This window comes from Ruegeria sp. YTSA219, from assembly GCF_059609985.1.
In genome coordinates this window covers 448,091-497,439 of record NZ_JBXWMT010000002.1, presented here as the reverse complement: position 1 = coordinate 497,439, position 49,349 = coordinate 448,091, and the positions used below count along the sequence as shown (strand labels likewise).

The following is a 49,349-nucleotide window of genomic DNA, read 5'->3' as shown; positions in this document are numbered from 1 at the left end:
CGCTGACGGCCCAGCTCGGACGTGATCGAGCCGAACAGCTCTGGGTCGCGCGCTGAGAGAGACTGGGTGAAAAAACCGGTATCACGTAGATTGGCGTTCATGGGGGCTCCACAATGCTGGGATTTCTTGCGGATTTCCTATCGGAAACGGGGCATCGGCAAAAGGCTTAAAGCGACGATTTGGCCAACGGTGGCGTCAAGTCTGGTCTATAGGGGAAAGGTATGATTGTTTCGGAACCAAATGTGCAGCACTGGAAACCACAATAGATGATTCAAAGAATCGCTTTTCTTGCCAGCGACGCCAAGGTGGCTCAAACCGCACGCGACAAACTGGTCAGGCGCTATGGCAATGCGGCGCCGCGTGATGCAGGTGTAATTGTCGCGCTGGGTGGGGACGGCTTTATGCTGCACACTTTGCACAACATGCAGCACCTCGATACGCCCGTATATGGCATGAATCGTGGAACAATCGGGTTCCTGATGAACGAGTTCCACGAAGAAGATCTGATGGACCGTCTTTCCGCCGCTGAAGAAGAGGTCATCAACCCGCTGGCAATGCGCGCGATGGATCAGTCCGGCAAGATTCATGAGGCGCTAGCCATCAATGAGGTCTCTTTGCTAAGGGCAGGCCCTCAGGCGGCGCGGCTGAGGATCAGTGTGGACGGTCGCGTGCGCATGGATGAATTGGTTTGCGATGGTGCTTTGCTGTCAACGCCAGCAGGATCGACGGCTTATAACTATTCCGCGCATGGGCCAATCCTGCCGATTGGATCGGATGTTCTAGCCCTGACAGCGATTGCAGCCTTTCGTCCGCGACGCTGGCGGGGCGCGCTGCTGCCCAAAATCGCCCAGGTGCGGTTCGATGTGTTGGATGCGGACAAGCGGCCGGTCATGGCGGATGCGGATTCAAATTCATTTCCGGATATTGATTGGGTCGAAATTCGATCTGAACCGGCGATCCGGCACCGTATCCTGTTCGACCCAGGCCACGGCCTGGAAGAGCGTTTGATTTCGGAGCAGTTCACCTAAATGGAAGGTCAGGTATGAATTAATCGCGCTTGTGTGAACCAGTTCACACGAATCCGATTAACATTAAGGTACTGTGAACTTGCCTGGAGAACACGCCATGGTGGAAGTGAGTGGCCATCAACGGCGGTTTCGAAATGAACGTGCAGTTTATGTGCGGGCGAGGGTAGGTGGTGCTACGCTCGTTATCGGATTTCTAGGCATATTTTAGAAAGCGGACCCCGGGTACAAAACCCCGGGGTCAATTTATTGGACAACGTCTATTTAGAAGGACGTCCCCATTTTCTTCCACAATGGCAGGCACATTTGCCCCACCCGGTCTTCGATCGCCGCGGCGGCGTCTACGGCCATATCCTCGCGCCATCTGCGGGCTGCGATCTGGATGTTGATCGGCTGCGGCCCATGCGGCAGCTCGGCCAGCCGCGCCGGAACACATGCCGCGGGCAGGCCGATGAAGTTCATCGCATAGGAATAGACCGCACAGCCCAGAACTTCATGCACGCCCTCGGCGCCCTCGGTGTCTCGGTCCGGTTTGAAGAACGGCTGTGGCAGGAATGGTGACAGGACCAGAGGATAGTTTTGCATGAACAGAGACCACTCGCGCGCATAGTGGCTGCGTTTGGCCAGCATTTCGATAAGGTCTGTGCCAACTAGGGGTGGGAATTCCTGAAAGTAGACCTCGAATATGTCGCGGATTGTTTTTGATCCCGCAGCCTCGATATCGGCTTTCAACAAGGTCAAAACTTCGCCCATCAGGGCGCGGTACCCGCCACGACCAGCTTCAAAGATATCGGGTGGTGCGACCTCTTCCACTACATAGCCTGCTTCGATCAATGCATCGCGTGCCGTATCCAGAGCCTTGTCGACTTCGGGATGCAAATCGTATCCAAAGGTCTGCTTGGTGAAGGCGACCTTGATCGGGCCGGTTTGGTCCTCACCCCGCCACGGCATCGGCACGTGAAACGGATCGCGCGGATCGGGCGCGATCAAGCTGGGCATGGACAGGTGCAGGTCCGCTGCGGAGCGCGTGATCAGACCCTGCACCGACATCGATTGTGCCAATATGCCCCGTTCTGCCGATTGGCTGGGATTCCACGCCGGAACACGACCCAGACCCGGTTTGACGGTAACCGCCCCATTGGCGGCGGCAGGAAATCGCAGACTGCCCCCTATATCGTTGCCATGGGCCAGCGCACCGATCCCAGCCATCACAGCTGCGCCCGCGCCACCAGAAGATCCCCCGGGCGAGATATGACGTCCCCAGGGGTTATGCGTGCGGCCATGCAGTTCGTTGTCTGTGTCAGCACGGAATGAAAATTCGGGCGTGTTGGTGCGACCGATGACGATGGCGCCCGCCTTTTGCAGGTTGGAAACAACCGGCGCATCATCCGGGGCGATCACGTCTTTCAGGGCAACGACCCCATTCGAGGTCGCATGTCCTTTTTGATCGACGTTGATCTTGATGGTGACCGGCACACCATGCAGGGGGCCGGGCTGCTCTCCGTCACCGACCGCCTTGTCCAGATTTCGCGCACGGTCCAGCGCTTGTGAACTCAGATCTTCAACAACCGCATTCAGCGCAGGATTGACCTGTTGCATCCGGTCGATGGAGGCTTTGACGGCCTCTTCCGCGCTGATTTCCCTGTTGCGCGTCAACGCGGTCAGATCGGTGGCGTTCAGACGCCAGATGTCGGTTTCTGTCATGGGGCCTCACTGTCTTGGTCAGACAGTAGAGGCCCGGTGTCAGGTTGCAAGAGGCGGCAGGCGCGCCGATTTTCTACTGGGCGTAGCCGATGGATTTGAGGGCCTCGGTGATCTCGTCCAGAATCGCCGGATCGTCGATGGTGGCGGGCATCTTGTAGTCCTTGCCATCCGCAATCGAGACCATGGTTCCGCGCAATATCTTGCCCGACCGCGTCTTGGGCAGCCGGTCGACAACCACGGCCAGCTTGAAGGCAGCGACCGGTCCGATCTTTTCGCGAACCAACTTGACGACATCCTGAACGATGTCACCATGGTCGCGGTCACAGCCCGCATTCAGACACAGGAAACCAACCGGCATCTGGCCCTTCAGCTGGTCCGACACGCCGATCACGGCGCATTCGGCAACGTCAGGGTGTGCGGCCAGAACCTCTTCCATGCCGCCGGTGGACAGACGATGGCCGGCGACGTTGATCACGTCATCGGTGCGCGCCATGATATAAAGGTAGCCGTCCTTATCGACCATGCCCGCATCGCCGGTTTCATAGTATCCGGGGAAGTGGTTCAGGTACGAGCTTTTGAACCGGTCTTCGGCGTTCCACAGCGTCGGCAGGGTGCCCGGGGGCAGGGGTAGTTTCACCGCAATCGCACCCAGCTCTCCGGGTTTCATCGGGTGGCCGCCTTCGTCCAGAATCTGCACGTCGTAGCCGGGCATCGGCTTGGCAGGTGAGCCCAGCTTGGTTGGCAGCTCTTCAATCCCCAGCGGATTGCCCGCGATGGTCCAACCGGTTTCGGTTTGCCACCAATGGTCGATGACCGGAACGTTCAGCGCGTCTTTGGCCCATTCGATCGTGTCGGGATCCGCCCGCTCTCCGGCCAGAAACAGGGCTCGCAGGCAGGAGAGGTCGTATTCAGGGATCAATTCCCCCTTGGGATCTTCACGTTTGACCGCGCGGATTGCGGTGGGAGCAGTGAAGAAACTGCGAACATTATGCTCGGATATCACCCGCCAGAAGGTGCCCGCGTCTGGGGTTCCAACCGGCTTGCCCTCGAACACTATCGTGGTGTTGCCGTGGATCAGCGGCGCGTAGCAGATATATGAGTGGCCAACGACCCAGCCGACATCAGAAGCCGCCCAGAACACGTCGCCGGGATCCACGTTATAGATGTTCTTCATCGTCCAGTTCAGGGCGACCAGATGGCCGGCCGTCGGCCGTACGACCCCTTTGGGCGCTCCGGTCGTGCCCGATGTATACAGGATATAAGCTGGATCATTGCCATCGACAGGAACACATTCCGCAGGCTCAACACCGTACTGGAACCCGTGCCAGTTGAAATCACGCCCCTCGATCAAATGCGCAACCTCTTGTTCGCGCTGGAATATCACGCAGAAATCGGGCTTGTGGCTGGCAAGTTCGATGGCACCGTCAAGCAGCGGTTTATAATGCACCACACGGCCCGGCTCCATCCCGCAAGAAGCGGCGATGATTGCTTTTGGTTTGGCGTCATCAATACGGACCGCCAATTCGTTGCTTGCAAAGCCACCAAACACAACCGAGTGCACCGCACCCAGCCGGGCACAGGCCAACATCGCCTCAAGCGCTTCGGGGATCATCGGCATATAGATGATAACCCTGTCGCCCTTTTCGACACCTTTTGCCCGCAATGCCCCGGCCAAAGTAGCGACCCGATTGCGCAGTTCGACATATGAGATCTCGCGCTTGGTGTGGGTGATTGGGCTGTCATAGATGATGGCCGTCTGTTCACCGCGACCATTCTCGACATGGCGATCAACTGCATTCCAGCAGGTGTTGACCCTGGCATCACAGAACCATTCATAAAGAGGAGCATTGTCGTCAAACAAAGCCTTGCTGGGTGGCCGAACCCAATCAATTCCTTTTGCAGCTTCCATCCAGAATGCCTCTGGATCGGATTTCCAGCTCTGGTAAACGTCCTGATATGCCACTTTGGTCTCCTCCGAAAAATCCCTGCACCGTGTCTAGGGCGGGGTATAGGGGGCAGACAAGCGGTCGAAGTGACGGGGCGTCACTTTATCGCAAAATATTTGCAGATGTATAAGAATTTCCCTGCAAATTTTTGCAAACCTGTCGGCAATTTATGGATTTTGCGCGCCGAATTCACAGTTTTGCAAAACTGCAAATGTATTGGTGCAAATATGAAGGAATCAGTCCGGGCACCTGTTTCGGTGCCCGGAGGGGATCCGTGACCCTTTACCCGTAATGAGCGACAGGCGTTCCTGCGATCGCCGCCATGTTCAGTAACCCGCGTGCGGTGATCGAGGGGGTCACGATATGTGCCTTGTTGCCCATACCCATCAGGATCGGGCCAACTTCCAGCGCGTTGGCCTTCATCTTCAGGATGTTGCGCACACCGCTAGCGGCATCTGCGTGGGCAAATATCAGGACGTTGGCGACACCTTCTAGACGTGAATGCGGGAAGATGCGCGACCGCAGTTCAGGGTCAAGCGCTACGTCCAGATTCATCTCACCCTCATATGTGAAATCGCGCGGCTCCGAGTCCAGAATCTCCAAAGCGGCCCGCAGGCGCTTGCCCGAGCCTTCGGCCTGATTGCCGAATTGAGATTGCGAACAGAACGCGATTTTTGGCTCCAACCCGAAACGCCGGACATGACGGGCCGCGCCCAGGGTGGTTTCGGCAAGCTCTGCAGGCGTTGGTAATTGCCGCACATGTGTATCGGCAATGAACAAGGGGCCGTCCTCAAGAACCATCAGAGACAAAGCGCCATGTGCGCGCAGGTCGCCATTGGCCAACACCTGTTCGACATAGCTTAGGTGCCAGCGGTATTCGCCAAAGGTTCCGCAGATCAGGCTGTCGGCCTCGCCACGCTGAACCATGATCGCCCCAATGGCTGTGCTGTTGGTGCGCATGATGGCCTTGGCCAGATCAGGGGTGACACCGCGGCGCTGCATGATCTGGTGATATGAGGTCCAGTAATCATAGTAGCGATTGTCATGTTCCGGGTTCACGATCTGAAAATCCTCGCCGGGACGCACGGTCAGGCCCAGGCGCTCGCATCGCGCTTCGATGACTTCGGGACGTCCGATCAGGATCGGTGTTTCCGTGGTTTCTTCCAGAATGGCCTGAGCGGCGCGCAGCACACGTTCGTCCTCGCCCTCGGCAAATACTATTCGGCGCGACGCAGCTGCTGCGGCCTCGAAAACCGGGCGCATGATCAGGGCGGATTTGAAAACCGTCTGGTTCAGGCGCTCTTTATAGGCCTCCATATCTGGAATCGGACGCCTGGCAACGCCACTGTCCATAGCCGCCCGGGCCACTGACGAGGACACAACAGCGACGAGGCGCGGGTCAAAAGGTTTTGGGATCAAATAGTCAGGTCCGAATGTCAGTTGCTCGCCCTTATAGGCGGCGGCGGCTTCTGCACTGGTCGTTGCCCGGGCCATATCAGCGATTCCGTCTACGCAGGCGATCTGCATAGCGTCGTTAATTTCGGTCGCACCAACATCCAGGGCGCCCCGGAAGATGAAAGGAAAGCACAGAACGTTGTTCACCTGATTGGGAAAATCACTGCGACCGGTTGCGATGATCGCATCGGGGGCCACTTCGCGAGCTGCGTCCGGCAGAATCTCGGGCGTCGGGTTAGCCAGCGCGAAGATGATTGGTCTGTTGGCCATTTTCGCGACCATTTCGGGTTTCAGGACATTCGGTCCGCTAAGCCCCAGAAACAGATCGGCATCCCCGATCACGTCATCCAGCGTGCGCAGATCAGTCTTTTGCGCGAATTGGCTCTTGTGCGGGTTCATGTCCTCGGCTCGCCCTTCATAGACAAGCCCGTGAATGTCACACAGCCAGATGTTTTCACGTTTCACACCCAGCTTCACCAGCATGTTCAGGCAGGCGATCCCAGCCGCGCCTCCGCCGGTCGAGACGATTTTGATATCCTCGAACTTTTTCCCGGCAACGTACAGCGCGTTCTTGGCAGCGGCGCCCACGACGATTGCGGTGCCGTGCTGGTCATCGTGAAAAACGGGGATGTTCATCCGCTCGCGGCACAGTTTTTCGACAATAAAACAATCGGGTGCCTTGATGTCTTCAAGGTTGATTGCCCCGAACGTGGGTTCCAGCGCGCAAACGATATCGGCCAGCTTTTCGGGGTCGGATTCGTCAACCTCGATGTCGAAACAGTCGATCCCTGCGAATTTCTTGAACAGAACCGCTTTGCCTTCCATCACCGGCTTAGAAGCCAGAGCGCCTATATTGCCCAGGCCCAGCACTGCTGTTCCGTTCGAGACCACGCCAACAAGATTGCCCCGCGCGGTGTAAAGCTCGGCGTTGGATGGGTCGGCCTTGATTTCCAGGCTGGCCTCGGCGACGCCAGGCGAGTAGGCGCGCGCCAGATCCCGACCGTTGGCCATGGGTTTCGTAGCCCTGATTTCGAGCTTTCCAGGCTTTGGGTGAGCGTGATAATCAAGCGCGGCCTGTCGCAGGTTGGGAGTGTCAGACATAGGCAATTCATCTCCGTTCCGAATTTGGTTGAAGGGTTAAACTATTTCTGGCGCCTTGGCTACGTGACGTCACTTCATAAATGGATTTTTGCCAAACACGGCCGTAGGTTGAATTATGTTCTAATATGGTTACGGTCGCGCATCTTCATATTCGGCACCGCTTCCACAGGAGATCGAAGGCCCAAGATGACCCCGGAAAAACAATCTCAGTCGATACCCGTCACAACCGATACCAAGCGGTCCTTTGGGCTGGACCAGCCGCTGTTTCGTGCAGCGATTGGAGTTGCGTTGCTGATCTTGGTGGTCCTCTGTATCTGGCCGGTGCAGGCGATGTCCCTCAACCATGAGGGCGGCCCGTTCGAATCCATTTCGGCCGCGGCACTTGTTCTGGCCGGGGGCATTGCGCTTTTCCGGTATCGCGGGATTTCCCGTCTTTATATCGGTCTCGTCTGTTTGCTGCTGGCAGAGCGCGAACTTGCTGCGGATATCTATGCCGTAGATAGCTTGCCATATGGGATTCTGAATGGGCTGGACACGCTGCTTGATATGAACGCGGTTCGCGTCATCCTGGCTGTTTTGGTTCTGGGCGGCTTGCTCTGGCACGGGGTGCCAAACGGGTGGCGTGCGTTCAAGCATCGGGTCCCGTTTCTAATGGTGTTCTTTCTGGCCGGTATGTGTGCGGTGGTTGCACAGGGGTTGGAAGAAGTCAGTGGCGCACTGAAAGACGACCTGTCGGACCAGATGATCATGCGTTTGTTTGTGTTGGAAGAAACGCTTGAGATGTTCTTTTCGATTGGCATTTTGGCTTCTGTTCTGATCGGATGGCCCAAAGCCACGACCGAAGAGAACTTGAATGACCAGCAATCAGACCAAAGCTGAGATTCGTCTGCCGACGCAGGAATTACGTGACGACATCCCGTTTTTTACCAAGGTACTGGGGATGCGGATGGATATGATCTATCCGGCTGATGACCCTCGGGTCGCCGTGTTCTCGGGGCATGGATTGCGATTACGGATCGAACAGGATGCACCCGAGGCGCCCGGAATGTTGCGCATTCTGACCGAAAATCCGGATGAGTTTGCGGCTGGCCAGCGCAGTTTGGTCGCGCCGAACGGGACGCGTGTTGAAATTGATGAACTGAACCCGCCGATGGTGATGCCGGATACCGTGCATTCCTTTGTCGTGCGCAGACTCAAGGATCAGGCCCCGTGGGTCATCGGGCGCGCCGGAATGCATTATCGCGATCTGGTACCCGATCGCTTGGGCGGGTCGATCATTGCCAGCCATATCCGCATTCCTGATGGCGGTCCGGTTCCGGACATGGTGCATTTCCACAAGGTCGGGTTTCAGTTGATTTTCTGCATCCATGGCTGGGTCGATGTGGTTTACGAGGATCAGGGCGATAAGATGCGCCTGACCGCCGGCGATTGCTTTATCCAGCCGCCCGAAATCCGCCATCGTGTGTTGGAGGCATCGGACAATGTGCAGGTGATCGAAATTGGTGTTCCTGCCGAACATGTCACCGAAATCGACCACGAAATGCAGTTGCCGACCCCGCAATACCGCCCGGATCGCGAATGGCAGGGCCAGCGCTTTGTCTACAACCGGGCCGAGGGAGCAGAATGGGGGCCGTTCCGTTTGCCGGGCTATATCTGTCGCGACACCACGATTGCTCAGAACACGATGGGTGTCGCAGGCGTTCAGGTGGTGCGTCGGGGGCAGGGTGACACCGCCTGGGCTACACATGATATCGATATTCATTTCACCTTCGTTATGAACGGTGAGTTGACGCTCGAAGGCGAGGGGCGTGACCCCTATCGGCTGGAACAGGGCGATGCCTTTGTCATCCCGCCGGGTATGCGCACACGCCTGTCTGATCCGACCGATGATGTTGAACTGCTTGAGGTCACGCTGCCTGGCGTGTTCAATACGGTTCTGGATTAAGCATTTTGGCTCAGGAATTCTGCGCTCGGGGCTTCAATTCCCCGGGGGCTTTCATTTAGGGTATGACTTTCTGACCAGATGATCAAAAAATAGGGAATCGCCATGAGCTTGAAAGACGCAGCCTTGTCCGTGCGGGAAAACGCCTATGCGCCTTATTCCAATTTCAAGGTCGGCGCGGCGATCCGGTCCCTGTCGGGGCAGATCTACTCCGGTTGCAATGTGGAAAACGTGGCCTATCCAGAAGGCACTTGCGCCGAGGCCGGAGCCATTGCCGCCATGGTTGCTGCTGGCGAGCAGGAACTGACCGAGGTTTACGTGGTCGCGTCGTCTCCTCAGCCAGTACCGCCGTGCGGGGGGTGCCGCCAGAAACTGGCCGAGTTCGGCAAGCGTGACGTCAAGGTGGTATTGGCCAGCTTGGACGGGGCGGAGTTGAAAACCACTATCGGGGATCTGCTGCCAGGCGCATTTGACGCCTCGCATATGGAGGATGTCTGACCCCATGGACGCCCGCTCGATCATCGCAAAGTTGCGCCGCAAGGATATACCCTCCGCCGAGGAACTGCACTGGTTTGCCCAGGGGCTTGCCGATGGTGGGGTCAGTGACGCGCAGGCAGGGGCCTTTGCGATGGCGGTTTGCATGGGTGGGTTGGGTGCGCAGGGCCGTGCCGATCTGACCATTGCGATGCGCGACAGCGGCGATGTCCTGAACTGGGATGTGGAAGGACCGGTAATCGATAAACACTCGACCGGGGGTGTGGGCGACAGCGTCAGCCTGGTACTGGCCCCCGCACTGGCCGAGCTTGGAGCCTATGTGCCAATGATTTCTGGCCGGGGACTGGGACATACGGGCGGCACGTTGGACAAACTTGAATCCATCCCCGGTGTGACCACCCAGATCAGCCAGGACCGGCTGGTGCAGGTGCTGAACGAAACGGGGGCAGCCATTGTCGGCGCCACCGGGCAAATCGCGCCAGCGGACAAACGGCTTTACGCCATTCGGGATGTCACGGCGACAGTAGAAAGCCTCGACCTGATCACCGCGTCGATCCTGTCGAAAAAGCTTGCAGCCAGCCCGGATGCACTGGTGCTGGACGTTAAGGTTGGCAGTGGGGCCTTTATGAAAACCCTTGATGACGCGCGCAATCTGGCACAGGCGCTGACGGAAACCGCCAACGCTGCAGGGTGTCGGACCTCGGCAGTCATAACCGATATGAACCAGCCGCTTGCCTCTGCGCTGGGCAATGCACTTGAGGTGGATGAGGTCATGAAGGTATTGACCCAAGCGCCTGACGCGCCGTTGGCTGTGATCTCTGCCGAACTGGGTGGGGTTCTGTTGGCTGACGCCGGTATGTTTGCCACTTCGGAAGAAGGCCGGGACAAAATCGCCAAGGTCATCCGCGATGGCCGTGCCGCAGAACGGTTTGGCCGCATGATGGCCGCAGTTGGGGCACCCATTCACTTTGTCGACGATTGGTCGCGCTATTTGCCCGAAGCCAGCGTGATCCTGGAAGTGCCCGCTCCCGCTGCGGGCTATGTAACCACGATAGACGGAGAGGCGCTGGGCCTTGCGGTTGTCGAATTGGGTGGCGGACGTCAGGTTGAAAGCGATGTGATCGACCCTGCGGTCGGGCTGTCAGATCTGGTGCGACTGGGCGACCGGGTCGAAAAAGGCGTTCCATTGGCTGTCGTCCATGCCGCCCGCGAGGATGCCGCGCGACGTGCGGCTGATGCTGTTCAAAAGGCGATCACGCTTGGAACGGGTAAACCAGTGGTGCCATCCCTTGTCCACGAGAGGATCACGCCATGAGCCGCGCCTTCCTTGTGGTGATGGATTCTGTGGGTATCGGCGGCGCGCCCGATGCTGATCAGTTCTTTAATGGCGACATGCCGGATACTGGGGCAAACACTCTGGCCCATATCGCGCAGGCTTGTGCACAAGGTCAGGCGGAAGAGGGGCGATCCGGGCCTTTGCATCTACCGCATTTGGATGCGCTGGGGTTGGGTGCTGCGGCACGGCTGGCCTCGGGTGCGGAAACGCCGGGTTTGCTGGCCCAGCCGACAGGTCTGTGGGGCTGCGCCTGTGAGGATTCACCGGGCAAGGACACGCCATCGGGGCATTGGGAGCTAGCAGGGCTGCCTGTGCCGTGGGACTGGCATTACTTTCCAAATACAACACCATCATTTCCGGCTGATCTGAGCAAGGCCGCAGCCGAGGCCGCCGGAACCGAAGGGATTTTGGGGGATTGCCACGCCTCGGGCACCACGATCATCGCCGAATTGGGGGCCGAGCATATGCGAACCGGTTGGCCGATCTGCTATACCTCGGCCGACAGTGTCTTTCAGATCGCCGCGCATGAAGAAAGTTTCGGCCTAGACCGTCTGCTTGACCTCTGCCGCGCGCTGGCCCCACGTTTGCACCAGATGAAAGTGGGGCGTGTGATCGCACGGCCCTTTGTCGGCTCGCCCGAACAAGGGTTCACCCGCACGACCAACCGCAAGGATTTTGCCATCGTGCCGCCCGCTCCGGTGCTGACGAACTGGTGTCAGGATGCGGGCCGCCGTGTTCATGCAGTGGGCAAGATCGGCGATATCTTTTCCATGCAGGGAATCGACACACTGCGCAAAGGGTCGGATGCTGACTTGATGGGTCATCTGTCCGATTTGGTCGATGAGGCCGAAGAGGGCAGCCTGACCTTCGCCAATTTTGTCGAGTTCGACAGTCTCTATGGCCATCGGCGCGACATCAGCGGCTATGCCCGCGCGCTGGAATGGTTTGACCAAGAGATAGGTGCAATTCTGACCCGGTTGCGCCCCGATGACCTGATGTTGTTGACCGCTGATCACGGCAACGACCCAAGCTGGATCGGCACCGACCACACGCGTGAGCAAGTACCTGTCCTGATTGCAGGGCAGGGTGCGGGGCAGATCGGTCAGGTCAAATTCGCCGACATTGCCGCCAGTATCGCACATCACCTGAATATCCCGGCACAAGGGCCGGGGCGGAGCTTTCTATGACTGTCGCTGACCTACCCAAGATCGAACTGCACTTGCATCACGAAGGTGCCGCGCCGCCTGCCTTCATCCGTCAGCTGGCGCATGAAAAGCGCATCGACCTGAGCGGGATTTTCAAACCTGATGGGTCATATGATTTCCGGGATTTCGCCCATTTCCTCAGCGTATATGAGGCCGCCTGTGAAGTGCTGAAATCGCCCGAGGATTTCCGCCGTCTGACGTTGGCTATTCTTGAAGAAAGCGCGGCGAACGGGGTGGTGTATTCGGAAAGCTTTCTGAGCCCCGATTTCTGTGGCGGTGGCGATTTGGTGGCCTGGCGCGACTATCTAAGTGCCATTCAGGATGCCGCTGATGAAGCCGAGCGGAAGTACGATATCACTCTGCGCGGCGTGGTGACCTGTGTCCGGCATTTCGGACCCCAACAGGCCAAGCTCAGTGCATATTGTGCTGCTGAAACTGCGGGCGACTGGATTACCGGGTTCGGTATGGGGGGCAATGAATCCATGGGGGTTCAGGGCGACTATAAGTGGGCGTTTGACTGCGCGCGCGAGGCCGGACTATGCCTGACCACCCATGCCGGAGAGTTCGGTGGGCCGGATAGTGTCCGCGATGCGATCCGTGATCTGGGAGTTGAACGCATCGGCCATGGCGTGCGTGCGATCGAAGAACCCGACCTTGTGCATGAGATCGTTGATCGTGGTGTGACGCTCGAGGTTTGCCCAGGCTCGAACGTGGTTCTGGGCCTGTTTCCTGACTTTGCCAGCCACCCGATTTCCAAGTTGCGCGAGGCAGGTGTCAAGGTCACCGTGTCCACCGACGATCCGCCGTTTTTCCATACCACAATGCGGCGTGAATATGAGATGTTGGCCAAAGCTTTCGGTTGGGAGGCCGAGGATTTTGCCGCCCTGAATGAAACCGCCCTGAATGCGGCTTTTTGCGATGAAGCGACCCGTGCGCGGGTCAAGAAAAGACTGGAGATATCATGAGCGAACACCTGACCGTCGTCGACCACCCGTTGGTGCAGCACAAATTGACGCTCATGCGGGACAAGGGCACTTCGACCGCCGAATTCCGTCAGTTGCTGCGTGAGATCACCTTGCTTCTGGCCTATGAGATCACGCGCGAAATGCCATTGACCACCCGGCACATTGAAACCCCGATGGAAGAGATGGACGCCCCCATCCTGGCCGGTAAGAAACTGGCGTTGGTCTCTATCCTGCGCGCCGGTAACGGAATGCTGGACGGCGTTTTGGAACTGATCCCCTCGGCCCGTGTTGGCTTTGTTGGCCTGTACCGCGATGAAGAGACTTTGAAGCCCGTCCAATATTACTTCAAAGCGCCCGAGGGGCTGAAGGACCGTTTGGTCATTGCTGTCGACCCGATGCTGGCAACCGGCAACAGTTCGGCCGCCGCGATTGATTTGCTGAAAGAGGCTGGCGCGACGGATATCCGGTTCCTGTGCCTGCTGGCCGCTCCCGAAGGCGTTGCCCGCATGAAAGAGGCGCACCCGGATGTTCACATCGTCACCGCCGCACTGGACCGTGAGCTGAACTCAAAAGGCTATATCATGCCGGGTCTGGGCGATGCGGGTGACCGGATGTTCGGGACCAAATAAGCGGGCTTATCCGCCGCATATATTCTGCAGCCGGACCCATTCGCGATCTGGCAGAATCTGCTGCAGGGGCTGACCCGCCATCGGGTCAGCCTCGATCAGGCCCAGCACGGTTTCACCTGTGACGTCCGTCGCATAAGCAAAGGGGACTGAGGGCAAAGCTGCCTCGGCAAAAATTTCCAGCAGGTTCTCGTCTGGTACAGCCGGACGGGGTTCTGATAGAACTTCTTCGGTATAACTGTCGACAATCTGAGGTGTCAGCTCACCGGTTGTCAGCAGGCGGAACGCAGATCTGATGCCGGTCCGGTCCAGCAGATCATCCAGTGGGTCCTGTGCCTGCACACGTGCACGTTCCGCAAGGATGTACCCGGCCACGACCGAGGGGTCCTCGTGATCTTCGACCAGAGATCGGTTCAACAGGACAATTCCACCCGGCAGGGTCAGGCTGGTCTGTACTCCGGCTGGTAGGATAACGATTGAGCGCACGCCCGTTCTTGCCGCCAGATGATCCAGTGCTTCCTGAGTGCCCTCGGACACGCAGGCGCGGCCTGACACTCTTTCGATGCGCCTCAGGATTGTATCGCCGATGTCGATACGTTTGATATCGGGAACGACGGATACGACATGGTTTTGTAATGCTGACGGTAACCACAACAGCATGAGCGCGGCCACAGCAGCCACAACCCCGGCCACGCTGAACCACCGCAAACGCCCGGGGTGGGGGCGTGACCGGTCGATGGCACGCTGCAGACGGTCAATGGCTTCGATCATCGTGGTTTCGGATTGGGCCAGTTCCAACGTCTCTTGCGGGTCGCCATCCGGGTGGTAAATTGCAGGGAAAACACCGGGGTTCTGGCGCTCTAACGCGGCCAGCGACCAATGCGTCAGTGCCCGGTCGTTGAAATCCGATATCGTCAGCGTCGCTTCGCCAATCGACACAACAACCTCGCGCCGCTGAACATCGGGCGAGGGGCGCCACAGACCGGTGGCTTCGATCCGCTGGAACTGTTTCAGTGCCGTCATCGGGGTGATGTCTGCTCGTTCTTAATTGGAGCCAGCTTAACACGCTAAATTCAACCGGCGCAAACCTGTTGCGCGATGTTCAGGAAATGTGCTGGATACCTAGACGAGCGGAATATTCTGTTACCGCTCTCCATCATGCCGCGGGGAAAATGATGCAGGCGGACACCCAGACTTCACCGGTTTTGGCCTCGGTGCTGATGGTCAGTGCTATGGCAATCATCGGCGTGATTGATAATGTGGTCATCTTGGTGGCCGAAACGATCGGTCTGTGGCAGTTCCATTTCAGCCGGGCACTGCTCATGCTACCGCTGATAATGGGCCTGTCACTGCTTGGGCTGGGCCGCTTGCGCCCGATTAGGCTTGGCCCCGTGATCCTGCGTAGTGTTCTCATCACATTGGCCATGTTGTTCTATTTTGCCTCGCTTGCGCTGATGCCGATTGCGCAGGCGTTGGCGGGTTTGTTCACGTCGCCGATCTTTGTGCTGTTGATTACAACCGTCGCCATGAAGCAACGGATAGGCCCATGGCGTATTCTGGCCGTTGCAGTAGGGTTTGCCGGGATTTTGTGCGTGTTGCAGCCGAATCCCGGCGAGTTTGATGCAAAAACGCTGTTGCCGGTCGCCGGAGGGCTGTTCTACGCGTTCAGTTCAGTCATCACCCGAAGCCACTGCGCGCAGGAAAGCACGACGGCATTGCTGGCGGCTATGGTGACAACCTTGGGAGTGGCCGGAGCGGTAGGGCTGATCGTGTTATCCTTGTTTCCGGGGGTTCCGGTCGCTGGGCCGGAGGGCTTCGTCACCCGTGGCTGGGTCTGGCAAATGGGACCGGCAATTCCTTGGATTATAGTTCAGGCAATAGGGTCGACGATTGCGGTATTCATGCTGATCAAATCCTATCAGATCGGTGAGACCTCTTATGTGGCGGTGTTTGAATATTCGGTGATGATATTTGGACCCTTGTTCGCCTGGAGGGTCTTTGGGCAGAATATCGGTGTTCTGCAGATCCTCGGCATATGCCTGATCGCAACGGCCGGAGTTCTGCTGGCCTGGCGATCCACGCGTCCCGCCGCTACAGAGGCCGCATCGTGATCATTTCGCGCGGTCGCTCTTATATCTTCGTCCACATTCCCAAAACTGGAGGGACATCTTTGTCGCTGGCTTTGGAACAGCGCGCGATGAAGGATGATATTTTGCTGGGAGATACGCCCAAGGCAAAGAAACGCAATAGGCGGATCAAACAGCTATCGGCGCGTGGCCGCCTTTGGAAACATTCAACCCTCGCCGATATCGAAGGTGTTCTTTCACCGGATGAGTTGTCGGGGATGACAGTCTTTACCCTGGTCCGAAATCCCTGGGATCGGCTTGTCAGCTATTATCACTGGCTCAAGGTGCAAGGCTTTGATCACCCCGCAATCGCGCTGGCCCGCGCCCATTCGTTTGAAGGATTTGTCTGCCACCCTGCGACGCAACAATCGCTCCGTCAGCATCCGGCGCGGCACTACGTGACGCGAGCCGATGGTATCGAGCAGTGCCAGTATTTCATCAGACTCGAAGCGTTTGATCAGGACGCAGAGCCTCTGTTTGACCACCTGGGGTTCCGGATCACACTGCCGCATCTGAATCGATCAGAGCGGGCGAAAGATTACCGCAGCTATTATTCAGCCGCATCACAGGAGGCCATCGCCGAGGCTTGCGCTGAAGATATAGACAGATTCGGATACTCTTTTGATTAGATGACAGAAATATCGTTTCCCTGCGGGACTTAATACCGGGCGATTACAGATCGTTGTTCCGTTTTTAGCGTTATCCAACGGGGTTTGGGACCCAAATCAGGCTCAAATGTGTCAAAATTTGGACGCGTGATCGGTTTGGATGCTAATGAATATCTATTGTTTTTGGTGCCAGCAGGGGGGAGGCACGTGTTTGAAGTAGTGAGTGACATGGGTATTTCAGATGTTCCGGAAGGCCGGACACAATTCGAAACCAGAGTAGAACTGAACGCGCGCCGTGGCGGCTTGATCCACGGGACCAGGGTTGCAACTGTCGACGGCTGGACGCCGATTGAAGACATTCAGCCTGGTGATCTGATCCGGACAGTCGAGAACGGCTTTAAGGCAGTAAGGCGCATTTCTGTCGATACGATTTCGGTTCCTACTGAAGAAAGTCGGATCGAGTATTTGCCAGTCCGCGTACCCCCAAGTGCCGTCGACAGCCCAGGTACGATTTGGATCATGCCTGAACAGGGTATAGCATTGGAGCATGGCACCGCAGATCTGACTGTTGTGGCAGCACGAAAGTTGAGCGGTTTGTTCCGCATCAAGTCGGACGTCCCGGCATCATCATTCGATGTCAGCGCACTGTTCTTTGACGAGGATGAAGTGGTCTATATGGAAGGCGGCATGCGCGCCTTCTGCCCGTCAGGGCGTTTCGGCGGCCACAGCGGCACAAGTGCGGGCTATCAAATTGCCGAAAGCGAAACAGCGGCGGAATTGGTCGAAGATATACGAACTGAGGGCCGCGTGGCAGCCCTTGCCAACCCGTTGGGTGCGCTGCCTGCACCCATCTCACTGGAACAAGTTGTCCCTTTGAGACCCAGCAGGGGTGCGCGTCGCCCGGGTCGTCCGGGTCGGCCTCTCCCAGTGATCTGAACGGCAGGCCAACCAAACACGATAAGCAGGGTGCTGGCGTAAGGTATCTTACGCCAGCACCAACTGTTTAGGCAGCCTTGGCTTCGGGGTTGAAACGCCCGTAGAAGCTTTGGCCTTTATCTGCCATCTCACGCAGCAGCGGCGGGCAGGTAAACCGTTCCCCATATTGTGCGGTCAACTGATCGCAGCGCTCGGCCGCATAAGGGGTGCCGATGATGTCCAGCCAGCTCAGCGGGCCACCTGACCAAGGTGCAAAGCCCCAGCCCAAGATTGCGCCGACGTCACCCTCGCGGATGTCTTCCAGAACGCCTTCTTCCAATGCGCGGACGGCCTCCAGAACCTGAGCGAACATCAGGCGTTCCTGCACTTCGATCAGGTCGGGCTGATCCTCTGCCAGCGGATACTTGTCCTGCAGACCCTTCCAATATTCGACGCGCTTGCCTTTTTCGTCATAGTCGAAGAAGCCCGCGTTTGCCTTGCGGCCCAGACGGCCCTGTTCTTCCATCCAGAAGATCAGATCATCGGACGGGCTTTCAGGATATTCGTTGCCCATCGCGGCCTTGGTTGCACGTGCGATCTTGGCACCCAGATCAATCGAGGTCTCATCAGTCAGCTGGATCGGCCCGACAGGGAAGCCCAACTGGCGTGCCGCGTTGTCGATCAGAACCGGGCTGACGCCTTCGGTCACCATCCGGGCACCTTCATTGATGTAGGGAATGATGCAGCGGTTGGCGTAGAAGAAGCGGGCATCGTTGACCACGATCGGCGTCTTGCGGATCTGACGCACATAGTCCAGCGCCTTGGCCACTGCGCGATCACCGGTTTCCTTGCCTTTGATGATCTCGACCAAGAACATCTTCTCGACGGGCGAGAAGAAGTGGATGCCGATGAACTGATCCGCACGCACCGAAGCTTTGGCCAGGTCGCTGATCGGCAGGGTCGAGGTGTTCGAGGCAAAGATGCAGTCCTCGGGAATGATCGCCTCGACCTTTTTGGTCATCTCGGCCTTGACGCCCATGTCTTCGAAGACGGCTTCGATGATCAGGTCGCAGCCCTTCAGATGATCAAGGTCAGGGGTCGCGGTGATGCGGCCCAGCATGGCCTCTTTCTTTTCAGCCGTAACCTTGCCGCGCTTCATACCTTTGTCCAGGTACGTTTCGGTATAGGCTTTGCCTTTGTCTGCAGCTTCCTGATCGCGGTCGACCAGAACAACTTCCATACCGGCCTGCGCCGATACAAGTGCGATACCCGCACCCATCATGCCAGCGCCCAGAACACCGATCTTCTTGACTGACTGATCCGGTACGCCCGCAGGACGCACGGCGCCTTTTTCCAAGGCTTCCTTGTTCAGGAACAGTGATCGGATCATGGCACCCGAAGACGGGTTCATCAGAACGGAGGTGAACCAACGGGCTTCGATCTTCAGCGCGGTTTCGAAATCAACCAGCGCACCTTCGTAAACAGCGCTTAGCAACGCCTTGGCGGCAGGGAACGCACCCTGAGTTTTGCTATTCACCATTGCCGAGGCGCCGACGAAGTTCATGAAACCGGCAGGGTGGTAAGGCGCGCCACCGGGCATTTTGTAACCCTTGGCATCCCAAGGCTTCACAATGTCCGCATCTTTGGCGTTCAGCACCCAATCTTTTGCTGCGGCAACTGGATCCTCGGCGATCTCATCGATGTAGCCTGCACTTTTCGCCTTTTTGACGTCCAGCATCTTGCCTTCCAGCAACAGCGGAGCGGCTGCAATCGCACCGACCTTGCGGACCATACGGGTGGTGCCACCAGCGCCAGGGAAGATGCCAACCATGATTTCGGGCAGGCCGTATTTCGCCTTTGGGTTCTCGGCTGCAAAGATGCGGTGCGTCGACAGCGGTAGTTCCATGCCAATGCCTGCGGCTGTACCGGGCAGGGCGGTTGCAATCGGCTTGCCGCCTTTCTTGGTCTTGGGGTCCATGCCCGCCAGCTCGATCTTGCGCAGCACGCCGTGCATATTCATGGTGCCTTCGAACAGGCCCTTGGCGGGGTTGTCACCCGCCTGTTCTTTCATCACCGCAAGCAGGTTCAGGTCCATGCCACCGGCGAACGAACCTTCTTTCCCGCTGGTGATAACGATGCCTTTGATCTCGTCATCGGCAAGTGCCTGATCGATGCAATCGCTTAACTGTGCGAATCCGTCAAAAGACATCACGTTCATGGATTTTCCCAGGACGTCCCAGGTGATAATGGCGACGCCGTCCGCGCCTTTGCTCAGAGTGAAATCAGTCATTGTCATCTCCAATCTGGTCAGCCGTTAGCGGGCTGCCATCTTTCCGGGTGAAAGAGAATCCGTTCTCATCATCCTTCACCATCATGTCTAAGTCGCTGTAATAGCCGGTCTCGTTCGGGGTCCGTGTGCCCACCACCAGAAAGGTTGCAGGCGCATCGGTGTTGTTCACAAGGTGATGGCCGTTGGCTTCACCTGCGGGCCATGCGGCGCAATCGCCGGGCTGCATTTCATGCTCGCCATCGTCGTCGATCAGCGTACAGGTGCCGCTTAGCATGATTGCAAACTCGTCCTGCTCCATATGGTAATGGCGCAGCGAGGACATGCCCTGCGGTTCCAGCCGCACGATGTTCACACCGTACTGGGTTAGCCCGCCCGCATCACCGAGGCGCTGAACAAAACGGCCTGCGGTCGCCTCGGCCAGCTTGCCGGGATAGGCCGAGCCGCCCTGAAACGGAATCTGAGAGAGATCCAGCTTTGGCATCAGACGCGCTCGATGATCGTTGCTGCACCCATGCCGGATGCGATGCAAAGCGTGGCCAGCCCGGTTTCCTTGTCCTGACGTTCAAGCTCATCCAGCAGGGTGCCGATGATCATCGCGCCGGTCGCGCCCAGCGGGTGGCCCATTGCAATCGAGCCGCCATTGACGTTGACCAAAGCCGGATCGACATCGAATGCCTGCTGGAAGCGCAGAACAACCGAGGCAAAGGCTTCGTTCACTTCGAACAGGTCGAGATCGCTGATTTTCATGCCGTTGTCGGCGAGGATTTTCTCGGTCACCGGAACCGGACCGGTCAACATAATGGTGGGGTCGGTGCCGATCTTGGCCGTGGCCTTGATGCGTGCGCGCGGCTTCAGGCCGTATTTCTCGCCGAATTCCTTGTTGCCGATCAGAACTGCCGCCGCACCATCCACGATGCCCGAGCTGTTACCCGCGTGGTGGATATGATTGATCTTTTCCAGATGCGGGTATTTCAGCTTTGCGACGTTGTCGAAGCCGGGCATTTGCTCGCCCATCATCTGGAATGCGGGGTTCAAGCCACCCAGGCTTTGCATGTCCGTGCCGGGGCGCATGTATTCATCATGGTCCAGAATGGTCAGGCCGTTCTGATCCTTAACGGTGATGACCGATTTCGAGAACCGGTTGTCGTCCCACGCAGCTTTTGCACGGCGCTGCGATTCCATCGCCAGCGCATCAGCCTGATCGCGTGTGAACCCGTATTCGGTCGCAATGATATCAGCCGAGATACCCTGCGGAACGAAATAGGTGTTCATCGCCAGTGAAGGGTCAGCCGCAATCGCAGCGCCATCGCTGCCCATCGGAACACGGCCCATCATCTCGACCCCGCCTGCAATATAGGCGTCGCCTGCGCCGCCTTTGACCTGGTTGGCAGCCAGGTTCACAGCTTCCATGCCCGAGGCGCAGAACCGGTTGATCGCCAGCCCGGGGATCGATTCATCCAGATCAGAACCCAGCACTGCGGTTCGTGCCAGACAGCCGCCCTGTTCCATAACCTGGGTTACGTTGCCCCAGATGACGTCCTCTACGGCGTGGCCCTCTAGATTGTTCCGCTCTTTTACGGCGTTCAATGTCAGCGAGGACAGGCGCGCCGAAGTCAGCTCGTGCAGGCTACCATCCTTGCGGCCTTTGCCGCGCGGAGTACGCAGGGCGTCATAGATATATGCGTCGGTCATAGTTTTCTCCTTAAGCTCGATCCGGCACAGAGCCGGGCATCAGGTCGTAGGGGTGTTTCCAGCCAGGCTGCTGGGACAAGCGTGTCAGCCAGGCGTCGATATTTGGCCATTCGGTGCGGTCAAAGCCGAAGGGTTCAGGATAGTAGAGATAGCCACAGCAGCTGAGATCAGCATTGGTTACGCCGTCCCCAACGATCCAGTCGCGACCGTTCAGATGTGCATCCAGGACTTGATACGCAGCCTTCAGACGACCCTGGTTGAATGCGATCACATCTGGGTTGCGGTGTTCTTCCGGCAGAAAGTTGATCAAAAAACGGGTCAGGCCTGCCATCGAGCTGAGTTTGTGATTGTCCCACAGCACCCAGCGCAGTACCTCGTATTTCTCTTCCTGCGACTTTCCTCCGAACATACCTGTCTTTTCAGTTATATAAGTCTGAATGGCCCCGGACTGACTGGTGCGAAAGTCGCCATCAATCATGACGGGCGCTTCACCCATTTCGTTGACAGTGGCACGAAATTCGGGAGTGCGTGTCACTCCTTTGAAGAAGTCGACTTCGACGGCTTCCCATTCTAACCCTGATAACTCCAGAGCCAGCGCCGCCTTGTACGAGTTTCCGCTGACGCCGAAACAATGCAGTTTGATGGTCATCATTTGCCTCCCTTGGCACATGAGTCAGTGCGATGTGCTGTATCATGTAGCCCGCCCTTTTTTGGGCGGGTCTGTTTTCTTATCGTTTGCGTTCTTCAAGTTCGGAATTGAAGATACGCAAACGGTGCGTCAGGCTCTCTTCGTCGATGACACTGTTGAAGTTCTCGAACAGGAATGACAGTGCCTCACCTTCGTCCAGACCAGCCTCGCGCGCGAACCCTCTGAGTTTGCGATAGCCGTCTTCGGTCATGGCGACCGGGAAACGGCGTGTTAGGCGAAATCGTTTTGGCATATCGAGCCTTTCGAATGGCCGGCCCCAAGATGGTCTGGGGCCGGTCAGAGATCAGAAGCTTGCCGCGTCCAGGCCCATGACAGTATCCGCACCGCTCTGGATGCGTGTCAGATGAAGACCGGTGGCTGGCAAGCGACGCGCCATGTAGAACTGGCCGGTGGTAATCTTTGTCTCGTAGAACTCGGTGTCCGAAGTCCCGGCTTCAAGTGCGGCATAAGAAGCTTTTGCCATCTGTGCCCACATCAGGCCCAGGCAGACATGACCGAACATGTGCATGAAGTCATTCGACCCAGCCAGCGCATGGTTGGGGTTCTTGGTGCCGCTTTGCATAAAGTACATGGCAGCGGCCTGCAGATCCTTGGAGGCCGCTTTCAGCGGTTCGATAAACGCCGTATCATAGGCTTCGTTCTGACCTGCGTTTTCCTTGCAGAATTTTTTGACCACTTCGAAAAACGCCATGACGTGTTTGCCGCCATCCTGGGCAAGTTTACGGCCCACAAGGTCAAGCGCCTGAACGCCGTTTGCGCCTTCGTAGATCATCGCGATCCGGGCATCGCGGGTATATTGCGACATGCCCCATTCTTCGATGTAGCCGTGGCCACCATAGACTTGCTGGGCCTTGACCGTCATGTCATAGCCTTCGTCGGTCAGGAACCCTTTGAGGACCGGCGTCAGCAGTGAGATCAGGCCATCGGCGGCATCGTCACCAGAGCGGTGGGCCTTGTCGATCATGGTGGCTCCCCACAGAACAAAGGCACGGGCACCCTCGGTAAAGCTCTTCTGATCCATCAGGCTGCGGCGGATGTCGGGATGCACGATCAGCGGATCGGCTGGACCGTCCGGATTTTTCGCGCCGGTCACATCGCGGCCCTGCAGGCGGTCCTTGGCGTATTCCACCGCGTTCTGATAGGCCGCGTCGGCCTGGGACAGACCCTGCATGGCTACACCCATACGAGCTTCGTTCATCATGGTGAACATCGCGCGCATGCCTTTATGCTCTTCGCCCAAAAGATAGCCGGTTGCCTCGTCATAGTTCATGACGCAGGTCGAGTTGCCGTGGATGCCCATCTTTTCTTCGATGTTGCCGACCGATACGCCGTTGCGTTCACCCAGGCTGCCATCTTCGTTCACCATGAATTTAGGAACGATGAACAGGGATACACCCTTGATGCCTTCGGGGCCGCCCACGATCTTGGCCAGCACCAGGTGAATGATGTTGTCGGCCATGTCGTGTTCACCAGCCGAGATAAAGATCTTCTGACCGGAAATCTTGTAGGAGCCATCCGCCTGCGGTTCAGCCTTGGTGCGCATCAGACCCAGGTCGGTGCCGCAATGCGGTTCGGTCAGGTTCATGGTGCCGGTCCAATCGCAGCTAACCATGTTCGGCAGATAGGTTTCTTTCTGCTCTTGGGTGCCGTGCGCCAGAATGGCCGAGGCTGCGCCGTGGGTCAGACCTTGATACATGGTGAACGCCTGGTTCGAGGCGGAAAACATCTCGGCCACGGCAGAGCCAATGACATAAGGCATGTTCTGGCCGCCGAACTCTTCGGGCATGTCCAGGCCGGTCCAGCCGCCTTCCTTCATCTGAGCGAATGCGTCTTTAAAGCCAGTAGGGGTATATACCACACCGTTTTCCAGACGACATCCTTCGGTATCACCGATTGTATTCAGCGGGTGCAGAACATTTGTCGCCACCTTACCGGCTTCTTCTAGGACAGCGCCGGTAAAATCAGGTTCAAGCTCGCTATAACCCGGGATGTCCGATCCCGATACATTGAGCACTTCGTGCAATACGAACTGCATGTCTTTGGTTGGTGCATTGTATACGGGCATTGGGAACTTCCTTAGTTTCGCTTGTCCGGTGGGTGGGTGCCGCCGGGGTTATTCTGCGGCCTTTTTGTCGCTCTTGATCGAGGCGATCACTTTCTCGCCCCATCTCAACTGTTCTTTTAGATCGTCAATGGCCTGGGTCAGCTCTTCACGCCGGGATTCCATATCGGCAAGCCGCTCGCACGCGATCTCATAGGTGCGGGTCATCTGTGTAACCTGCTGATCACCTACGTGATACAAATCAAGAAGCTGGCGAATTTCTTCCAGGCTGAAGCCAAAGCGTTTGCCTCGCAGGATCAGCTTGAGACGCGCCCGGTCGCTTTTGGTGAACAGTCGTTTCTGCCCTTCGCGGATCGGAAACAAAAGTTCCTTTGCCTCGTAAAAACGTAATGTGCGCGGCGTGACATCATAGGTCTCGCACATTTCACGAATGGTCATCAGATCTTCGGTCATGGTTTCTGCACTCTTGTAACTGGCCTTCGTTAAGCTGATTTGCGCAGTCGATGCGCGTCTTACAGCACGTAGATGCCGTTCACGTAACGCGAACGCTGCGTCACAAATAAGTTGACGTAACTTCCGTTCGCGTCAAGGTTTCTACTGCAGGGAATTTCAGGACGTCACGTCAGATCACCTTCCAGATGCAATTTTCCAAACACGGAAAAGCATGCTGAAAGGGTAAAAGACCCAGGAAGGGTCTGTTTTTGGCTTTGGCAAATCCGATAGTAAACGCGGTCAGCCGGGCAGCAATGCCTAGTCTAACAATTTCGCGGTTTGGTCACGCATTTGTTCCAAGGCATCTATGGCTTCATCCAACTGTTTTTTCTGATTGTTCAGTTCGACAAGCTGATGTTCGGCCATTTCGATGAAGGCCTTCATCTGTGCCTGATTCCCCTGATCTTCGTAGATCAGCAGCCACTGGCGGATATCTTCCAGAGGAAATCCGTATTTCCGTCCCCGCATGATCAGCGTCATCCGAGCGCATTCCCTAGGCCCGTAAAAGCGAGTTCGGCCTTCGCGGTCAGGCTGCAGAAGTTCGATATATTCATAGTAGCGCAGGGTACGTGGAGTCACGTCAAACTCGGCGCACATCTCTTTGAATGACAAACGGTTGTCGGGCATTCCTGGTCTCCTTCGAAACAGCGTAGGACGTGGCGACTTCAAGCGCAACAGGCGGGCTTGCTCTTTTGCTAGCCTGACGCTCATAAAGGGAGAAACAGAGAGGACACAAGTAGATGGTCGACAAAGCTGCTATAGCACGACAGTTTATTGAGGCCATTCCGCATGCCAAAGCTTTGGGTTTGACACTCACCAAAATGGGTAATGGCGAGGCCGAGATTTCGATGCCCTACAAGGCCGAACTGATCGGTGATCCACGCACGGGTGTGATCCATGGCGGGGCGGTTTTTGCCCTGCTTGACACCTGCTGCGGTTCCGCGGTCATGTGCCATCCTTCTTCGCCCGGCGCCACAGCGACAATAGATCTGCGGATAGACTACATGCGCCCGGCGACGCCAGGACAGAGCATTACGACACATGCTGTCTGTTATCACATCACCAGAAACGTGGCCTTTGTCCGCGCAACTGCGATGGATGAGGACAAGGACCTGCCCGTGGCAACCGCCACCGGTTCATTCACAGTGGAGAGCCGATGATGTCACGACCTCGGCCCGAAGCCATGCAGCTCATCGAACAGCGTCGCGATGCAGCACTGAAGGCAATCGTGGATGGTGTTCCATATATTCAGTCTCTCGGAATCGAATTTGACCGGCGGGGAAATGAGTTGACCGGGGTACTGAACTTTGACCAAAAGCTGATCGGAAACCCGATGCTTCCGGCGCTTCATGGTGGTGTGACGGCTGCCTTTCTGGAAGTAACCGCGGTTATCACCCTGAGTTGGGAGTATTTCTTTCCCCGGATCGAAAACGGCGAATTGGATGCCAGCACGGTCTTTCAAGATGAAACCATCATGTTTCCAAAAACAGTAGATTTTACCGTTGATTACCTGCGATCGGGCTTGCCACGGGATGCCTATGCGCGTGCCTTTGTTCGCCGATTAGGGCGCCGGTATGCGTCGGTTCGTGTCGAAGCGTGGCAGGACAATCATCAGCGTCCTTTCGCACAGGCCAGCGGGCATTTTCTGATGCCACAGTCCAAATCGAAAGCTGAGTAGATTTCCATGCAAGACGCCTCGGCACCCATCACGCACAGGCGCGTGCTTAAAATTGCAGCGCCCATCGTGCTGTCGAATGCCACGGTTCCGATCCTTGGGGCCGTGGATACTGGCGTAGTCGGGCAGATGGGTCTGGCTGCGCCGATTGGGGCTGTTGGGATGGGGGCCGTGATTCTGGCCTCGATCTACTGGATATTCGGCTTTCTGAGGATGGGGACCACCGGCCTGGCGGCGCAGGCGCGCGGGGCAGGTGACACTGCAGAAACCGGTGCGCTGCTGATGCGGGGCATATTGCTGGGCAGTGCGGCAGGTATGGTTTTCATATTGGCCCAAGTCCTTTTGTTCAAAGGGGCTTTTGCCCTTTCCCCCGCCAGCCCCGAGGTTGAGGCGCTGACCCGCGACTATTTGCGGATACGCATCTGGGGTGCGCCGGCAACGATTGCGCTGTTCGCCATCACTGGCTGGTTGATTGCGATTGAACGTACGCGTGGGGTCTTTGTCCTGCAGGTCTGGATGAACGGGCTGAATATTCTCCTGGATCTGTGGTTTGTGCTTGGTCTGGGTTGGGGCGTCGAGGGGGTGGCCATCGCGACGCTCATCGCCGAGTGGAGCGGGCTGGCACTGGGTCTCTGGCTGTGCCGCAGTGCTTTTACCGGGAATCAATGGCGTGACTGGCCGCGAATTTTTGATCCCACGCGTCTGCGTCGGATGATGCAGGTGAATGGTGACATCATGGTCCGTTCGGTATTGCTGACCGGCGCCTTTACCACCTTCCTCTTCGTCGGATCGGATCTGGGGGATGTTAATCTGGCAGCCAATCAGGTCCTGCTGCAGTTTCTCGAAATTACCGCCTTTGCGCTGGATGGATTCGCCTTTTCCGCCGAGGCTCTGGTCGGCGGCGCCATCGGTGCGCGGGATCGGCATCAGGTGCGCCGAGCCGCGGCCATGGCTTCGCAATGGGGGGTAGGGGGTGCATTTGTACTCGGTGCGGTTTTCTATCTGGCCGGACCAGCGTTGATCGACCTGATGTCAACTGCACCTGAGGTGCGACTAGCCGCACGCGAGTATCTGGTCTGGGCGGCGCTGGCGCCGGTGATCGGTGTGGCAAGCTGGATGTTTGACGGCATCTACATAGGCGCGACCTGGACGCGCGCAATGCGCAATGCGATGATCCATTCGGTTGCGATTTATGTTTTGGCCCTGTTCATATTGGTGCCTGCGCTCGGCAATCACGGCCTTTGGGCCGCGCTGATGATCTTGAACATCGCGCGTGCCTGCACGCTGGGATGGCGATACCCCAAGCTTGAGGCTTTGGTCGCCTAAAGAAGGTCCAGAAGGGATTCCGTAGGGCGACCAATGGCTGCGTTGTCCCCTTTGATTGCAAGCGGACGCTCGATCAAAATCGGATGGGCCGCCATTGCTGTGATCAGGTCATCCTGAGCGGTATTCTTGGTTAGGCCCAGTTCCTTGAACAGCTTTTCGCTAGTCCGCATCAGGTCGATGGCGGGGATATCAAGGCGTGTAAGTACGGCCCGGATTTCGTCTGCCGAGGGCGTGTCCTCAAGGTATTTGCGAATTTCGACCTGCGCTCCGTTTTCCTCAAGCAAAGCGAGCCCTGCGCGAGACTTGGAGCATCTGGGATTGTGCCAGTATTCGATCATATCCAGTCCTGTCTTTTGCTTCCAACGGCCTGCGCAACTGTTTCAAACCCGTCGCGCGCCAGCAAGTCATCCAAACCTCGCGCGATTTCTGCCGCAAGTGAGATACCACCGAAAACCATCGCGGTGTAGAATTGCACGGCCGAAGCACCGGCGCATATCTTGGCATAGGCCTGTTCTGCTGTGCTGATGCCACCAACGCCGATCAACGGAATCTGACCGTCGGTCAAATGGCTAAACCGGGCAAGAACGCGGGTGGATTTTTCGAACAAAGGCGCGCCGGACAGGCCGCCTGCTTCGTCTCTGTGTGCGCTGCGCAACCCATCGCGCGACAAAGTGGTGTTCGAGGCGATGACCGCATCAACGCCCGATTCATGGGCCACTTCGGCGATATCCCGCAGCTCATCCTCGGTCAGATCGGGGGCGATCTTGAGGAATACTGGTAGAGGGCGCATTAGGGTGTTTCGGGTTTCGATCACGCCGCTCAACAGAGCGCTCAGCGCCGCTTTGCCTTGCAAATCCCGCAGCTTTTCAGTGTTCGGAGATGACACGTTGACCGTAGCGAAATCCAGATGCGCCCCACAATGGGCCAGTACCTTGGCAAAGTCGCCGGGGCGATCATCGCTGTCTTTGTTCGCACCAAGGTTCAGTCCGATCACCGCATCCCTGGGGCGCGCCGCCAGACGACGGGCCATGGCCTCCATCCCTTCGTTGTTAAAGCCAAAGCGGTTGATGGCAGCCTTGTCTTCGGTCAGGCGGAACAGGCGCGGCCTGGGATTGCCGGGCTGCGGGCGTGGGGTAACGGCACCGACTTCGATGAACCCAAACCCGGCGCTGGACAGGGGGCCAAGAACCTCTCCGTTCTTGTCGAACCCTGCGGCCAGACCAACCGGATTGGGCAGATTCAGCCCGGCGATTTTGGTCTGCAAACGCTGTGACGTGACCGGCCCTGGTGCAGGCGCAAGCCCTGCCTTCAGGGCTTTGATCGACAGGGCATGTGCAGTTTCTGGGTCCAAGCGGTGCAGGGCAGCCAGCCCCAGCTTTTCAGTCAGTTTCATCCAAACATTTCTCCGCCTTCGGTCGGCGCGCACCGGATAAGGCGAGAGGTCTTCACCGCAGCCTGACGATGCACGACCGCCTGTTTGTAGTCAGGGTCGGATATCATTTCCAGAAAGGCATGGGCCGATGGGTAACTCGCGATAAATACCGCGTCCCATGCCTCATCCTTCGGGCCAATCAACGTATTCTGAAACGTGCCGCGCCAAATGATCTTTGCCCCAAGGCGGGTAATGATCGGCGCGGTTTCGATCCCATAATTTCGATAGGCCTGAGCGCCCGACAGACCGTTTCTGGCCAGTTCGTGCCCCGATGGATATTCGGCCCGGTCGCGGAACCTCACCAGGTTCAGCATCTCAATAGGCTGGTCACGATCCAGTACCTTGAAGGCCTCAAACTGGGCGCGATCCGGGTCGATATACCCCGTCATTTCATGTCGTCCGGGAAGTGATGCGCCTTGCCGTCAAAGGGCAGGGGGCAAGACCAGATAATGTCGGTCATACGGATTTGACGGTAGAGATGCGGAAACAGAGCCTCCCCCCGCGAAACCTCCCACTTCAGGTCCTCGCCCATCGCGTCAGCATCGCAGGCCAACAGCGTCAAACCTTCGGCGCCGGCAAAATGCTTGGCAGCGGTTTCCGCAGCTTGTTCAGCTGTCGAAAAGTGGACAAAACCGTCCGAAACATCAATCGGAGCACCATCCGTGGCGCCATCGGTCTGCAGCGCCGTCCATTCGTTGGCGCGGAAAATCTTGTAAATCAGCATAGAACGGTCATGCCCCGCGCTGCGGCTAGATTCAAGCCGGATTTCCCCCTTTGACTCTTTGCTGAAGGCGGCGCAACATCTTGGCAATTAACAAAGGGAGTTAAAATATGTTCACCCGTTTCCTAGCCTCGGCTGCTGTGCTGGGTTTGACTGCAGGAATGGCCGCCGCCGAATATAAACTGACCATTCTGCACACCAACGACTTTCATTCGCGTATCGAGCCGATCAACAAATATGACAGTGGCTGTAGTTCAGATGACAACGCCGAAGGAAAGTGTTTTGGCGGATCTGCCCGTCTCGTAACAGCAGTGGAAGAAGCCCGCGGACGTGCCGAAAACTCGATCCTGGTAGATGGCGGCGATCAGTTTCAGGGCTCGTTGTTCTATACCTATTACAAGGGCAAGGTCGCGGCCGAGTTCATGAACAAACTGGGCTATAACGCTATGACCGTGGGCAACCACGAATTCGATGATGGCCCGGAAGTCCTGCGCGGGTTTATCGACACGGTTGATTTCCCGGTGCTAATGTCGAACGCGGATTTTTCCGGCGAAGAATTGCTGAACGGCAAGATCAAAAAGTCTACAGTGATTGAAGTCGGCGGAGAAAAAGTCGGCCTTGTTGGCCTGACGCCGGAAGACACGCATGAACTGGCCTCTCCTGGCCCGAACATCACATTCTCGGACCCGGTTCCCGCGGTTCAGGCCGAAGTGGACAAGCTAACCGCGGAAGGCGTGAACAAGATCATCGTTCTCAGCCATTCGGGATATGCTGTCGACCAGCGTGTTGCACAAGAAACGACCGGCGTTGACGTAATCGTAGGTGGGCATTCCAATACATATTTGTCCAACGTTTCTGACAAGGCTGTTGGCCCCTATCCGACAGTGGTCGATGGCGTGCAGATCATTCAGGCCTATGCCTATGGCAAATTCCTGGGCGAGCTGAATGTCACTTTTGATGACGACGGAAATGTTGTCGCGGCGGCTGGTGAGCCGCTGATCATGGACAACAACGTGGCCGAAGATCAGGCCTCGCTGGACCGTATCGCGGAACTGGCCGCTCCTTTGGACGAAATCCGCAATAAGGTCGTGGCCAGCACGTCTGAGGCGATTGAGGGTGACCGTTCGATCTGTCGTGTTCAGGAATGTCAGATGGGCAATTTGGTCGCTGATGCCATGCTTGCGCGGGTTGCTGATCAGGGCGTTCATATCGCGATTGCGAACTCTGGCGGCTTGCGTGCTTCGATTGACCCTGGCGACGTGACCATGGGTGAAGTTCTGACCGTGCTGCCGTTCCAGAATACGCTTTCAACCTTTGAGATCAGCGGACAAGGCATCGTTGACGCGCTTGAAAACGGCGTGAGCCAGGTAGAAGAGGTCAAGGGCCGCTTTCCGCAGGTTGCCGGTCTGACCTTTGTTTGGGACGCATCGGTGGCACCAAACGAAGGGCGCGTATCAGAGGTCATGGTATCCAACGGCGATGGGCTTACCCCGATTGATCCGGCGGCGACTTACCTTGTCGTTACCAATAACTACGTCAGAAATGGCGGTGACGGGTACAGTATGTTCGAAGGCGACGATAAAAATGCCTATGACTTCGGCCCGGATCTTGCAGATGTCACGGCGGAATACCTAGCCGAAAACGCGCCTTACCAGCCTTATCTGGACGGTCGCATCAAGCAAAAGTAAGGCGACCAGAGCGAAACGAAAAGGGCCGCACCTTGGGATGCGGCCCTATTTCATTCAGCTAACCTTCAGCCTTGATCAATGTCGTATTCCGGCCAAAGCCCTGTATCAAAACCCGCAAGCATGGGCTGGATATGTTCCGACACAGATCGCCATCCCCCAATGGATTTGGTTGAGATTTTGTTGCGAACCTGGTCGATACTGGCAGTCCGGACCTGTTTGGTATTTTCTTCCGGATGCATCATCGTCTCGGTCCATTCGAGGTCGCAGAAAGCGGCGACCTGCTTGCTATAGGTTTCGGGGTCCGCGACCAGCTTTTCATATGGAACGGTCAGGATCTTGTCGCCAAAAACAGCATCCCAATGCGCCATATAGCGACGATACAGGTTGGCAGAATGGGCAATGGTTTCAAGATTCGAGGCATAGTTCATGCCCCCCGCAGGGAACCGGCGGATCCATTTCGAAAGACCGACATCGCGCGGATCACGCAGCATGTTTATTATCTTGGCGTTTGGGAATGCTGACAACAGGAAGCCGACCCGCTGAAAATTGTGGGGCATCTTGTCAACAAAAGCGGTTGAGCCATCGGGGATCGGCGGCATCAACTCTCGGAACTCTTTGGCATATTTCGCTGCGGCAGTGGAATCGAAGGTCTTGCGATGTTGTGCGTAGTCGCGCGAAAGATCGGCCCCAACCGTCAGTTCGCCGCAGCCAGCAATGTCTGGCGCGGAGCTCAGCATCATTTCCATGAGCGTCGTGCCAGAGCGCGGCTGGCCCAGAACGAAGATCGGAACCGGCTGATCGGTTTGTTCGGACCAAGGAACTCTTCCTCCTACAGGGAACAGGCCAGTGATACGTTCGAACTTCTGTTCTTCCGCCTCTAAATCATAGGGTTTGACGTTGTGTTGGATGGCATTGGCACGTGCAAATTGCGGCAGTGCTGCGCCAAGGCTATCGGTTTTTTGGATCAGGTGGGCCTTGGCAAATTCCAGTTCCGACAGCTCGTGTACGCTTTCGGATATCGCTGCTTCAACCGCCTCCATCAGTTTCGGGGCGTCCTCTTTGCTGGACATTGTCGAAAGCTGAAGAAGGGTGGCAACATGGAAGGGTTCTTTGGCGTAGATGCCCTGCAGAATATTGGCGCATCCCTTTTTGTCGCCACTCTGGTGCAGATTTACGGCTTTTTGAAAGGCTATCTTTTCGTTGTCCGGTGCCAATTGATACGCCTTGGTTATATCGCGTGAGTTGTGCTCGATATAACCGATGCGGCCATAGGCGCGGGCACGAGTCGACAACAGGCTGACATTTTCAGGGTCGCTTTGAAGTTTTTTGGTCACGTGATCAATGATCAGGCGCCAATTCTGTCCTTTCAGCGTAATCTCATCAATGACCCGGTTCAGTTCCTTGCTGGCTGGGAATTTTTCGGCCTTGAGTTCGGCATATTCCAAGGCTTTGGCCATCTGGCCGGTTTGCATAAGAGCATTGGCGAGGTTTTCGACGAATTGCGGATCGTCAGGTTTCATCCGCGCGGCTTCGACAAAATGCGGGATCGACCTTTTATACTGTTTCATCTCGGTCAGAACAAAACCGGAAATGGCATGAAAATCCGAGTCGGTCGGAAACTTTTTTACGCCAAGTTGAGCCTTTTTCAGCGCAGCCTGGAATTTGCCTTCTTCCAGCGCTGCGACAGCTTTGACTTTTAAGGTTTTCGCCGTTTGATTTTGCATATGACCCCGTGAGAACCTGTGCCTGTAGAAAACGATTGTTGAAAGTTCATTACCTATGTGCGGACGGTTTGCAATAACCCTTCCAAATGATGCCATGGCCCAGTTGTTTTCTGCGCGCCCGGCCAATGCTCTGCCTGTTGTCCCGAATTTCAACGTTTGTCCGACATGTCAGGTGCATGTGGTCAGGGCAGGCGAAACCGGGCGTCAGTTGGATGCCTTGCGTTGGGGGTTTTTACCACACTGGTACAAGTCCAAAACCGCTGGGCCATTGTTGATCAATGCCCGCGCGGAAACGCTAGCTGAAAAACCGGCTTTCAGGGCGGCCTGCAGAGAACGCAGATGTCTGATCGTTGCCAGCGGGTTTTATGAATGGACCAAAACCGAGAGCGGAGACCGGCTGCCCTGGTATATTTTCAGAAAAAACGGGGCCCCGATTGCTTTTGGCGGGGTATGGCAAGATTGGGGCCCCGAGGGCGACCAGAAGGGAACATGCGCTATCGTTACGACACCAGCAAACCGCAATCTGGGCAGAATTCATCACCGCATGCCCCTGATTGTTGAACCCGAAAACTGGCCTTTATGGTTGGGTGAAGTGGGCAAAGGGGCTGCGCGGCTGCTGTCTCCGGGGCAGGAAGATATTCTTGGCTTTCATCGTGTCGATCCGAGCGTCAATTCCAATCGGGCCAGTGGACCGACGCTTGTCGATCCCATCGCAGGTTGACACCGTGCCTTTCCATCCGGTTCAACGCGGGTTAGATCGTTGACATGGTTCTGAAAATCACCAGCCTTCAGCAGTTATACGCGCATGAGTTCGACACAACCATAGACGTGCGCAGCCCGGCTGAATTTGCCGAGGATCATTTGCCCGGGTCTATCAACCTGCCAGTTCTGGATAACGACGAACGGGCGCGCGTCGGGACGATTTATGTCCAGGAAAGCCCGTTTCTGGCCCGCAAGCTGGGGGCGGCTCTGGTTTTCAGGAATGCGGCCAACCACATTGAACATAGCCTGTCCCATCACGAAGGGGGGTGGAAACCCCTTGTATACTGCTGGCGCGGTGGGCAGAGATCTGGTTCGTTTACCTGGATGCTACAACAGATTGGCTGGAGGGCCGAGGTTGTCGAGGGCGGCTATCGGGCTTATCGCCGCTTGGTGAGCCGGTATCTGTATGACGATCCGTTGCCGTTTCAATTCGTCCTTCTGGATGGGTATACGGGCACAGCAAAGACCGAGCTGCTTACACACCTTCAGGAACGTGGTGTCCAGGTTCTGGATCTCGAAGGGCTTGCCAATCACCGGGGGTCATTGCTGGGGGCAATGCCGGGCGGACAACCCAGTCAAAAGGCATTCGAATCCGCGCTGGCCGCAGAACTTTGTGGTTTTGACCCCACCCGTCCCGTCGTAGTCGAAGCGGAATCGTCCAAAATCGGCTCTTTGATCCTGCCGCCGAGGCTTTGGTCCGCCATGTGTGCGGCCGTGCGCATTCAGATTGATGCCCCGATAGAAGCGCGCGCGGAATATCTGGTCTCGGCATATGACGATGTCCTCAGCGATGCCGAGCGGTTGAAAGATCTCCTGTCGCCGCTGAGGTCTCACCGTGGGCATGAGGTGGTGGATGGGTGGTTTGCGCTGATTGACGGCGGTAACAAGTTGGCCCTTACACGGTCACTTATTGAACAGCATTACGACCCGGCTTATGCCAAGTCCGCGCGCGTACACAGCACCGAGATTGTGGCCTCGATCCAGGTTCCCTCGCTGGCAAGTACCGGTCTGAAAGAGGTCGCTGTGCGGGTCGAACAGGTCCTGGATCAGCTCTGAAGTTTTAAACCCGGCGTATCGTCGATCATGCCGATGATTGCTGCCGGATATCCAGCCGCACGTAGGTCTGCACACAGGCCTGGCGCGTCATCGGCTTGGACAGCGGCCAATAGCCCTCCGGCGGTTTGAGGATCGAAAAGAAGATCAGCCGTGGGTCCGTTGGCGAATTCAGGCGCGATGGCGCGGTTGTCCTCGAAGATCGTGGACCGAACACCGCTTGCGCTGAGCTCCACAGCCCCGGCCATCACGGGAACCGCATCCAGAGCAACTACCGCACCGCAACCCGAGGCACCGCAAATACCCTGCAGATGCCCTACCAGACCAAACCCGGTCACATCGGTCATCGCATGGGCGCTGAACAGAATGCGCGCGGCTTCGCCCTGGGGCTGGACCATGTGGCGGAACGCCTCGGCGACCCAGATGCCATTGGCCAAACCGGCCATTTCGGCGGCCATGATCACGCCGCTGCCAATCGGCTTGGTCAGGATCAAAGCGTCGCCCTTGCGGGCTCCGGACAGGATGATCGGGTCGTTTTCGCACAGGCCGGTCAGAGTGAACCCGATGGTCATCTCATCCCCCATCGAACTGTGGCCTCCGACGATTTCGGCTCCGGTTGCGCGGATGACGTCACTGGCGGTGGCCATGATTTCTGCCATGGTACGTTGTTGCAGTGCGGGTGACATCCGAGGCAGAATAATCGTCGCGGTGGCGGCCTGCGGTGCCGCACCCATCGCCCAGATATCACCCAACGCGTGAATGGCCGTGATCCGTGTCATCAAAACCGGATCATTGGTAAAGCTGCGCAAATGGTCCGAGGTCATCACCTGCCGCGCGCCGCCGGTGAGAAGCAAAGCCGCATCGTCACCTGAAAGCGGTATAACGTCTTGCCGATCGGGGGGCGGCAAATCAGACAGAACACTGCGCAAAGCGCGACGCCCAATCTTTGCGCCGCACCCACCGCACATGGGCTTTTCACCCAGGACTTCGGGCACGCCCAAAGCGTGGTCGCGGGGCAACTCTGCTGCTTTCATCTGCGGCAGATTCCGGAACTTATTCATGAAATTCTGGTCGATATGGTTCTTCCATTTCCACATCAACGGACCACTGAGCGAGGTTCCCAATCGCTCGGCCAATGCGGATTTCACACCCAGCGATATCAGCTTGAGGTAATCTTTTTGCGGATAATAAGGGCGCATCTTTCCGACACCCAGCGAGGCCCGAAGATTGTCATAAAGAATCGGGGCTTCTCGGACGGCATAAACACCTGCTTTTGGTTTGGGGTTTTCTGACAGATGGGCACAATCGCCGGCTGCGAAAACAAAAGGATTGCTGGACTGCAGCCTGCTATTCACCGTGATATATCCATCGTGAAGATCCAGCCCGGACTGCGCCATCCAACCATAGGGTTTGGCCCCCGCCGCCCCCGTCACGAATTCAGCCGCAATCTGGCGCCCGTCCTCCAACCGGATGTGATCCGCATGAATTTCAACGATGGCGGCCTGTTCGATCACGTCGATGCCAAGGTCAGCCATCGCATTGCGAATGATCGAGGCCGCCTTTGCGCCAATCGCGGTCAGGGCCCGAGCATTGTCGATCAGGGTCAATCGGGCGCTGCGGTTTGCGGAACGCAGAGCGTACGCCATCGCCATGATCAACTCGACCCCGGCAACACCACCACCGATCACGGCAACCGAGGCGGCGCCTGCACCAGATTGGTACTCGGCCCACCTAGCGGCAAAAGACCCTAACGGTTTTGCGGGGACCGCATGGTCGGAAAATCCAGGCAGGGCCGGCATGTCGGATGTAATGCCAACATTAACCGAGGCTACATCATAGGCGACGGGCGGTCGGCCGGGCACATGTACCTCTTGCCGGTCAGGGTCTAACCCTTCGACGGCACCCAATATCACCCGTGCCCCGGCAAAGCGAGCCAGGCGCACCAGATCAATATCCAGGTCACCCCGGCGGTAATGACCGGCAACGAAACCGGGCAGCATCCCTGAATAGGGGGCTGAAGGCGTGGGGTTGATGACCGTCAGGCGCGCGCCAGGCAGGGGGTTCATCCCCCATTTTCGCAATACCAGCGCGTGCGTATGACCGCCGCCGATAAGAACCAGATCGCGGGTCAGGGGTAACGGAGGTCTATGCATAGGTATCAGGTGTTTCTGTGATCAGGAACGTCTTCGACTTGTTCGACCGCATGTGTGGCCCAGATTTTGTCCTCACCCGCGTCTGACAGATCCTGGGGCTTTTCATGGCGGTGAATATGCCATTTGGCAATAAACAGGGCCGTGATCGGAGCAGTCAGGAACAGAAACAGCGTGATCAGCAGCTCGTGCAGAGACAGATGATGTTCGATCAATACGGAATGGATGATTGAGGCGATCAGAACGCCACCCACCCCAAGCGTTGTCGCTTTGGTGGGGGCGTGAAGCCTGGACATCGGGTCCTTTAGCTTGATCATACCGTACGATCCGACAAAACCAAATATGCCTGAAACAACCAGGAAGAAGGCAACCAGAAATTCAAAGATTACCGACATGTCGCCCTCACTCGATGATATTGCCGCGCAGCATAAAGCGCGCGTAGGCCACAGTTGAGACAAAGCCGAGCATTGCAATGATCATCGCGGCCTCAAAAAAGATCTCGGTCCCCAGAAACAGCCCGTAGAGTACCATAAGGGCAATTGTGTTGATCACCATCGTGTCCAGCGCCAGAACCCGGGTGCCCACTCCATCGGCCGTAATGATCCGCCACAGGCACATCATGATGGCTGCGCCGAAACAAGCAAAGGCAAAGTAGATTGCTAGGTCGATCATTCGAAAATCTCCTTTAGCCTGCGCTCGTATCGTTGCTTGATTTGATCGCGTACTTCGTCCGGGTTTGGCGCATCGAGGCAGTGGACCAGCAGGTTGTGACCCTGCGCGGACAGATCGCAACTGACGGTGCCGGGGGTCATGGTGATTGTCCCGGCCAGAACCGTAATCGCCTCTGGTGTGCGCAGTTCCAGCGGAATGCAGACCCAGTTCGGTTCACGGTCGGAATCCCGTTTGAAGAGGATGATCCTAGCAACTGTCATGTTGGCGACAACAATGTCCCATAGAACCACCAATATGTATTCGGCGATCATCGGCCAATTCCGAAGAATGGGCCGGTCTGGCCAATACGGCTGTGTGACGAAGGGGATGATAATCCCCAGCACAAGGCCAAACACCAGTGAATTCAGCGATGGTGTGTTTGCCAGCAAAATCCACACGACCGTCAGCAGGAAAGTCAGATGCGGGTGCGGGAATATCCGGTGAAGCAGTTTTTTCATTCTTCCACCCCTAACACGGCCGAGATGTAGTTTTCGGGTGCAAACAACTGTTCCGCTGTGCTGGTAGCGTAGTTCATTGCAGGCCCGGCAAACAATGTCAGCATGACCAGACCGATGATCAAAGCAAATACCGACGTAAAGGCCAACCCGGGCGAAGGTTCCGGGGCTGCCTGAAAGGCGGTCTCGCCGTCAGTTGTATCGGCTTGGTCGGTGGCCAAGCTGGCGTCATGGCTTTTCCAAAAGATCAAAGTTCCGGCGCGGGCTAGCCCTACTATGGTTACGAATGAGCCGATCAATACCACAGCCCAGACCGTATTTGCGTCTGGTGCATCTCGCGCGGCGTCCAGGACCAGCAGTTTGCCAATGAACCCGGACAGGGGCGGCATCCCGGCCAAAGCAATCGCACCAATAAAGAACAGTGCGGAAATCAGTCCGGTCTGTGCCATAGGGTGCTTTGGGGCAATCGCGCCTCCGCGCCGCTCGATCACCAGATCAGCAATCAGGAACAACAGCGCCGTCGCAAGCGTCGAATGGTAGATATAGAACAAAGCGGCGGCGGTTGCTGTTTCGGTGAACAGGGAAATTGCAATCAGCAGGGTACCCATTGACGCGATGGCGCAAAAAGCCACTAGGCGCGCGATGTGTCGTGAGCCCAATATGCCGATTGTACCAACGGCCAGAGTTACCAAAGCGGCAGGTTGCAGCCAGTTGATCACAAGATCATGCGCAACCAATACCTCGGGGCCAAAGCCAAGCGTGTACATGCGCAAGATCGAGTAGGCCCCGACCTTTGTCATGATCGCAAACAGCGCTGCAACTGGCATAGGAGCATTCGCATAGCTGGCCGGTAGCCAGAAATGCAGCGGTAGAACTGCAGCCTTAATGCAGAATACCAGCAGCAACAGGGCAGCACCCACTCTTATCAGAGCGGTGTCTTCGAGCGGAAGCTCGGCAATCCGTACAGCCATATCCGCCATGTTCAGCGTGCCGGTCACTGAATAGAGCGTGCCAAGGGCAAACAAAAACAGCGTTGAGCCCAAAAGGTTGTAGGCGACATATTGCACGCCTGCCTTGAGCCGAACGGCTCCACCGCCGTGCGTCATCAAACCGTAGGACGCGATCAGCAATACCTCGAAGAACACGAACAGGTTAAAGGCGTCACCTGTCAGAAAGGCACCGCATACGCCCATAAGCTGAAAGTGGAATAAGGGATGAAAGTGCTTGCCGCGTGCATCCCATCCGGAGGCAATTGAATAAAGCACTATCGGAAGGGCTAAAAGCGCGGTCAGCAAGACCATCATGGCAGATAACCGATCCAGCACCAGCACGATTCCAAAGGGCGCTGGCCAGTTGCCCAACTCATAGACCAGAATGTCTCCACCTGCGGCCTGTGCGGTGATTGTCAGGGCGATGCCAAGCAGTGCCACGACACCGGCGACCGAGAATATGCGCTGCAAATCAAGGTGGTACCGCAGGACCATGATGATGAACGGAGCCAGAATCGCGGGCAGGACGACTGGCGCAACGATCCAATGGTTCATGCGTCTTCTCCCGGCGCGTCCGTATTGTCATGAGCGGCCATGTCGATGTGGTCATCCTTGGCCGACAGGTAAGCCGAAAGCGAGATCATCACGATCACCGCAGTCATCCCGAATGAAATCACGATGGCGGTCAGCACCAGGGCCTGCGGCAAGGGATCGGTATAGGCGACCTCTTCATATTTGTTCAGAACCGGCGGCGCGTCCAAAGCCAGCCGCCCGGTGGCAAACAAAAAGACGTTCACCGCATAGGTCAGTAGAGACAGTCCCAGAATGACCGGAAAAGTCCGGCGACGCAGGATCAGGAAAATCCCGGCGGCGGTCATCACGCCAACCGCAGAGGCTACGAGCGCTTCCATCAGACCTGCTCCTTTTCTTCTTGTTCTTCTTCAGGCGGATCGTCCCGCAGCGGGTTGATATCCATCGGGAATTCCTGCGCCATGCCGGGCTGCCAGGCCAAGCGGGACAGGCTATCCAGTGCCAGCATCACCGCGCCTAAAACCGCAAGGAACACGCCGGTATCGAACAGCATGGCGGTTGCCCATTCGAACTCTTCCAGCGGCGGCCAATTCAGATATCCGAAATCGCTGGTCAGGAAGGGACGTTCATTGAACCATGCGCCAATTCCAGTTGCTGCGGCGATCAGAACGCCCCAACCGATTGTGCCGTGGTAATAGAACCGTTGCCGTTCGATGGCCCAGGTATAACCGCTGGCCATATATTGCATCAGATAGGCGATGGCGACGACCAGACCGGCGATGAACCCTCCACCTGGCTGGTTATGGCCGCGGAAAAAGATATAGGCCCCGACCATCAGCGCGATGGGCATCATCACACGGGTTGCCACAACCATCATCAGCGGATGCGAGTCGCCCGATTGTGGCCAATGCGGTTTGCGGTTCAGCAGATAGGCCCGGACATTGGTTTCCAGCACCGCCTCGGTCAGGGCAAAGATGATCAGGGCGGCAATGCCCAGAACGATAATCTCGCCGAAGGTATCAAAGCCCCGGAAATCCACCAGGATCACGTTGACGACATTGGTGCCTCCGCCGCCCTTATACGAATTGGCCAGATGGAATTCGGAAATGCTGGGAAAGCCGAAATCCCGCAGCATCAGCGCATAGATCAATGCACCTGATCCGATGCCTGCCACGACCGAGATCGCGGCATCCCGCCAGCGCCGTGCCGCGCTGCTGTCCCAGGGGGTGTCCGTGGGCAGGAAGTTCAGCGACAGCAACAGCAGGATCATCGTCACCACCTCGACCGAGATCTGCGTCAGGGCCAAATCAGGGGCGGACAGATAGTTGAACGCCATCGAGACGATCAGGCCAACGACTCCGATCAGCACCAAGGACAGCAGCCGGTTGCGGTGGAACCACATGATGGCCAGCGTCGCGGCGATCAGGCAGATCCAGCCAATGAACGGAATGATCTGAACGGGTAGGGGCGTGCGTGTTTCAACGCCAATAGATCCGGTGGCGAATGCATAATATCCCAGCCCAACCGTAAAGACGATCAGGATGGCCGCATACCGGCTGAGGACCCCGTTATGCAGAGTATCTGTGACCCAGCGGCTGGTCGCCGTAAGCGCAGCGATCACTGCGTCAAAAATGGTTTTCGCCTCGGGTCTGGGCAGGGCATTCCAGATGAACTCACCACGCCGATGCTGTGCCAGCAAGGCCAGGCCACCCAGTGTGGCGAACGCGGACATATACAAGGCAGGCGTAAACCCGTGCCAGAGTTTCAGCGAATAATAGGGCAGCTTCTCGCCCCCGATTACCGCACTTGAAACAACTGCCACCAGCGGACCTACGATGGCGTTGGAATAAAGACCGATCAGGACGACAAGCACGACCAGGAAAGCGGGTGCAAGCCAAAGCCCGGCCGGTGGGTCATGTGGATGGGTTGGGTAATCGTCGCGTACAGGACCAAGGAACACGTGACCAACAAAGCGGAACGAATAGGCTGCAGAGAACAAGGCCGCCAGCAGCGCCAGTCCGGGCACAAGATAATGCGAATGCAGCCAGGTTGTGTGGACCGTTTCCTCCAGCATCATCTCCTTGGACAGAAACCCGTTCAGCGGAGGTAGACCGGCCATGGAAAGTGCGGCAATCGTCCCGATGGTGAAGGTGATGGGCATCAAATGGCGCAATCCGCCCAGTCGCTTGATGTCGCGGGTCCCGGCCTCGTGATCCACGATACCGGCGGTCATGAACAGGGCTGCTTTGAACGTCGCATGGTTGATGATGTGGAAGATGGCAGCAACGGCGGCGATCTTGGTTCCAAACCCCAGCAGCATGGTTATCAGGCCCAGATGCGACACGGTCGAAAACGCCAGCAGCGCCTTGAGATCGTCTTTGAACAGGGCGATGCAGGCCCCGATCAGCATGGTTACCAGGCCGGTTGTGGCCACAATGTAGAACCACGCATCAGTACCCGCCAGAACGGGCCACATGCGGGCCATCAGGAACAACCCTGCCTTTACCATCGTGGCCGAGTGCAGATAGGCTGATACTGGCGTAGGGGCGGCCATCGCGTGTGGCAGCCAGAAATGGAAGGGGAACTGTGCCGATTTGGTGAAACACCCCAGCAAAATCAGGACCAGCGCTGGCATGTAATAGGGTGAAGACTGGATCAGCTCTTTGTTCTGGAGAATGACGCTTAGGTCATAAGAGCCAACGATATTGCCTAGGATCAGCATCCCCGCAATCATCGCCAAGCCGCCAGAGCCGGTCACAGCCAGCGCCATACGTGCGCCCTGTCGTCCCTCGGGGAGGTGTTTCCAATATCCGATCAAAAGGAATGAACTAAGCGAGGTAAGTTCCCAGAATATCAGCAAAAGTAGGATATTGTCCGACAGAACGATTCCCACCATCGCGCCCTGAAACAGCAGCAAATAGGTGTAAAACTGCCCCATCGGGTCTTCGCGCGACAGGTAGAACCGGGCGTAGAGGATGATCAGCAAACCGATGCCAAGGATCAGCAGCGCGAACAGAAACCCAAGGCCGTCCAACATGAAATTGGCGTTTAGGCCCAGTGCCGGAATCCAGTCGAACCGGGCGGTAACGACCTCGCCGCGCATCACGGTTGGGATGTGAATCAACAGCCCCATCAGCGCCAGAAAAGTGGTCAACCCAGCGGCCGAGGCTGCTGCGTTTCGTCCAGCCCGGATCAAAAGGGCTGGGAATACAGCTCCGAGGAAGGGAAGGGCCGCGATGAGGAATAGGGACAACTGCGATACTCCGGTCTGGGCGGTCAAAAGTGCTATTGATTTTGTAAGGATAATTCGCGGAGTGTCCAGCGATTGCAAACCATTCTGCCTGTTCAGGGGCCCCAAGGCAGAGGATGGTACAGGTAAAGCGGCGATGACACGAACTTGAACAGGCAGGTTAATTTCGACACGGAACTGGATAAGCTGCTGTGATACATAGGACCGCATCGGATCAGGAGGGATTACAGTGGCTGCTGGGGCAAACCGGACACGGCGAAAGGTTCTGCTGTTTGGTGCGGCTGCTGTTCTGGGCGGTTTTGCAATCCGTGAATACCGCCTGATCCCGCAGAGCTATGCGGGCGGTCGGATCAGTGTCGGGGATGCGCATCAGCAAGCTAAGCTTGGAGATATATTTTTGGTGGACATCCGTACCCCACGCGAATGGGATGCCTCAGGCGTGGGCGAAGGCGCGCATCCCCTAGACATGCGTCGCGATGATTTTGATGAGGCGCTGCTGCAGATTGTCGGCGGAGACCTCGACGCCCCAATCGCCCTGATCTGCGCGCGCGGTGTGCGCTCGGCCCGGCTGAGCAACCAGCTGTCCGAGGCGGGGTTCGCAAATATCATCGACGTGCCCGAGGGTATGTTAGGCTCAGCAGCAGGGCCGGGCTGGGTCCGGGCAGGCCTGCCGGTTCAACACTATGATGGGAAAGCAGAATGATCCGAAGTTTGTTTCTGTCGGTCGGGATGGCCGTGATCGCGAATGCAGGAATGGCCGCCTGTGTCGATCAGGAAGACATGTGCGAAACGCCGTCGGGTGGGTACCATATCGAACTTCCCGAAACCGAAAACCCACCGCTGGTGGTGTTTCTGCACGGTTATGGCGGGACTGCGACCGGAACGCTGAAGAACCGCAGCTTGGTTGATCCTCTGCTTGCGCGCGGATATGCGGTTATGGCACCGGAGGGGTCCGAGCGTAACGGCCGCCAAAGCTGGAATTTCTTCCCGGGTTGGGAAGGGCGTGACGAAACGGCTTTTCTGCGCGAGGTGGTTCAGGATGCGTCGGACCGGTTCGGGGTCGATGATGACCGCGTCGTGTTGGGCGGGTTTTCTGCGGGGGCCTTCATGGTCTACTACCTCGCCTGCGCGGCGCCGGATACGTTTTCGGCCTATGCTCCGGTTTCAGGTGGGTTTTGGCGACCGCATCCCGAGGCCTGCGATGGCCCGGTGCGCATGTTTCACACCCATGGCTGGATCGACAATGTAGTCCCGCTGGAAGGGCGTCTTTTGGGCGGTGGTCGATTCCATCAGGGCGATATCTTTGCCGGTCTGGAAATTTGGCGGGTCGCAAACGAATGCGCCGATACCAAACCCAGCGGATTTTCCACGACCGGGCAATTCATGCGCCGCAGATGGACCGGATGCGCCGATGGCGCGATGTTGGAATTCGCACTTTTCCCAGGTGGTCACAACGTGCCGCAGGGATGGTCGGATATGATGGTAGAGTGGTACGAGGGCCTGCCGGGTGGTTGATCACTCGGCAGGGGTCATGACGGTTTTGCCTTCGACCAGGCGCTTCAATTCATCCCTGTGGAGACGTGCGGACCGGGTGATTGCCGGTTCCTGAACATCTTCTTTCATTCCGACCATGCGCCGCGCCGGTGAGGTTGAAACGCCGCTGAGTGCGGAAAGCGGGATGGCAAAGGCCAGGCTTATGGCAATCGGAGCCAGCCAGATTGACACCAGACCCGATAGGATGCCGGCGCCCAAGGCTATACCGCTGATAGTTTCCAGCGTGTGACATAAGATCAGCGTTCGCAGGCCATAGCTGCCACCATCCCGCGCCTGAGGAGACCAGCCTTTTTGAATACCAAGAATTGTCCGGAAGACGGCGATCATCTGTTGCACCATAAGGATCGGCGCATAGAGGATCGACAGGATGACTTCCGAGATGAATGAGGTCATGAATTTACCTGCGCCACCGAAATCCGCATAACGCACACCGCTAAGTGGCAGGGCAAGCACGGCAAGTACCTTGGGGGCCAGCAACATGGCATACATGACCAGAATGATCAGCACGTGGCGGGTTTCCGACATCTCGGGCCATTGCGGGAATAGCGGATTGTCGGGGCTGAAATAATGCAAGACCGAGGCATCCTCGCCCTGACCGATCAGCGCCCACATCACCAGCAAGGCAAACCACAGCGGCGACATCAGATATCCGACTGCTCCATGGAACATGTGGAACCGCGACACAGCGCGGAATCCGGTTGAGCCCAACAACTTCAGGTGTTGCAAATTGCCCTGACACCAGCGCCGGTCACGCAACGCGTGGTCGATCAGCGTTGGTGGGGTTTCTTCATAGGATCCACGGATGCGCGGTAGGAACCGCACGCCCCATCCGGCGCGACGCATGAGGCCGGCCTCGACGAAATCGTGGCTCATGATCAGTTTTTCCTGACCATTCATTGCGCGCAGTCTTGGCAGCCCCGCGCAGTTGGCAAAAGCCTTGGTGCGGATGATCGCGTTATGGCCCCAATAGTTACCTTCCTGACCACACCAGCGGGCTAGACCTTCGGCGAAGGCGATACCATAAACGCCATTGGCAAATTGCTGCATCCGGGCAAAAACCGACTGAGCACCAATTAACTGAGGGTAACTCTGGATCAGGCCCGCACCGGGGTCTCGCGCCAGAGAATCCGTCAGGCGCAGGATGGCGCGGCCGGTCATCAGGCTGTCGGCATCCAGCACGAGCATCGCATCCCAATCCGCACCCCAACGGCTGACCCAATCTGCGATATTTCCGACCTTGCGGTCTGTGTTCTGTTCTCGCCGACGATAATACAGTTCCAGTCCCGGCGCGAGGGTGGTGCGCAACGCTTCGACGCTGGCTTGTTCCTGTGCCGCGATCTCGGGGTCGCGGGTGTCAGAGAGGATGAACATCGCATAGTGGTGCTGACCATCCCGCGCGCGCAGGTCTTCCAGCATGGTACGGGCGTTGCCCAGCACGTTCCAGGGTACTTCATTATAGACCGGCATAAGAAGCGCGACGCGCAGCGCCTGTGGGCGGCCCTGACGTTTGGGCTGTTCCTGCCGCGACAGGGAAATCATACCCAACAAAACGGTGCAGACCGTGAAAGAGATCCAGAAAAAGTTGAATGAGATCAGAGCCAACAGAATCGCTTCGATCAGATTGATCCCTTCGGCTCCGAACCAGTCGGTCATGACCCAAAGCAAGCCCAGCGTAGCCGCCATCGCAGGCGAGAACGCCAGCGCACGCCAGAATCCCGCAGATGCCTGCCTGCTGCCGGGCGCCTGAGCGTCACGGAACCCAGCGCTGAAATTCTGCTCCGGCATCGCCAGGGGTGCCTCAGGCGGCATGATATGCAGATCGTTGCTCATGATGTCCAACGATACAGCCAGACTTCGGAGGCAGGCTGCTTGTCTTTCAGCAACTGTGCGCGCAGTTCCACATGGTTCCGGTCTCCCGGCTCGAAGGAAAAGGCCAACCGTAGGCCGCCAGTATCGGGGTTGCGCTGTAGGACGCCTTCCGAGGTCTCTGCATGGGGCGAGTCCACAAAGATCGTCATCGCCTCAGGTTCGTCGAATAGCTCGCTGGCCTCAAAGTCGATCACCGCCAGACGGCCCTCGCCAAATGTATTGTCACCCATCGCGGTGTTGATCACGCGTGGCATCGGGGTGCGCTCTGGTTCCTCACCCCAGATAAGGCGGTAGGACAGGTCCACCTGGCTTCCGGCCGCATAGGGCTCCATCGGGCGCCAATAGGCGACGATATTGTCGTAGATTTCCTGATCAGCCGGGATTTCGACCAGAGTGACCGCGCCTTTGCCCCAATCGCCGGTTGGCTCGACCCAGAGGCCGGGGCGTTTGTGGTAACTCGCCTCAAGATCGGCATAATCCGAGAACGCGCGTTTCCGCTGCATCAGGCCAAACCCGCGCGGGTTCATGTCAACAAAGGACGAGAACTGCAGGCGGGTCGGGTTTGCCAAAGGCCGCCACAGGACCTCGCCAGCGCCGTTGCGGATCAACAGCCCGTCGCTGTCATGCACCGCCGGGCGGAAATCGTCGAAACGGCTGTGATTGGTCTGATCGAACAGGAACATCGACGTGCCGGGCGCAATGCCGACATGGGTCAACTCGGTGCGCGGGAAGAGCGTCGCCTCGACCTCCATCACGCAATCAGCGCCTGCCGTGACATTGAACCGATAGGCCCCTGTCACGCTCGGGCTGTCCATCAGGGCGTGAACCACCATATTGCGCTGACCGAGCTTGGGACGTTCCAGCCAGAAACGAATGAATTCGGGAAATTCTTCGCCATCCGGATCGCCGGTTTTCAGCGCCAGCCCCCGGGCCGACAGGCCGTAGACCTCGTGAAGGCCGATCGCCCGGAAGTAACTGGCGCCCTGAAACACACAGAACTCATCGGTTTTTCCGGGGCGGTGCATTTCAGTCCGCAGGCGCAGGCCCGAAAAACCCAGCGTGTCGTCGACGGGCAACTGAGGGACCTCGGTCGACTTGTCAAACATCGACAGATCGAAGGCTACGGGTTTTGCCATGCCGTTTTCGACGGTCGAGACCTGAACCGTACGCGGAAAATAAAGCCCGGGCGTAAAGAAATCTACGTTGAAAGGCGTCTCAGATTCGAACCAAAGCGCACGATCCAGGCGGAACCGGATCGAGCGGTATTGCTCATAGGTCAGGTCCTGCCATTCCTGCGGGACCATCTTGCGCTCGGCAAAGGGCTTTGCGGCCAACTCGCGGGCCAGCGAGATCACGTCACTGCGGTCAAACGGGACCTCTCCGCCCACGGCAAAGGTGGCCGGGGCGAAGGCAAGCGCCGAAGTCGTGGCCAGAAATGCGCGACGTGTGAATTTCATTTCTTTGATTTCCAGGGTTGTGACTTAAACCACGCGGCCAAATAGGCCACGCTGATGATCATGGCAAAGCCAATCATATTAGCGACAAAGACAGTGGCAAAATCCCGCCCAAACAAATCGAGCCCAACGCCGATAAGTCGTGCTGCTGCCATGGAAAATACGAATACGGCAAGTGATTGCTGACCCACTTTGGTGACCAGGGTCAGCACGATTTTCCAAGCTTTGGCGCCTGCGCTCTGACCGGTTGCGATCAGGCGGTGTCCATGCTCGCCAGCAGCCACCCAGCCCAGATAGGCCAGCGACAGGAAATGCATGTAGCGAAACAGACCGAAATCGGTCTTGTCGCGGAATTCCTTCGTGATGGGCCAGACTTTGCGGATTTCATCGGCCAAATCCGGGGCTGCGGCATTCACCCATGTGAACACTTTCCACGACCCGAAAGGCATTGAAAAGATCAGGAACAGCGCCGCTGCCCAAATCAACGTTTTTGACACCGGAGGGGCCGGGATCCAGCCGCGCATGAATGCAAAGCCAGTAAAGAAAAGCAACTGCCAGCCAAAAGGGTTAAAGAACCACTGACGATCCGACCAGGGCTCGGCGGGCAGGTCCAGAACGTCGGTCTGCGCCACGAGCCAGATAGCAACGGATGTGGCTGCAACCGCCCAGAATCCGATGCGGGACAGGCCCATGAACAGCGGCATCATTGCAAGTACCACCAGATACATAGGTAGAATGTCGAAATAATTCGGCACATAGGTCAGGGTGAACAGGCCGACGATCTGCGGAGCAGGATCATTGAAGAAATGCTGCAGGTTCAGGGACGAGATGTAGTTCTTCTCAAACAGGCCTGATTGATTCAGCGCAGCCATCGTCATCGCGACAAAGAAGAACAGGCCGATATGCGCCCAGTAAACCTGCCAGATCCGGTATGATACCCGCGCAGTGCCCATCCACCAGCCCTTGCGCAGGAACGCGCCGCCAAAGGCGATGGCCGAGGCCATGCCCGAACAAAAAACAAAAATCTCGGTTGCATCCGAAAAACCAAACCGGGCAGGGATCCACTTGGCCCAGGGGTCGTTGGGAATATGCGCAATCAGGATGATGAACATCGCGATTCCGCGATAGAAATCCAGACGCGGGTCGCGCGTACTAACAGGGGCGGCCGAGGTGGCTGCCACAGGTGCAAAATCAGAAGCGGGCGATAGAGTCGCCATACGAGTTCTGTCCTTCTTCAGTCTTTTTGTTTTGTTATTCTGCCGGAACGCTTTGTGCGTCTTGGTTATCGCGAGCCGCGTCGATCAATGCGCG

47 protein-coding genes (1 of these 47 cut by a window edge) are annotated in these 49,349 nt (G+C 57.2%); 19 read left to right on the top strand and 28 right to left on the bottom strand.

Features of this window, described 5'->3' with window-relative positions:
- Positions 1-266 precede the first annotated feature (266 nt).
- Positions 267-1,028 (top strand): NAD kinase, encoded by a 762-nt coding sequence (locus AC2FFB_RS05465; protein ID WP_142632779.1) that lies wholly within the window; start codon positions 267-269, stop codon positions 1,026-1,028.
- A 261-nt stretch (positions 1,029-1,289) separates the two neighbouring features.
- Here the strand turns inward: AC2FFB_RS05465 and AC2FFB_RS05460 are convergent, their stop codons facing one another.
- The 3 genes from AC2FFB_RS05460 to AC2FFB_RS05450 form a co-directional block, all read right to left on the bottom strand.
- Positions 1,290-2,729 (bottom strand): amidase family protein, encoded by a 1,440-nt coding sequence (locus tag AC2FFB_RS05460; protein WP_496874624.1) that lies wholly within the window; start codon positions 2,727-2,729, stop codon positions 1,290-1,292.
- A 73-nt stretch (positions 2,730-2,802) separates the two neighbouring features.
- Positions 2,803-4,692 (bottom strand): propionate-CoA ligase PrpE, encoded by a 1,890-nt coding sequence (gene prpE, locus AC2FFB_RS05455; RefSeq protein ID WP_496874623.1) that lies wholly within the window; start codon positions 4,690-4,692, stop codon positions 2,803-2,805.
- A 265-nt stretch (positions 4,693-4,957) separates the two neighbouring features.
- Positions 4,958-7,231, bottom strand: coding sequence for an NADP-dependent malic enzyme (locus AC2FFB_RS05450; protein WP_282027863.1), 2,274 nt, complete (start codon positions 7,229-7,231; stop codon positions 4,958-4,960).
- Between the two features lie 186 nt (positions 7,232-7,417).
- Between AC2FFB_RS05450 and AC2FFB_RS05445 the strand changes: the two genes are divergently transcribed.
- The 7 genes from AC2FFB_RS05445 (at position 7,418) to upp (ending at position 13,803) form a co-directional block, all read left to right on the top strand.
- Positions 7,418-8,110: a hypothetical protein gene (locus tag AC2FFB_RS05445; protein ID WP_496874622.1), complete on the top strand. Its 693-nt coding sequence runs from the start codon at positions 7,418-7,420 to the stop codon at positions 8,108-8,110.
- The gene (locus AC2FFB_RS05440; RefSeq protein ID WP_496790395.1) at positions 8,085-9,176 is read left to right on the top strand and encodes a cupin domain-containing protein; all 1,092 of its coding nucleotides are present in this window, start codon (positions 8,085-8,087) and stop codon (positions 9,174-9,176) included. Before AC2FFB_RS05445 ends, AC2FFB_RS05440 begins: the two co-directional genes overlap by 26 nt.
- A gap of 102 nt (positions 9,177-9,278) precedes the next feature.
- Positions 9,279-9,671 (top strand): cytidine deaminase, encoded by a 393-nt coding sequence (locus AC2FFB_RS05435; protein ID WP_142632791.1) that lies wholly within the window; start codon positions 9,279-9,281, stop codon positions 9,669-9,671.
- 4 nt (positions 9,672-9,675) lie between these two features.
- Complete coding sequence (locus AC2FFB_RS05430; RefSeq protein WP_281994990.1) at positions 9,676-10,983, top strand: thymidine phosphorylase; 1,308 nt, start codon at positions 9,676-9,678, stop codon at positions 10,981-10,983.
- A complete protein-coding gene (locus tag AC2FFB_RS05425; protein WP_496714396.1) occupies positions 10,980-12,191 on the top strand; it encodes a phosphopentomutase in 1,212 nt (403 codons plus the stop codon). The genes AC2FFB_RS05430 and AC2FFB_RS05425 overlap by 4 nt, the downstream gene beginning before the upstream one ends.
- Positions 12,188-13,174 (top strand): adenosine deaminase, encoded by a 987-nt coding sequence (locus tag AC2FFB_RS05420; RefSeq protein WP_496696047.1) that lies wholly within the window; start codon positions 12,188-12,190, stop codon positions 13,172-13,174. Before AC2FFB_RS05425 ends, AC2FFB_RS05420 begins: the two co-directional genes overlap by 4 nt.
- The gene (gene upp / locus AC2FFB_RS05415; protein ID WP_142632797.1) at positions 13,171-13,803 is read left to right on the top strand and encodes a uracil phosphoribosyltransferase; all 633 of its coding nucleotides are present in this window, start codon (positions 13,171-13,173) and stop codon (positions 13,801-13,803) included. Before AC2FFB_RS05420 ends, upp begins: the two co-directional genes overlap by 4 nt.
- Positions 13,804-13,809: 6 nt before the next feature.
- On the opposite strand, the gene AC2FFB_RS05410 is transcribed toward upp, so the two are convergent.
- Entirely contained in the window at positions 13,810-14,823 is a 1,014-nt protein-coding gene (locus AC2FFB_RS05410; RefSeq protein WP_496874621.1) for a hypothetical protein, read from the bottom strand.
- Positions 14,824-14,975: 152 nt separating this feature from the next.
- Between AC2FFB_RS05410 and AC2FFB_RS05405 the strand changes: the two genes are divergently transcribed.
- From AC2FFB_RS05405 to AC2FFB_RS05395, 3 genes are all read left to right on the top strand, one after another.
- The gene (locus tag AC2FFB_RS05405; RefSeq protein WP_142632801.1) at positions 14,976-15,911 is read left to right on the top strand and encodes a DMT family transporter; all 936 of its coding nucleotides are present in this window, start codon (positions 14,976-14,978) and stop codon (positions 15,909-15,911) included.
- On the top strand, positions 15,908-16,555 hold the full coding sequence (locus tag AC2FFB_RS05400; RefSeq protein ID WP_281971797.1) for a sulfotransferase family 2 domain-containing protein: 648 nt from the start codon (positions 15,908-15,910) through the stop codon (positions 16,553-16,555). The genes AC2FFB_RS05405 and AC2FFB_RS05400 overlap by 4 nt, the downstream gene beginning before the upstream one ends.
- A gap of 186 nt (positions 16,556-16,741) precedes the next feature.
- A complete protein-coding gene (locus AC2FFB_RS05395; RefSeq protein WP_496874620.1) occupies positions 16,742-17,470 on the top strand; it encodes a Hint domain-containing protein in 729 nt (242 codons plus the stop codon).
- 67 nt (positions 17,471-17,537) lie between these two features.
- Here AC2FFB_RS05395 and AC2FFB_RS05390 read toward each other — a convergent pair whose 3' ends face one another.
- From AC2FFB_RS05390 to AC2FFB_RS05355, 8 genes are all read right to left on the bottom strand, one after another.
- Positions 17,538-19,739, bottom strand: a complete 2,202-nt coding sequence (locus tag AC2FFB_RS05390; protein WP_496688645.1) for a 3-hydroxyacyl-CoA dehydrogenase NAD-binding domain-containing protein — start codon at positions 19,737-19,739, stop codon at positions 17,538-17,540.
- On the bottom strand, positions 19,732-20,220 hold the full coding sequence (locus tag AC2FFB_RS05385) for a cupin domain-containing protein (RefSeq protein WP_142632807.1): 489 nt from the start codon (positions 20,218-20,220) through the stop codon (positions 19,732-19,734). The genes AC2FFB_RS05390 and AC2FFB_RS05385 overlap by 8 nt, the downstream gene beginning before the upstream one ends.
- Complete coding sequence (locus tag AC2FFB_RS05380) at positions 20,220-21,431, bottom strand: acetyl-CoA C-acetyltransferase (protein ID WP_142632809.1); 1,212 nt, start codon at positions 21,429-21,431, stop codon at positions 20,220-20,222. The genes AC2FFB_RS05385 and AC2FFB_RS05380 overlap by 1 nt, the downstream gene beginning before the upstream one ends.
- A gap of 10 nt (positions 21,432-21,441) precedes the next feature.
- Complete coding sequence (locus tag AC2FFB_RS05375) at positions 21,442-22,080, bottom strand: glutathione S-transferase family protein (protein WP_496821398.1); 639 nt, start codon at positions 22,078-22,080, stop codon at positions 21,442-21,444.
- A 79-nt stretch (positions 22,081-22,159) separates the two neighbouring features.
- On the bottom strand, positions 22,160-22,372 hold the full coding sequence (locus tag AC2FFB_RS05370) for a hypothetical protein (RefSeq protein ID WP_142632813.1): 213 nt from the start codon (positions 22,370-22,372) through the stop codon (positions 22,160-22,162).
- 51 nt (positions 22,373-22,423) lie between these two features.
- Positions 22,424-24,205 (bottom strand): acyl-CoA dehydrogenase C-terminal domain-containing protein, encoded by a 1,782-nt coding sequence (locus AC2FFB_RS05365; RefSeq protein ID WP_496693342.1) that lies wholly within the window; start codon positions 24,203-24,205, stop codon positions 22,424-22,426.
- Between the two features lie 48 nt (positions 24,206-24,253).
- Complete coding sequence (locus tag AC2FFB_RS05360; RefSeq protein WP_142632817.1) at positions 24,254-24,655, bottom strand: MerR family transcriptional regulator; 402 nt, start codon at positions 24,653-24,655, stop codon at positions 24,254-24,256.
- A 297-nt stretch (positions 24,656-24,952) separates the two neighbouring features.
- A complete protein-coding gene (locus AC2FFB_RS05355; protein ID WP_142632819.1) occupies positions 24,953-25,321 on the bottom strand; it encodes a MerR family transcriptional regulator in 369 nt (122 codons plus the stop codon).
- A 113-nt stretch (positions 25,322-25,434) separates the two neighbouring features.
- On the opposite strand from AC2FFB_RS05355, the gene AC2FFB_RS05350 reads away from it, so the two are divergent.
- Genes AC2FFB_RS05350 through AC2FFB_RS05340 form a run of 3 tightly spaced genes read left to right on the top strand, consistent with a single transcriptional unit; the run spans position 25,435 to position 27,695 of the window.
- Positions 25,435-25,854, top strand: coding sequence for a PaaI family thioesterase (locus tag AC2FFB_RS05350; RefSeq protein ID WP_142632821.1), 420 nt, complete (start codon positions 25,435-25,437; stop codon positions 25,852-25,854).
- Positions 25,854-26,372 (top strand): PaaI family thioesterase, encoded by a 519-nt coding sequence (locus tag AC2FFB_RS05345; RefSeq protein WP_496874619.1) that lies wholly within the window; start codon positions 25,854-25,856, stop codon positions 26,370-26,372. Before AC2FFB_RS05350 ends, AC2FFB_RS05345 begins: the two co-directional genes overlap by 1 nt.
- A 6-nt stretch (positions 26,373-26,378) precedes the next feature.
- Positions 26,379-27,695: an MATE family efflux transporter gene (locus AC2FFB_RS05340; RefSeq protein ID WP_142632825.1), complete on the top strand. Its 1,317-nt coding sequence runs from the start codon at positions 26,379-26,381 to the stop codon at positions 27,693-27,695.
- On the opposite strand, the gene arsC is transcribed toward AC2FFB_RS05340, so the two are convergent.
- Genes arsC through AC2FFB_RS05320 form a run of 4 tightly spaced genes read right to left on the bottom strand, consistent with a single transcriptional unit; the run spans position 27,692 to position 29,851 of the window.
- The gene (gene arsC / locus AC2FFB_RS05335; protein WP_142632827.1) at positions 27,692-28,033 is read right to left on the bottom strand and encodes an arsenate reductase (glutaredoxin); all 342 of its coding nucleotides are present in this window, start codon (positions 28,031-28,033) and stop codon (positions 27,692-27,694) included. The two genes, AC2FFB_RS05340 and arsC, sit on opposite strands and share 4 nt — an antisense overlap.
- Positions 28,030-29,088: a quinone-dependent dihydroorotate dehydrogenase gene (locus AC2FFB_RS05330; protein WP_271948007.1), complete on the bottom strand. Its 1,059-nt coding sequence runs from the start codon at positions 29,086-29,088 to the stop codon at positions 28,030-28,032. The genes arsC and AC2FFB_RS05330 overlap by 4 nt, the downstream gene beginning before the upstream one ends.
- Complete coding sequence (locus AC2FFB_RS05325; protein WP_496688636.1) at positions 29,085-29,516, bottom strand: DUF1330 domain-containing protein; 432 nt, start codon at positions 29,514-29,516, stop codon at positions 29,085-29,087. Before AC2FFB_RS05325 ends, AC2FFB_RS05330 begins: the two co-directional genes overlap by 4 nt.
- On the bottom strand, positions 29,513-29,851 hold the full coding sequence (locus tag AC2FFB_RS05320; protein WP_496693347.1) for a DUF952 domain-containing protein: 339 nt from the start codon (positions 29,849-29,851) through the stop codon (positions 29,513-29,515). Before AC2FFB_RS05320 ends, AC2FFB_RS05325 begins: the two co-directional genes overlap by 4 nt.
- A gap of 107 nt (positions 29,852-29,958) precedes the next feature.
- Here AC2FFB_RS05320 and AC2FFB_RS05315 point away from each other — a divergent pair, with 107 nt between their 5' ends.
- On the top strand, positions 29,959-31,536 hold the full coding sequence (locus AC2FFB_RS05315) for a bifunctional metallophosphatase/5'-nucleotidase (protein WP_142632834.1): 1,578 nt from the start codon (positions 29,959-29,961) through the stop codon (positions 31,534-31,536).
- Between the two features lie 65 nt (positions 31,537-31,601).
- On the opposite strand, the gene AC2FFB_RS05310 is transcribed toward AC2FFB_RS05315, so the two are convergent.
- Positions 31,602-33,260 (bottom strand): tetratricopeptide repeat-containing sulfotransferase family protein, encoded by a 1,659-nt coding sequence (locus tag AC2FFB_RS05310; RefSeq protein ID WP_496874618.1) that lies wholly within the window; start codon positions 33,258-33,260, stop codon positions 31,602-31,604.
- Positions 33,261-33,315: 55 nt separating this feature from the next.
- Here AC2FFB_RS05310 and AC2FFB_RS05305 point away from each other — a divergent pair, with 55 nt between their 5' ends.
- Positions 33,316-33,981 carry an SOS response-associated peptidase gene (locus AC2FFB_RS05305; RefSeq protein ID WP_496688631.1) on the top strand — a complete coding sequence of 222 codons (666 nt, stop codon included), beginning with the start codon at positions 33,316-33,318 and terminating at the stop codon, positions 33,979-33,981.
- 44 nt (positions 33,982-34,025) lie between these two features.
- Positions 34,026-35,078 (top strand): tRNA 2-selenouridine(34) synthase MnmH, encoded by a 1,053-nt coding sequence (gene mnmH, locus AC2FFB_RS05300; RefSeq protein WP_496714386.1) that lies wholly within the window; start codon positions 34,026-34,028, stop codon positions 35,076-35,078.
- Here the strand turns inward: mnmH and selD are convergent.
- Genes selD through AC2FFB_RS05265 form a run of 7 tightly spaced genes read right to left on the bottom strand, consistent with a single transcriptional unit; the run spans position 35,069 to position 43,164 of the window.
- Positions 35,069-37,228: a selenide, water dikinase SelD gene (gene selD, locus AC2FFB_RS05295; RefSeq protein ID WP_496874617.1), complete on the bottom strand. Its 2,160-nt coding sequence runs from the start codon at positions 37,226-37,228 to the stop codon at positions 35,069-35,071. The two genes, mnmH and selD, sit on opposite strands and share 10 nt — an antisense overlap.
- A gap of 5 nt (positions 37,229-37,233) precedes the next feature.
- Entirely contained in the window at positions 37,234-37,620 is a 387-nt protein-coding gene (locus tag AC2FFB_RS05290) for a Na+/H+ antiporter subunit G (protein WP_496874616.1), read from the bottom strand.
- Positions 37,621-37,627: 7 nt separating this feature from the next.
- Entirely contained in the window at positions 37,628-37,897 is a 270-nt protein-coding gene (locus AC2FFB_RS05285) for a K+/H+ antiporter subunit F (protein ID WP_496688625.1), read from the bottom strand.
- Positions 37,894-38,394 (bottom strand): Na+/H+ antiporter subunit E, encoded by a 501-nt coding sequence (locus AC2FFB_RS05280; RefSeq protein WP_142632848.1) that lies wholly within the window; start codon positions 38,392-38,394, stop codon positions 37,894-37,896. The genes AC2FFB_RS05285 and AC2FFB_RS05280 overlap by 4 nt, the downstream gene beginning before the upstream one ends.
- Positions 38,391-39,935 (bottom strand): monovalent cation/H+ antiporter subunit D, encoded by a 1,545-nt coding sequence (locus tag AC2FFB_RS05275; protein ID WP_271947996.1) that lies wholly within the window; start codon positions 39,933-39,935, stop codon positions 38,391-38,393. The genes AC2FFB_RS05280 and AC2FFB_RS05275 overlap by 4 nt, the downstream gene beginning before the upstream one ends.
- Complete coding sequence (locus AC2FFB_RS05270) at positions 39,932-40,291, bottom strand: Na+/H+ antiporter subunit C (RefSeq protein WP_142632852.1); 360 nt, start codon at positions 40,289-40,291, stop codon at positions 39,932-39,934. Before AC2FFB_RS05270 ends, AC2FFB_RS05275 begins: the two co-directional genes overlap by 4 nt.
- Complete coding sequence (locus AC2FFB_RS05265; protein ID WP_496677974.1) at positions 40,291-43,164, bottom strand: monovalent cation/H+ antiporter subunit A; 2,874 nt, start codon at positions 43,162-43,164, stop codon at positions 40,291-40,293. The genes AC2FFB_RS05270 and AC2FFB_RS05265 overlap by 1 nt, the downstream gene beginning before the upstream one ends.
- Before the next feature lie 226 nt (positions 43,165-43,390).
- On the opposite strand from AC2FFB_RS05265, the gene AC2FFB_RS05260 reads away from it, so the two are divergent.
- Both AC2FFB_RS05260 and AC2FFB_RS05255 read left to right on the top strand, forming a co-directional pair.
- Complete coding sequence (locus AC2FFB_RS05260; protein WP_496874615.1) at positions 43,391-43,864, top strand: rhodanese-like domain-containing protein; 474 nt, start codon at positions 43,391-43,393, stop codon at positions 43,862-43,864.
- Positions 43,861-44,676 carry a CE1 family esterase gene (locus tag AC2FFB_RS05255; protein WP_271947991.1) on the top strand — a complete coding sequence of 272 codons (816 nt, stop codon included), beginning with the start codon at positions 43,861-43,863 and terminating at the stop codon, positions 44,674-44,676. Before AC2FFB_RS05260 ends, AC2FFB_RS05255 begins: the two co-directional genes overlap by 4 nt.
- On the opposite strand, the gene mdoH is transcribed toward AC2FFB_RS05255, so the two are convergent.
- The 4 genes in view from mdoH to AC2FFB_RS05235 are tightly spaced (at most 34 nt apart) and all read right to left on the bottom strand, a layout consistent with a single transcriptional unit that may run on beyond the window.
- Complete coding sequence (mdoH, locus tag AC2FFB_RS05250; protein ID WP_496874614.1) at positions 44,677-46,545, bottom strand: glucans biosynthesis glucosyltransferase MdoH; 1,869 nt, start codon at positions 46,543-46,545, stop codon at positions 44,677-44,679.
- On the bottom strand, positions 46,542-48,041 hold the full coding sequence (locus AC2FFB_RS05245) for an OpgD/OpgG family glucan biosynthesis protein (protein ID WP_496874613.1): 1,500 nt from the start codon (positions 48,039-48,041) through the stop codon (positions 46,542-46,544). The genes mdoH and AC2FFB_RS05245 overlap by 4 nt, the downstream gene beginning before the upstream one ends.
- Complete coding sequence (locus tag AC2FFB_RS05240; RefSeq protein ID WP_496874612.1) at positions 48,038-49,255, bottom strand: OpgC family protein; 1,218 nt, start codon at positions 49,253-49,255, stop codon at positions 48,038-48,040. The genes AC2FFB_RS05245 and AC2FFB_RS05240 overlap by 4 nt, the downstream gene beginning before the upstream one ends.
- Before the next feature lie 34 nt (positions 49,256-49,289).
- Positions 49,290-49,349, bottom strand: partial view of a tetratricopeptide repeat protein gene (locus AC2FFB_RS05235; protein ID WP_142632864.1) — the end only. Its footprint extends 1,311 nt past the window's final position; only the last 60 of its 1,371 coding nucleotides appear in the window; its start codon lies off the right edge, out of view; its stop codon occupies positions 49,290-49,292.

Coding starts and splice junctions, on each gene's coding strand:
- AC2FFB_RS05465 (WP_142632779.1), top strand. CDS start 267: ATGATTCAAAGAATCGCTTTTCTTGCCAGCGACGCCAAGGTGGCTCAA.
- AC2FFB_RS05460 (WP_496874624.1), bottom strand. CDS start 2,729: ATGACAGAAACCGACATCTGGCGTCTGAACGCCACCGATCTGACCGCG.
- AC2FFB_RS05450 (WP_282027863.1), bottom strand. CDS start 7,231: ATGTCTGACACTCCCAACCTGCGACAGGCCGCGCTTGATTATCACGCT.
- AC2FFB_RS05445 (WP_496874622.1), top strand. CDS start 7,418: ATGACCCCGGAAAAACAATCTCAGTCGATACCCGTCACAACCGATACC.
- AC2FFB_RS05440 (WP_496790395.1), top strand. CDS start 8,085: ATGACCAGCAATCAGACCAAAGCTGAGATTCGTCTGCCGACGCAGGAA.
- AC2FFB_RS05435 (WP_142632791.1), top strand. CDS start 9,279: ATGAGCTTGAAAGACGCAGCCTTGTCCGTGCGGGAAAACGCCTATGCG.
- AC2FFB_RS05430 (WP_281994990.1), top strand. CDS start 9,676: ATGGACGCCCGCTCGATCATCGCAAAGTTGCGCCGCAAGGATATACCC.
- AC2FFB_RS05425 (WP_496714396.1), top strand. CDS start 10,980: ATGAGCCGCGCCTTCCTTGTGGTGATGGATTCTGTGGGTATCGGCGGC.
- AC2FFB_RS05420 (WP_496696047.1), top strand. CDS start 12,188: ATGACTGTCGCTGACCTACCCAAGATCGAACTGCACTTGCATCACGAA.
- upp (WP_142632797.1), top strand. CDS start 13,171: ATGAGCGAACACCTGACCGTCGTCGACCACCCGTTGGTGCAGCACAAA.
- AC2FFB_RS05410 (WP_496874621.1), bottom strand. CDS start 14,823: ATGACGGCACTGAAACAGTTCCAGCGGATCGAAGCCACCGGTCTGTGG.
- AC2FFB_RS05405 (WP_142632801.1), top strand. CDS start 14,976: ATGCAGGCGGACACCCAGACTTCACCGGTTTTGGCCTCGGTGCTGATG.
- AC2FFB_RS05390 (WP_496688645.1), bottom strand. CDS start 19,739: ATGACTGATTTCACTCTGAGCAAAGGCGCGGACGGCGTCGCCATTATC.
- AC2FFB_RS05385 (WP_142632807.1), bottom strand. CDS start 20,220: ATGCCAAAGCTGGATCTCTCTCAGATTCCGTTTCAGGGCGGCTCGGCC.
- AC2FFB_RS05380 (WP_142632809.1), bottom strand. CDS start 21,431: ATGACCGACGCATATATCTATGACGCCCTGCGTACTCCGCGCGGCAAA.
- AC2FFB_RS05375 (WP_496821398.1), bottom strand. CDS start 22,080: ATGACCATCAAACTGCATTGTTTCGGCGTCAGCGGAAACTCGTACAAG.
- AC2FFB_RS05370 (WP_142632813.1), bottom strand. CDS start 22,372: ATGCCAAAACGATTTCGCCTAACACGCCGTTTCCCGGTCGCCATGACC.
- AC2FFB_RS05365 (WP_496693342.1), bottom strand. CDS start 24,205: ATGCCCGTATACAATGCACCAACCAAAGACATGCAGTTCGTATTGCAC.
- AC2FFB_RS05360 (WP_142632817.1), bottom strand. CDS start 24,655: ATGACCGAAGATCTGATGACCATTCGTGAAATGTGCGAGACCTATGAT.
- AC2FFB_RS05355 (WP_142632819.1), bottom strand. CDS start 25,321: ATGCCCGACAACCGTTTGTCATTCAAAGAGATGTGCGCCGAGTTTGAC.
- AC2FFB_RS05350 (WP_142632821.1), top strand. CDS start 25,435: ATGGTCGACAAAGCTGCTATAGCACGACAGTTTATTGAGGCCATTCCG.
- AC2FFB_RS05345 (WP_496874619.1), top strand. CDS start 25,854: ATGTCACGACCTCGGCCCGAAGCCATGCAGCTCATCGAACAGCGTCGC.
- AC2FFB_RS05340 (WP_142632825.1), top strand. CDS start 26,379: ATGCAAGACGCCTCGGCACCCATCACGCACAGGCGCGTGCTTAAAATT.
- arsC (WP_142632827.1), bottom strand. CDS start 28,033: ATGATCGAATACTGGCACAATCCCAGATGCTCCAAGTCTCGCGCAGGG.
- AC2FFB_RS05330 (WP_271948007.1), bottom strand. CDS start 29,088: ATGAAACTGACTGAAAAGCTGGGGCTGGCTGCCCTGCACCGCTTGGAC.
- AC2FFB_RS05325 (WP_496688636.1), bottom strand. CDS start 29,516: ATGACGGGGTATATCGACCCGGATCGCGCCCAGTTTGAGGCCTTCAAG.
- AC2FFB_RS05320 (WP_496693347.1), bottom strand. CDS start 29,851: ATGCTGATTTACAAGATTTTCCGCGCCAACGAATGGACGGCGCTGCAG.
- AC2FFB_RS05315 (WP_142632834.1), top strand. CDS start 29,959: ATGTTCACCCGTTTCCTAGCCTCGGCTGCTGTGCTGGGTTTGACTGCA.
- AC2FFB_RS05310 (WP_496874618.1), bottom strand. CDS start 33,260: ATGCAAAATCAAACGGCGAAAACCTTAAAAGTCAAAGCTGTCGCAGCG.
- AC2FFB_RS05305 (WP_496688631.1), top strand. CDS start 33,316: ATGTGCGGACGGTTTGCAATAACCCTTCCAAATGATGCCATGGCCCAG.
- mnmH (WP_496714386.1), top strand. CDS start 34,026: ATGGTTCTGAAAATCACCAGCCTTCAGCAGTTATACGCGCATGAGTTC.
- selD (WP_496874617.1), bottom strand. CDS start 37,228: ATGCATAGACCTCCGTTACCCCTGACCCGCGATCTGGTTCTTATCGGC.
- AC2FFB_RS05290 (WP_496874616.1), bottom strand. CDS start 37,620: ATGTCGGTAATCTTTGAATTTCTGGTTGCCTTCTTCCTGGTTGTTTCA.
- AC2FFB_RS05285 (WP_496688625.1), bottom strand. CDS start 37,897: ATGATCGACCTAGCAATCTACTTTGCCTTTGCTTGTTTCGGCGCAGCC.
- AC2FFB_RS05280 (WP_142632848.1), bottom strand. CDS start 38,394: ATGAAAAAACTGCTTCACCGGATATTCCCGCACCCGCATCTGACTTTC.
- AC2FFB_RS05275 (WP_271947996.1), bottom strand. CDS start 39,935: ATGAACCATTGGATCGTTGCGCCAGTCGTCCTGCCCGCGATTCTGGCT.
- AC2FFB_RS05270 (WP_142632852.1), bottom strand. CDS start 40,291: ATGGAAGCGCTCGTAGCCTCTGCGGTTGGCGTGATGACCGCCGCCGGG.
- AC2FFB_RS05255 (WP_271947991.1), top strand. CDS start 43,861: ATGATCCGAAGTTTGTTTCTGTCGGTCGGGATGGCCGTGATCGCGAAT.
- mdoH (WP_496874614.1), bottom strand. CDS start 46,545: ATGAGCAACGATCTGCATATCATGCCGCCTGAGGCACCCCTGGCGATG.
- AC2FFB_RS05245 (WP_496874613.1), bottom strand. CDS start 48,041: ATGAAATTCACACGTCGCGCATTTCTGGCCACGACTTCGGCGCTTGCC.
- AC2FFB_RS05240 (WP_496874612.1), bottom strand. CDS start 49,255: ATGGCGACTCTATCGCCCGCTTCTGATTTTGCACCTGTGGCAGCCACC.